The organism is Haemophilus sp. oral taxon 851 str. F0397 (assembly GCF_000242295.1).
GTDB lineage: Bacteria > Pseudomonadota > Gammaproteobacteria > Enterobacterales > Pasteurellaceae > Haemophilus.
Map to the genome: position 1 here is coordinate 74,129 of NZ_JH591080.1, position 57,671 is coordinate 131,799.

At 38.4% G+C, this 57,671-nt stretch carries 50 protein-coding genes and 6 tRNA genes (1 of these 56 cut by a window edge); 22 read left to right on the top strand and 34 right to left on the bottom strand.

All coding sequences use genetic code 11. From position 1 onward, the window contains the following. On the bottom strand, positions 1 to 206 hold a 206-nt coding region (locus HMPREF9096_RS0108810; protein ID WP_032803513.1), incomplete at its 3' end, for an RNase H family protein. A 60-nt stretch (positions 207 to 266) separates the two neighbouring features. On the opposite strand from HMPREF9096_RS0108810, the gene dnaQ reads away from it, so the two are divergent. The 4 genes from dnaQ (at position 267) to der (ending at position 3,232) form a co-directional block, all read left to right on the top strand. Beyond that, positions 267 to 1,037 (top strand): DNA polymerase III subunit epsilon, encoded by a 771-nt coding sequence (gene dnaQ, locus HMPREF9096_RS03065; protein WP_009766740.1) that lies wholly within the window; start codon positions 267 to 269, stop codon positions 1,035 to 1,037. Between the two features lie 87 nt (positions 1,038 to 1,124). Continuing rightward, positions 1,125 to 1,201, top strand: a tRNA-Asp gene (locus HMPREF9096_RS03060). A gap of 23 nt (positions 1,202 to 1,224) precedes the next feature. After that, a tRNA-Asp gene (locus HMPREF9096_RS03055) sits at positions 1,225 to 1,301 on the top strand. A 419-nt stretch (positions 1,302 to 1,720) separates the two neighbouring features. Beyond that, the gene (der, locus tag HMPREF9096_RS03050) at positions 1,721 to 3,232 is read left to right on the top strand and encodes a ribosome biogenesis GTPase Der (protein WP_009766741.1); all 1,512 of its coding nucleotides are present in this window, start codon (positions 1,721 to 1,723) and stop codon (positions 3,230 to 3,232) included. A gap of 79 nt (positions 3,233 to 3,311) precedes the next feature. On the opposite strand, the gene HMPREF9096_RS03045 is transcribed toward der, so the two are convergent. From HMPREF9096_RS03045 to udk, 4 genes are read right to left on the bottom strand one after another with little or no spacing between them, the layout of a single operon-like run. Next, positions 3,312 to 4,502 (bottom strand): sugar transporter, encoded by a 1,191-nt coding sequence (locus tag HMPREF9096_RS03045; RefSeq protein WP_009766742.1) that lies wholly within the window; start codon positions 4,500 to 4,502, stop codon positions 3,312 to 3,314. Then, on the bottom strand, positions 4,502 to 5,686 hold the full coding sequence (locus tag HMPREF9096_RS03040) for a hypothetical protein (RefSeq protein WP_009766743.1): 1,185 nt from the start codon (positions 5,684 to 5,686) through the stop codon (positions 4,502 to 4,504). Before HMPREF9096_RS03040 ends, HMPREF9096_RS03045 begins: the two co-directional genes overlap by 1 nt. A 3-nt stretch (positions 5,687 to 5,689) precedes the next feature. Next, entirely contained in the window at positions 5,690 to 6,277 is a 588-nt protein-coding gene (gene dcd / locus HMPREF9096_RS03035) for a dCTP deaminase (protein ID WP_005637479.1), read from the bottom strand. A gap of 8 nt (positions 6,278 to 6,285) precedes the next feature. After that, positions 6,286 to 6,924 carry a uridine kinase gene (udk, locus tag HMPREF9096_RS03030; RefSeq protein WP_005627960.1) on the bottom strand — a complete coding sequence of 213 codons (639 nt, stop codon included), beginning with the start codon at positions 6,922 to 6,924 and terminating at the stop codon, positions 6,286 to 6,288. A gap of 166 nt (positions 6,925 to 7,090) precedes the next feature. On the opposite strand from udk, the gene HMPREF9096_RS03025 reads away from it, so the two are divergent. The 4 genes from HMPREF9096_RS03025 to fbpC all read left to right on the top strand — a co-directional run bounded on the left by HMPREF9096_RS03025 (position 7,091) and on the right by fbpC (position 12,482). Beyond that, complete coding sequence (locus tag HMPREF9096_RS03025; protein WP_009766744.1) at positions 7,091 to 8,131, top strand: ABC transporter substrate-binding protein; 1,041 nt, start codon at positions 7,091 to 7,093, stop codon at positions 8,129 to 8,131. Between the two features lie 121 nt (positions 8,132 to 8,252). Beyond that, a complete protein-coding gene (locus HMPREF9096_RS03020) occupies positions 8,253 to 9,287 on the top strand; it encodes an ABC transporter substrate-binding protein (RefSeq protein WP_009766745.1) in 1,035 nt (344 codons plus the stop codon). A gap of 63 nt (positions 9,288 to 9,350) precedes the next feature. Continuing rightward, on the top strand, positions 9,351 to 11,408 hold the full coding sequence (locus HMPREF9096_RS03015) for an iron ABC transporter permease (RefSeq protein ID WP_009766746.1): 2,058 nt from the start codon (positions 9,351 to 9,353) through the stop codon (positions 11,406 to 11,408). A 24-nt stretch (positions 11,409 to 11,432) separates the two neighbouring features. Further along, positions 11,433 to 12,482: a ferric ABC transporter ATP-binding protein gene (gene fbpC / locus HMPREF9096_RS03010; RefSeq protein WP_009766747.1), complete on the top strand. Its 1,050-nt coding sequence runs from the start codon at positions 11,433 to 11,435 to the stop codon at positions 12,480 to 12,482. Between the two features lie 88 nt (positions 12,483 to 12,570). Here fbpC and HMPREF9096_RS03005 read toward each other — a convergent pair whose 3' ends face one another. Then, a complete protein-coding gene (locus HMPREF9096_RS03005) occupies positions 12,571 to 13,887 on the bottom strand; it encodes an NCS2 family permease (RefSeq protein WP_009766748.1) in 1,317 nt (438 codons plus the stop codon). A 233-nt stretch (positions 13,888 to 14,120) separates the two neighbouring features. On the opposite strand from HMPREF9096_RS03005, the gene HMPREF9096_RS03000 reads away from it, so the two are divergent. Next, positions 14,121 to 14,651, top strand: coding sequence for an inorganic diphosphatase (locus HMPREF9096_RS03000; protein WP_009766749.1), 531 nt, complete (start codon positions 14,121 to 14,123; stop codon positions 14,649 to 14,651). A 120-nt stretch (positions 14,652 to 14,771) separates the two neighbouring features. Here the strand turns inward: HMPREF9096_RS03000 and HMPREF9096_RS02995 are convergent. The 4 genes from HMPREF9096_RS02995 to HMPREF9096_RS02980 form a co-directional block, all read right to left on the bottom strand. Beyond that, a tRNA-Lys gene (locus HMPREF9096_RS02995) sits at positions 14,772 to 14,847 on the bottom strand. 17 nt (positions 14,848 to 14,864) lie between these two features. Next, a tRNA-Leu gene (locus HMPREF9096_RS02990) sits at positions 14,865 to 14,951 on the bottom strand. A 27-nt stretch (positions 14,952 to 14,978) separates the two neighbouring features. After that, positions 14,979 to 15,052: transfer RNA gene (locus tag HMPREF9096_RS02985), tRNA-Cys, on the bottom strand. 6 nt (positions 15,053 to 15,058) lie between these two features. Then, positions 15,059 to 15,134, bottom strand: a tRNA-Gly gene (locus tag HMPREF9096_RS02980). Between the two features lie 245 nt (positions 15,135 to 15,379). Between HMPREF9096_RS02980 and HMPREF9096_RS02975 the strand changes: the two genes are divergently transcribed. The 3 genes from HMPREF9096_RS02975 (at position 15,380) to trxA (ending at position 17,940) form a co-directional block, all read left to right on the top strand. Further along, positions 15,380 to 16,489, top strand: a complete 1,110-nt coding sequence (locus HMPREF9096_RS02975; RefSeq protein ID WP_009766750.1) for a methionine biosynthesis PLP-dependent protein — start codon at positions 15,380 to 15,382, stop codon at positions 16,487 to 16,489. 12 nt (positions 16,490 to 16,501) lie between these two features. After that, positions 16,502 to 17,497: a 2-hydroxyacid dehydrogenase gene (locus HMPREF9096_RS02970; protein ID WP_005634049.1), complete on the top strand. Its 996-nt coding sequence runs from the start codon at positions 16,502 to 16,504 to the stop codon at positions 17,495 to 17,497. Positions 17,498 to 17,616: 119 nt separating this feature from the next. Next, the gene (trxA, locus tag HMPREF9096_RS02965) at positions 17,617 to 17,940 is read left to right on the top strand and encodes a thioredoxin (protein WP_005627940.1); all 324 of its coding nucleotides are present in this window, start codon (positions 17,617 to 17,619) and stop codon (positions 17,938 to 17,940) included. Positions 17,941 to 18,040: 100 nt separating this feature from the next. On the opposite strand, the gene HMPREF9096_RS02960 is transcribed toward trxA, so the two are convergent. From HMPREF9096_RS02960 to HMPREF9096_RS02935, 6 genes are all read right to left on the bottom strand, one after another. Next, positions 18,041 to 18,505 carry an OsmC family protein gene (locus HMPREF9096_RS02960; protein ID WP_009766751.1) on the bottom strand — a complete coding sequence of 155 codons (465 nt, stop codon included), beginning with the start codon at positions 18,503 to 18,505 and terminating at the stop codon, positions 18,041 to 18,043. Then, the gene (locus HMPREF9096_RS02955) at positions 18,498 to 19,667 is read right to left on the bottom strand and encodes a cobalamin-independent methionine synthase II family protein (protein WP_009766752.1); all 1,170 of its coding nucleotides are present in this window, start codon (positions 19,665 to 19,667) and stop codon (positions 18,498 to 18,500) included. Before HMPREF9096_RS02955 ends, HMPREF9096_RS02960 begins: the two co-directional genes overlap by 8 nt. 53 nt (positions 19,668 to 19,720) lie before the next feature. Beyond that, positions 19,721 to 20,527 carry a phosphate/phosphite/phosphonate ABC transporter substrate-binding protein gene (locus HMPREF9096_RS02950; RefSeq protein ID WP_009766753.1) on the bottom strand — a complete coding sequence of 269 codons (807 nt, stop codon included), beginning with the start codon at positions 20,525 to 20,527 and terminating at the stop codon, positions 19,721 to 19,723. Positions 20,528 to 20,540: 13 nt separating this feature from the next. Beyond that, the gene (locus tag HMPREF9096_RS02945) at positions 20,541 to 21,668 is read right to left on the bottom strand and encodes an acyl-CoA dehydrogenase family protein (RefSeq protein WP_009766754.1); all 1,128 of its coding nucleotides are present in this window, start codon (positions 21,666 to 21,668) and stop codon (positions 20,541 to 20,543) included. A 111-nt stretch (positions 21,669 to 21,779) separates the two neighbouring features. Beyond that, the gene (locus HMPREF9096_RS02940; protein ID WP_032803514.1) at positions 21,780 to 22,568 is read right to left on the bottom strand and encodes a TatD family hydrolase; all 789 of its coding nucleotides are present in this window, start codon (positions 22,566 to 22,568) and stop codon (positions 21,780 to 21,782) included. Between the two features lie 54 nt (positions 22,569 to 22,622). Next, positions 22,623 to 23,132: a peptidylprolyl isomerase gene (locus tag HMPREF9096_RS02935; protein WP_005690982.1), complete on the bottom strand. Its 510-nt coding sequence runs from the start codon at positions 23,130 to 23,132 to the stop codon at positions 22,623 to 22,625. 102 nt (positions 23,133 to 23,234) lie between these two features. Here HMPREF9096_RS02935 and cysS point away from each other — a divergent pair, with 102 nt between their 5' ends. Next, on the top strand, positions 23,235 to 24,614 hold the full coding sequence (gene cysS, locus HMPREF9096_RS02930; RefSeq protein WP_009766756.1) for a cysteine--tRNA ligase: 1,380 nt from the start codon (positions 23,235 to 23,237) through the stop codon (positions 24,612 to 24,614). 75 nt (positions 24,615 to 24,689) lie between these two features. Here cysS and HMPREF9096_RS02925 read toward each other — a convergent pair whose 3' ends face one another. From HMPREF9096_RS02925 to grpE, 6 genes are all read right to left on the bottom strand, one after another. After that, on the bottom strand, positions 24,690 to 25,556 hold the full coding sequence (locus HMPREF9096_RS02925; RefSeq protein ID WP_009766757.1) for a ferritin-like domain-containing protein: 867 nt from the start codon (positions 25,554 to 25,556) through the stop codon (positions 24,690 to 24,692). Positions 25,557 to 25,566: 10 nt separating this feature from the next. Continuing rightward, positions 25,567 to 26,427 (bottom strand): acyl-CoA thioesterase II, encoded by an 861-nt coding sequence (gene tesB / locus HMPREF9096_RS02920; protein ID WP_032803516.1) that lies wholly within the window; start codon positions 26,425 to 26,427, stop codon positions 25,567 to 25,569. Positions 26,428 to 26,544: 117 nt separating this feature from the next. After that, a complete protein-coding gene (nrdD, locus tag HMPREF9096_RS02915; RefSeq protein ID WP_009766759.1) occupies positions 26,545 to 28,668 on the bottom strand; it encodes an anaerobic ribonucleoside-triphosphate reductase in 2,124 nt (707 codons plus the stop codon). A 224-nt stretch (positions 28,669 to 28,892) separates the two neighbouring features. Next, the gene (locus HMPREF9096_RS02910) at positions 28,893 to 29,186 is read right to left on the bottom strand and encodes a nucleotidyltransferase family protein (protein ID WP_009766760.1); all 294 of its coding nucleotides are present in this window, start codon (positions 29,184 to 29,186) and stop codon (positions 28,893 to 28,895) included. Continuing rightward, positions 29,170 to 29,589 (bottom strand): nucleotidyltransferase substrate binding protein, encoded by a 420-nt coding sequence (locus tag HMPREF9096_RS02905; RefSeq protein WP_009766761.1) that lies wholly within the window; start codon positions 29,587 to 29,589, stop codon positions 29,170 to 29,172. The genes HMPREF9096_RS02910 and HMPREF9096_RS02905 overlap by 17 nt, the downstream gene beginning before the upstream one ends. Positions 29,590 to 29,657: 68 nt before the next feature. Beyond that, positions 29,658 to 30,254 carry a nucleotide exchange factor GrpE gene (gene grpE / locus HMPREF9096_RS02900; protein WP_032803518.1) on the bottom strand — a complete coding sequence of 199 codons (597 nt, stop codon included), beginning with the start codon at positions 30,252 to 30,254 and terminating at the stop codon, positions 29,658 to 29,660. A 100-nt stretch (positions 30,255 to 30,354) separates the two neighbouring features. On the opposite strand from grpE, the gene HMPREF9096_RS02895 reads away from it, so the two are divergent. Together HMPREF9096_RS02895 and recN are read left to right on the top strand one after the other, a co-directional pair. Continuing rightward, positions 30,355 to 31,245: an NAD(+) kinase gene (locus tag HMPREF9096_RS02895; RefSeq protein WP_032803536.1), complete on the top strand. Its 891-nt coding sequence runs from the start codon at positions 30,355 to 30,357 to the stop codon at positions 31,243 to 31,245. Between the two features lie 110 nt (positions 31,246 to 31,355). Then, a complete protein-coding gene (gene recN / locus HMPREF9096_RS02890; protein ID WP_032803519.1) occupies positions 31,356 to 33,032 on the top strand; it encodes a DNA repair protein RecN in 1,677 nt (558 codons plus the stop codon). A 20-nt stretch (positions 33,033 to 33,052) separates the two neighbouring features. Here recN and glnE read toward each other — a convergent pair whose 3' ends face one another. From glnE to dksA, 8 genes are all read right to left on the bottom strand, one after another. After that, a complete protein-coding gene (gene glnE / locus HMPREF9096_RS02885) occupies positions 33,053 to 35,998 on the bottom strand; it encodes a bifunctional [glutamate--ammonia ligase]-adenylyl-L-tyrosine phosphorylase/[glutamate--ammonia-ligase] adenylyltransferase (protein ID WP_009766765.1) in 2,946 nt (981 codons plus the stop codon). 5 nt (positions 35,999 to 36,003) lie between these two features. Then, complete coding sequence (gene miaA / locus HMPREF9096_RS02880; RefSeq protein ID WP_009766766.1) at positions 36,004 to 36,939, bottom strand: tRNA (adenosine(37)-N6)-dimethylallyltransferase MiaA; 936 nt, start codon at positions 36,937 to 36,939, stop codon at positions 36,004 to 36,006. A 7-nt stretch (positions 36,940 to 36,946) separates the two neighbouring features. After that, positions 36,947 to 38,836, bottom strand: a complete 1,890-nt coding sequence (gene mutL, locus HMPREF9096_RS02875) for a DNA mismatch repair endonuclease MutL (protein ID WP_009766767.1) — start codon at positions 38,834 to 38,836, stop codon at positions 36,947 to 36,949. Then, on the bottom strand, positions 38,837 to 40,207 hold the full coding sequence (locus HMPREF9096_RS02870; protein WP_009766768.1) for an N-acetylmuramoyl-L-alanine amidase: 1,371 nt from the start codon (positions 40,205 to 40,207) through the stop codon (positions 38,837 to 38,839). A gap of 7 nt (positions 40,208 to 40,214) precedes the next feature. Then, on the bottom strand, positions 40,215 to 40,691 hold the full coding sequence (gene tsaE / locus HMPREF9096_RS02865; protein ID WP_005635434.1) for a tRNA (adenosine(37)-N6)-threonylcarbamoyltransferase complex ATPase subunit type 1 TsaE: 477 nt from the start codon (positions 40,689 to 40,691) through the stop codon (positions 40,215 to 40,217). A gap of 75 nt (positions 40,692 to 40,766) precedes the next feature. Then, complete coding sequence (gene folK, locus HMPREF9096_RS02860; RefSeq protein WP_009766769.1) at positions 40,767 to 41,249, bottom strand: 2-amino-4-hydroxy-6-hydroxymethyldihydropteridine diphosphokinase; 483 nt, start codon at positions 41,247 to 41,249, stop codon at positions 40,767 to 40,769. Positions 41,250 to 41,257: 8 nt separating this feature from the next. Beyond that, positions 41,258 to 42,616, bottom strand: coding sequence for a polynucleotide adenylyltransferase PcnB (gene pcnB / locus HMPREF9096_RS02855; RefSeq protein WP_032803538.1), 1,359 nt, complete (start codon positions 42,614 to 42,616; stop codon positions 41,258 to 41,260). A gap of 249 nt (positions 42,617 to 42,865) precedes the next feature. Further along, the gene (gene dksA / locus HMPREF9096_RS02850; protein ID WP_009766772.1) at positions 42,866 to 43,303 is read right to left on the bottom strand and encodes an RNA polymerase-binding protein DksA; all 438 of its coding nucleotides are present in this window, start codon (positions 43,301 to 43,303) and stop codon (positions 42,866 to 42,868) included. A gap of 259 nt (positions 43,304 to 43,562) precedes the next feature. On the opposite strand from dksA, the gene HMPREF9096_RS02845 reads away from it, so the two are divergent. From HMPREF9096_RS02845 to HMPREF9096_RS02815, 7 genes are all read left to right on the top strand, one after another. Next, positions 43,563 to 45,929: a DNA internalization-related competence protein ComEC/Rec2 gene (locus HMPREF9096_RS02845; protein WP_009766773.1), complete on the top strand. Its 2,367-nt coding sequence runs from the start codon at positions 43,563 to 43,565 to the stop codon at positions 45,927 to 45,929. A 40-nt stretch (positions 45,930 to 45,969) separates the two neighbouring features. Then, positions 45,970 to 47,733, top strand: a complete 1,764-nt coding sequence (msbA, locus tag HMPREF9096_RS02840; protein WP_009766774.1) for a lipid A ABC transporter ATP-binding protein/permease MsbA — start codon at positions 45,970 to 45,972, stop codon at positions 47,731 to 47,733. Between the two features lie 72 nt (positions 47,734 to 47,805). Continuing rightward, positions 47,806 to 48,804 carry a tetraacyldisaccharide 4'-kinase gene (gene lpxK, locus HMPREF9096_RS02835; protein WP_032803520.1) on the top strand — a complete coding sequence of 333 codons (999 nt, stop codon included), beginning with the start codon at positions 47,806 to 47,808 and terminating at the stop codon, positions 48,802 to 48,804. Between the two features lie 4 nt (positions 48,805 to 48,808). Beyond that, the gene (locus tag HMPREF9096_RS02830) at positions 48,809 to 48,982 is read left to right on the top strand and encodes a Trm112 family protein (RefSeq protein WP_172633384.1); all 174 of its coding nucleotides are present in this window, start codon (positions 48,809 to 48,811) and stop codon (positions 48,980 to 48,982) included. 3 nt (positions 48,983 to 48,985) lie between these two features. Continuing rightward, positions 48,986 to 49,750, top strand: coding sequence for a 3-deoxy-manno-octulosonate cytidylyltransferase (gene kdsB, locus HMPREF9096_RS02825; RefSeq protein ID WP_009766777.1), 765 nt, complete (start codon positions 48,986 to 48,988; stop codon positions 49,748 to 49,750). Between the two features lies 1 nt (position 49,751). Next, the gene (gene uvrC, locus HMPREF9096_RS02820; protein WP_009766778.1) at positions 49,752 to 51,581 is read left to right on the top strand and encodes an excinuclease ABC subunit UvrC; all 1,830 of its coding nucleotides are present in this window, start codon (positions 49,752 to 49,754) and stop codon (positions 51,579 to 51,581) included. 97 nt (positions 51,582 to 51,678) lie between these two features. Beyond that, a complete protein-coding gene (locus HMPREF9096_RS02815) occupies positions 51,679 to 52,392 on the top strand; it encodes a TerC family protein (protein WP_009766779.1) in 714 nt (237 codons plus the stop codon). A 52-nt stretch (positions 52,393 to 52,444) separates the two neighbouring features. Here HMPREF9096_RS02815 and uxuA read toward each other — a convergent pair whose 3' ends face one another. The 4 genes in view from uxuA to HMPREF9096_RS02795 are tightly spaced (at most 24 nt apart) and all read right to left on the bottom strand, a layout consistent with a single transcriptional unit that may run on beyond the window. Then, positions 52,445 to 53,629 (bottom strand): mannonate dehydratase, encoded by a 1,185-nt coding sequence (uxuA, locus tag HMPREF9096_RS02810; RefSeq protein WP_009766780.1) that lies wholly within the window; start codon positions 53,627 to 53,629, stop codon positions 52,445 to 52,447. A gap of 13 nt (positions 53,630 to 53,642) precedes the next feature. Then, positions 53,643 to 54,407, bottom strand: a complete 765-nt coding sequence (locus HMPREF9096_RS02805) for an FCD domain-containing protein (RefSeq protein WP_009766781.1) — start codon at positions 54,405 to 54,407, stop codon at positions 53,643 to 53,645. A gap of 14 nt (positions 54,408 to 54,421) precedes the next feature. Beyond that, positions 54,422 to 56,797 carry a TIM-barrel domain-containing protein gene (locus HMPREF9096_RS02800; RefSeq protein ID WP_009766782.1) on the bottom strand — a complete coding sequence of 792 codons (2,376 nt, stop codon included), beginning with the start codon at positions 56,795 to 56,797 and terminating at the stop codon, positions 54,422 to 54,424. Positions 56,798 to 56,821: 24 nt separating this feature from the next. Next, positions 56,822 to 57,671, bottom strand: the 3' portion of a protein-coding gene (locus tag HMPREF9096_RS02795; protein WP_009766783.1) for a TRAP transporter large permease. Its footprint extends 452 nt past the window's final position; the window shows 850 of its 1,302 coding nt (coding positions 453-1,302); its start codon lies beyond the right edge, outside the window; its stop codon occupies positions 56,822 to 56,824.

Genomic DNA, 57,671 nt, shown 5'->3' on the forward strand with positions numbered 1-57,671 from the left:
CTATAAAGCGTGATCAAGCAAGGTTCTTTTAAGGCATTTAATGCTTCAATGACAGCACGTAATTCCATTCGATTATTGGTGGTTTTAAAATAGCCTTTGGAGAGCATTTTTTCATGCTGTTTATAACGCAATACGGCACCAATTCCCCCTGCTCCAGGATTACCTAAGCAAGAACCATCAGTAAAAATTTCAATCTGTTTTTGCATAACAAAAAGGTTGTTGTGTAGAATGGCAAGTATTTTAATGGAAAGAGATAGGTTGAACAAATGATTAATCCCAATCGCCAAATTGTATTAGATACTGAAACTACAGGTATGAATCAGCTTGGTGCACATTATGAAGGACACTGCATTATTGAAATTGGTGCAGTTGAATTAATAAATCGTCGTTACACAGGTAATAATTTCCATATTTACATTAAACCAGATCGCCCCGTTGATCCTGATGCGATTAAAGTTCATGGTATAACCGATGAAATGTTAGCGGATAAGCCTGAATTCAAAGAGGTTGCCCAAGATTTTTTGGATTATATTAATGGTGCGGAATTGCTTATTCATAATGCGCCCTTTGACGTTGGATTTATGGATTATGAATTTCGTAAACTCAATCTTAATGTGAAAACTAACGATATTTGTTTGGTGACAGATACGCTACAAATGGCGCGTCAGATGTATCCCGGAAAACGTAATAATTTGGATGCACTTTGTGATCGTTTAGGTATTGATAATAGCAAACGTACTTTGCACGGTGCGTTACTGGATGCCGAGATCTTGGCGGATGTTTATTTGATGATGACTGGGGGACAAACAAATTTATTCGATGAAGAAGAATCTGTTGAGTCTGAAGTTATCCATGTTGTGCAAGAAAAAGCGGCGGAAGAAATAAAAAGTGCGGTGGATTTTGCGCACAATTTAAAATTACTTCGACCTACTGATGATGAGCTACAAGCGCATTTAGAATTATTAAAGATGATTAATAAAAAAAGTGGAAATAATTGTCTTTGGGATAAACGCTTTGGCAATGATAATATGCATTAATCGTTTGGAATTTAAGCAGGCAAGTAAAATTTAATAAAAAAAGATTGACGAGATTTATGTTCGTCATTATGATACGCACCACTTAGCGGAGTGGTAGTTCAGCTGGTTAGAATACCTGCCTGTCACGCAGGGGGTCGCGGGTTCGAGTCCCGTCCATTCCGCCAATTTAAAATTAATATCTTATCTCGGAGTGGTAGTTCAGCTGGTTAGAATACCTGCCTGTCACGCAGGGGGTCGCGGGTTCGAGTCCCGTCCATTCCGCCAATTAAGATAAATAAAGATAGCACCTAATCGTGCTTTTTTTGTATCTGAAATTTGCTTCATCCTTGACAAAAATAAAGTAAACTTTTAAGATTTGAAGAACTAGGGAGCTGTCACTCCCTAGTATGTCGTGTTATTAGTAAGTCGGTAAACTCACTAATAATAGTAGTACGACAAGGATAATGAGTTTAATCATTTTCTTATCCTCTTCAAACGTTGCGAAAAAGCGCAACACTTGTTTTCAAGCTGAATCCTTGAAAGCGAGATTATTATAACGTTAGGTTATAGATAAATAAACAGTGTTTAGAAAGCCATAGGATTGTATCCTATGGCTTTTTCTTTTCCTTGTTGAAATCATTTTTTACCAATCCTTTAACTTCCGATATAATAGCCGCCATTTTTGACAAAATAAGAGATTTTTTATGGCAACTCCAGTTGTGGCCCTTGTTGGTCGCCCGAATGTGGGAAAATCCACATTGTTTAATCGCCTTACTCGCACACGAGATGCGTTAGTCGCTGATTTTCCTGGTTTAACTCGTGATAGAAAATACGGCCATGCTCATATTGCTGGCTATGAGTTTATTGTTATTGATACCGGCGGTATTGATGGAACTGAAGAGGGTGTTGAAGAAAAAATGGCGGAGCAATCTTTGCTTGCTATTGATGAAGCCGATATTGTTCTTTTCCTTGTGGATGCTAGAGCGGGTTTAACGGCAGCTGATATTGGTATTGCTAATTACTTACGTCAACGTCAAAACAAAACGACGATTGTGGTGGCAAATAAAACTGATGGTATTGATGCGGATTCTCATTGTGCTGAATTTTATCAGTTAGGCTTAGGGGAAATTGAGCAAATCGCTGCTTCGCAAGGCCGTGGTGTCACTCAGTTAATGGAACAAGTACTTGCGCCTTTTGCGGAGCAAATGGAAAACGCCGATGAAAATGACCGCACTTCTGAGGAAGAACAAGACGAATGGGAACAAGAATTCGATTTTGATTCAGAAGAAGATACGGCCTTGCTTGATGAGGCGTTAGAAGAATCAGAAGAAGAGCAAGATAAAAATATTAAGATTGCCATTGTTGGCCGCCCAAATGTGGGTAAATCTACCTTAACCAATCGTATTTTAGGTGAAGATCGTGTGGTGGTTTACGATATGCCAGGTACGACACGCGACAGTATTTATATTCCAATGGAGCGTGATGGACAGCAATATACGTTGATTGATACAGCTGGTGTGCGTAAGCGTGGTAAAGTACATTTAGCTGTTGAAAAATTCTCCGTGATTAAAACCTTGCAAGCGATTCAAGATGCTAATGTTGTATTACTGACTATTGATGCGAGAGAGAACATTTCTGATCAGGATTTATCTTTGCTCGGTTTTATTTTAAATGCAGGCCGTTCTTTAGTGATCGTTGTGAATAAATGGGATGGTTTAGATCAAGATGTGAAAGACCGCGTTAAATCTGAGCTTGATCGTCGTTTAGATTTTATTGATTTTGCTCGCGTGCATTTTATTTCTGCATTGCACGGCAGTGGTGTGGGTAATCTTTTTGATTCGATTAAAGAAGCCTATGCTTGTGCGACTCAAAAAATGACGACCTCGCTTTTAACTCGTATTTTACAAATGGCAACCGATGAGCACCAACCTCCGATGATTGGCGGTCGTCGAATTAAATTAAAATATGCTCATCCAGGTGGTTATAATCCGCCGATTATAGTGGTTCACGGTAACCAAATGGATAAATTACCCGATTCTTATAAACGTTATTTATCTAATTATTATCGTAAGAGTTTGAAAATTATTGGCTCACCAATTCGCCTTCTTTTCCAAGAAGGTTCGAACCCATTTGCGGGGCGTAAAAATAAACTTACCCCGAACCAATTGCGTAAACGTAAGCGTTTGATGAAGTTTATTAAGAAAGCGAAACGTTAAATTCGAGATAGATAAAACTTAGAAAGATTTAACCGCACTTTTAAAACTCTTTTGGGAGAACTAAAGTGCGGTTATTTTTTTATTTGTTTTGCAGAAGAAACGTATGGCGATATTTTAAGTGCGTTGTAATAAAAATGATGAAGCCGATTGAACTTAATGCAGCGCCCGTATAACCAATTTCGTTTAATCCTAAATAGGTTGTCGCAAGATTTCCAAATAATGCGCCTGCGCCAATTCCTGCATTGAAAATGCCCGAGTAAATAGCAGTTGCAACATCTGTTGCATCTGGTGCAAGTTTTAGTACGCGCATTTGCAGAGATAGTCCGATACAAGAAATGCCAATCCCCCAAATAAACACAAGGCTGAACATTGCTATCATTGTTTCGGTAGAGAAGAGTAGTAGCAAGAGAGAGAACATCAATAAGCTCATCGAAACAACAATAAATTTTGTAGGAGCAAGTCGGTAGAACCTGTTAAATAATAGGCTTGCGGCAATACCTGAGAAACCAAAAACTAATAATACAGCCGTGGCAAAATTTGGATCTAAGTGCCCGACATCAATCATGAATGGTTCGATATAAGTATAAGCGGTAAAGTGTGCGGAAATGACGATTGCCGTTGTTACATAAAGCCAAAGTAATAATGGGCGTTTAGCAAGCAAGGGTAAACTTGCAATAGATCCAGCATTTTTACTTGGTAAATTTGGTAATAATCGAATAATTAAAAACATAATGGATAATGCCAGCACCGCAATAATGCCAAAAGTGACCCGCCAACCGACGAGCTGTCCGACAATTCGTCCTATCGGTAAGCCTAATATGGTGGCAAGTGCGGTGCCGATAGCGAGCATTCCTAATGCTTGAGTTTTCTTGTGTTTAGGTGCGATGCGCATCACAAGTGAGGCAGTAATTGACCAAAACACTGAATGGGCTAATGCAATACACATTCGAGCGAGAAGTAATATCCAGAAATTCCAGGCAATGACTGATAAAATATGCCCAACAATAAATATAATGAAAAGCTTAATAAGCAGACTTTTACGCTCCATATTGCCTGTGGCAAGCATGGCCGGTAAAGACATAATTAGCACCGTCCAAGCATAAACTGTCATCATTAAACCGGTATCGGCGGTTTGCATATTAAAACTTTGTGCAATGTCACTTAACATTGCAACGGGCACGAATTCTGTAGTATTAAAAATAAATCCTGCGCAAGCCATAATAAGCACGCGCCATGATTGGATTTTTTCAGCTTTTAAATATAACGACATTAACGTAACTTTTCTTTAATCGCATCAATTAATTGATGGCGGAATTTCTTCGTAAAATTAATTTTATATTGTGGTGAACTGCAGTTACCAAAAAAATTGATTGGTAGTGTTAAATTTTGATAGCGTTGATCAGTAGAATGTAAATTGATATCCACATTGCATTCCATTCGATTTAAATCAATGACGCCTTTTCCTTGCCCCAACAGTGCGGGTGTTTTTAATTCAATTTTTTCAGCAATCAGTTGATTCTGTTGGAGAAATAATTGTAAGTGAAATTGTTCAAAGCGAGTGTTTAATTCTTTGTTTTGTAACAGATCACTGTTGTAATTGATAGGGAAATATTGACTGACCATATCCAATAAATTCACACCAAGAATTTCACCATTTTGAGCGAGGATATTTAACTTTCCTTGAATAAGTTGTGAATGTAAAAATGTGAAATCAATATTAAAATCTGCGTGTCCACTTAATATTTCGGGCATGTTTAATAGCGTTAATAAGCGTTTAACCGGGAAATATTTGCCTGAAAAATTTACCGCACTTTGATTGTCTATTTGTTGATATTTCAATACGGCTAAACAATCGTTATCACACTGTGGTTTTATATAAGTCACCATTTGTTGGCGTGGGGACGTAAAATCTGCGTGGGTTTCTATATAACCAAGAGGCTGGTTATTTAAGCTTGCATCAACAAATTGAATCAGAGCTGATTTCGGGTTTGAAAAATCTAAATTTGCTTTGTTGAAAGTAAAATTGAATGTTTTATTTTCATATATAGGTTTATCAAATTCAATACGAATATGGCTTTCACCATTCAACATTACTTTTTGGGATAAAAGTTGATTTAAGGAAAACGGCGCTAAATCCATTGAGATATTTGCGCTGTTTTGTGCGTTTTGATTTAGAGTGATTTGTTGAAGATTAAGTGAGTGAAGTTTTGCGTTGACATAAAAAAGAGGCAAAAAATTAAGTTTAGTTTCAAGCTCTTGAACTGAAAATTGCGTAGTTTTTATATTTTTAAGAGAAAGTGCGGGTGGAAATAGAGATAAATTGACTGATTGAACCGCAATATTTTGTTGTGCTAGTTGTTTATCGATGGAATTTTGTACTCGATAAAGTTGGATATACAAAAAAGAAAAGATCGCCAAAGCGACGATCCCTACGCCAAGCGCGAGCTTTTTCATCGATTATTCCTTGTCTTCGTCAATTCGACTCGCAACCGCACTTTGTTGATTTTTATATTTTGCATCTTTGCGGCTACTGTATGGTCGTTTCGCTTCGCCACTTAATATTTCAAAGCTTAATGCACCAATCACCATGTTTGGACGTAATGCTAATGGTAATTTCCCTGAATTATAAAATTCTAACACGATTCTTCCTTCCCAACCTGGATCAATACGGTGTGCCGTGACGTGTACCATTAAGCCTAAACGCGCTAAAGAAGATCGACCATCTAACCAACCGATAATATTGGCGGGTAATTTCACGGATTCAAGTGTAGTTGCTAATGCTAAAGTACCTGGATGTAAGAAAAATGCTTCGCCTTCAGGCACAATAATTTCATCGCTCATCACCGATTCAAGCTGGGCGGACACTTCTTCTTTCGGGCCACTTAAATCAATGAAAGGCGCAGAATGTTCACGAAATACGCGGAAAGAATTACCCAAGCGAACATCAATCGTCGCGCCGTTGATTTTGTCATTATTTGGACGTGGCGTTAAAGAAATAATGCCATCATCGAGATAGCGTTCAATATCAGTATCGCAAAGACGCATAAGATTTCCTATTTTTGATTCAATAAATGAAGGATTTGAGCTTTTAACATATTGATTGCAATACGGTTTTTACCTCCGCGAGGAATGACAATATCCGCATATTGTTTAGATGGCTCAATAAATTGTAAGAACATTGGGCGCACGGTTGCACGATATTGATCAATAACCGATTGTAGGGAACGACCGCGTTCTTCCATATCACGTTGTAAACGGCGAATAAAACAAATGTCTAATGGTGTATCCACGAATACGGAGATATCCGCAAGTTGACGAACACGTTCATCAGTAAGCAGTAAAATCCCTTCTAAAATCACAATACGTTTTGGTGTAAATGTTGTGGTTTCACCTGTACGAGTATGATCAACGTAGCTATAAACAGGCACATCAACCGATTTTCCTGATTTTAAATCTTTTAAATGTTGAATGAGCAAATCGCGATCCATTGAGCTTGGATGGTCATAATTTGTTTTTATACGTTCGCTCATTTCTAAATGGCTTTGATCTTTGTAGTAACTGTCTTCGGCAATAATTCCAATTTCTTGGCAGCCTAATTCATTACAGAGTTCTTTGTGAACGGTAGAGGCGATAGAACTTTTGCCTGATGCGGATGCGCCAGTGATGGCGATGATGATACAAGAATCTGACATAATTGTGTTTTGATGTAAGGGAAATTTTGGCAATTATAAGTAAAAGTGCGGTGAATTTCACGTTTATTTTTTCACTTGAATTTTAAAAAGTGTGAGCTTCATCACGGTATTATTCGCCTTTTTCACGTAGGATTCGAATCATTCTATCCAATAAGGAGTATTTATTATGAAGTTCAACAAAATTTCTCTTTCTGTTTCTGCCGTACTTTTAGCTGCAGGCTTAGCTATTTCTGGTTCTGCCAATGCTAAAGGTCGTTTAGTTGTGTACTGTAGTGCAACCAATATTTTGTGCGAAACCACCACAAAAGCATTTGGCGAAAAATATGATGTGAAAACATCCTTTATTCGTAATGGTTCAGGTAGTACTTTTGCCAAAGTTGAAGCTGAAAAAAATAACCCTCAAGCGGATGTTTGGTTCGGCGGTACATTTGACCCTCAAGCTCAAGCTGCAGAATTAGGCTTAATTGAGCCTTATAAATCCAAACATATTGATGAAATCGTAGAACGTTTCCGTGATCCAGCAAAAACGAAAGGTCACTATGTTTCCTCAATCTATATGGGGATCTTAGGTTTTGGTGTGAATACTGAACGTTTGGCAAAATTAGGCATTAAAGAAGTACCAAAATGCTGGAAAGATCTAACAGATCCACGCTTAAAAGGTGAAGTTCAAATTGCAGACCCTCAAAGTGCGGGTACAGCCTACACTGCATTGGCGACATTTGTTCAATTATGGGGTGAAAAAGAGGCGTTTGAATACTTAAAAGCCTTGCATCCTAATGTTTCTCAATATACCAAATCGGGTATCACGCCATCACGTAACTCTGCGCGCGGTGAAGCGACAATTGGGGTCGGTTTCTTACATGATTATGCATTAGAAAAACGCAATGGGGCACCGTTAGAATTAGTCGTGCCTTGCGAAGGAACAGGTTATGAGTTAGGTGGCGTGAGTATCTTAAAGGGTGCGCGTAATATTGATAATGCAAAATTATTCGTCGATTGGGCTTTATCAAAAGAAGGCCAAGAATTAGCTTGGAAACAAGGGGATTCTTTACAAATCTTAACTAACACGACCGCAGAACAATCACCAACTGCATTTGATCCAAATAAACTCAAATTAATCAATTATGACTTTGAAAAATACGGTGCAACAGAACAACGTAAAGCCTTAATTGAAAAATGGGTACAAGAAGTTAAATTGGCGAAATAGCGGTGAATAAGTGCGGTAAAAAATACTGAAGTTTTTGACCGCACTTTTCGTATTTTTAATGTGATTTCGTTTTCCCTCTAAGAGATTGCAAAATTTTCATTCATAAGGGCGTTATAATCAGATGAAACTATCAAAAATCGCAGTAACCCTGTCTGGTGTGATGTTAAGTGGATTAGTATTAAGTAATCCATCTTTTGCTAAAGGGCGTTTAGTCATTTATTGCAGCGCGCAAAATACGATGTGCGAGCAAGAAGCGATGGCATTTGAGAAAAAATTTGATGTTAAAACAAGTTTTATTCGTGGTGGCACGGGAACCATTTTAGCAAAAATTGATGCTGAAAAAGATAATCCACAAGGCGATGTTTGGTATGGTGGAACAATGGATCCTCATTCTCAAGCAGGGGAAATGGGGTTATTAGAACCTTATAAATCATCCAATCTTCCTCAGATCGTAGAAAAATTCCGTGACCCAGCCAAAATGAAAGGGAATTATTCTTCAGCAATTTATTTGGGCGTGTTAGGTTTTGGCGTGAATCCAGAACGTTTGAAAAAATTGAATTTACCAATTCCAAAATGCTGGAAGGATTTAGCTAACCCAATTTACAAAAATGAAATTCAAGCCGCAGATCCACAAAGTTCTGGTACGGGTTACACTCAGCTAGCCACTTATATGCAACTTTGGGGGGAAGAAGAGGCGTTTAAATTCTTAAAAGAGTTGAATAAAAACGTATCGCAATATACCAAATCTGGTAATACGGCAACACGTAATACAGCGCGTGGAGAAACGGCAATTGGCATTGGTTTCTTGCATGAATATTCTTTAGAAAAAGCGAAAGGCGCGCCAGTAGAATTAGTCGTACCTTGTGAAGGTACTGGCTATGAAATTGGCGGTGTGAGTGTCATTAAAGGTGCGCGTAATTTAGATAATGCGAAACTTTTTGTTGATTGGGCGTTATCCAAAGAGGCGCAAGAATTAACTTGGCAAAAAGGTGAGGCGTATTCCATTTTAACCAATACCACCGCACAACAATCGCCTTATGCGTTAGATTTTAAATCTATTAATTTAATTAACTATGATTTTGATAAATACGGTGCGACTGATTTACGTAAACGCTTAATCACAAAATGGGTTGATGAAGTAAAATTAGCCAAATAATGATGTCACTAACGAAGTGATATGTCGCATATCGCTTCGTTTTTTTACCTTATGCGAGGTTGTATGAACGCAAAAAAACTTTCCATAATGCATTCTGCTTATTTTTGGATTATTTTATCCTTATTGGCGTTTGCGCTCCTGCCTTCCAATGCACTTGATTACGGTTTGTTTGAAAGTACTTCAGATGAATATTTAGAGGCAATGGGCTGGGCTTCTTTCAATTTAACTTGGGCTTGGTTCCTGCCTGTTATTGTGTATGGTGCTTTGCCGTTATTTAGATTGCCACAGCAAACCCAAGCAAAAACAGAGCTATTTTTGACCGCACTTTCTGTACTGTTTATGTTTATCAGTGCGACGGTGTACAAAATCAGCATGGGCTATTCTGTAATTGTGTTACTTGTGGGCTATACCGCATTAGCAACACTTTCATTGGCAAAACTAAAAGTGATGCAAGGTGATAAATTTATCATCGCTTCTTTGCTTTGCATTATTTTGCTCATTTTCTTCTTTATCGTTTATCCAACATTGGCGATTTTCGTTTCAATGTTTTATGACGGAGACACATTTGCGCCACAACAAGTGATGCGTATTTTAACGCAGAGCTATATTGTTCGCGTAATTACCAATTCGCTTTTCTTATCGGGCTTTGTGGGCGTAGTGTCTACTGTATTTGGTTTAGCCTTTGCGCTTTATACCACGCGTATCGCTCGTAGAACTGCATTTATCGGAAAAATTTTCTCTATTTTGCCAATTGTTACACCACCATTTGTTGTGGGATTAGGGGTAACTTTAATGCTTGGCCGTTCTGGTTATGTAACCGAATTTTTAAGTACGAATTTTGGTTTCACCAATCATAACTGGTTGTATGGTTTTAATGGGATTGCAATTGCTCAGATTCTCGCATTTGCCCCTATTTCTTTTATGATTTTAGATGGCGCATTAAAATCGGTACATCCTTCTATTGAAGAAGCCTCTTATACGTTACGAGCCAATCGCTATCAAACTTTTTATAATATTATTTTTCCATTGTTACGCCCCGCATTGGCGAACTCATTTTTAATTGTATTTATCCAATCGCTTGCAGATTTTAGTAACCCATTGGTATTGGGCGGTAGCTTTGATGTGATTGCAACACAGATTTATTTCTATATTGCGGGTTCACAATTAGATTACGCATCAGCAAGTACCTTAGGTTCAATATTATTAATTTTCTCTCTAGCGATTTTTATCATTCAATACATTTGGATTGGTAACCGCTCTTATGTCACCGTTTCAGGTAAATCTTATCGTGGTGATGTGCAAGATCTTCCAACTGGTTTGAAATATACCATCATCGGCATGCTTGGATTCTGGGTAATCTTTAATATGGCGCTTTACGGTAGTATTTTCTACGGAAGCTTCACGGTAAACTGGGGCGTCGACTACACTTTAACCTTGAAAAACTATGCCATGTTATTCGGGCAAGGATTGAGCGATGGGGCATGGCCTTCCCTTATCAATACCTTAATCTATGCAGGTATTGCCGCACCATTAACCGCATTCTTTGGATTATTGATTGCGTACATTGTGGTACGTAAAGATTTCCAAGGTAAAAAATCCCTTGAGTTCTTAACCATGCTTTGCTTTGCCGTGCCGGGTACTGTGGCTGGGGTGTCTTACATTTTAGCCTTCAATAATGCGCCACTTTATATTACGGGTACTGGCATTATCGTGATTATTTCAATGGTTATGCGTGACTTACCAATCGGTATGCGAGCTGCGATTGCAGGGTTAGGTCAGCTTGATAAATCTCTTGATGAAGCATCGCTTTCTTTAAAAGGGAGTTCGTGGAAAACCTTATGGTATATCGTCTTGCCATTATTAAAACCCGCATTGCTTTCAGCGCTTGTTACCAGCTTCGTTCGTGCAATGACGACGGTGAGTGCAATTATATTCTTAGTGACAGCAGATACTCGGGTTGCTACTGCATATATTCTAAATCGTGTGGAAGACGGAGAATACGGCATTGCGATTGCATACGGTTCTATCTTAATTGTTGTGATGATGGCAATTATTTTATTCTTCGACTGGATTGTAGGTGATACACGTATCTCTCGTTCTAAAGCGAAAAAAATGAATTAACTCGTTAAGTTGTAGGTAAATATTATGAGTAATAATGATTTCTTAGTATTAAAAAATATCACCAAAGCATTTGGTAAAGCGGTCGTCATTGATAATTTGGATTTAACGATCAAACGTGGCACGATGGTGACATTGTTAGGACCATCAGGTTGTGGCAAAACAACTGTACTGCGTTTAGTTGCGGGGTTAGAAAATCCAACATCAGGCCAAATTTTTATTGATGGTGAAGATGTAACAAAATCTTCTATTCAAAATCGAGATATTTGTATTGTCTTCCAATCTTATGCGCTATTCCCGCATATGAGCATTGGCGATAACGTGGGCTACGGCTTAAAAATGCAAGGTATTGGCAAAGAAGAACGTGCTCAACGTGTAAAAGAAGCTTTAGAATTGGTAGACTTAGCGGGATTTGAAGACCGTTTTGTGGATCAAATTTCAGGTGGGCAACAACAACGTGTTGCATTGGCTCGTGCTTTGGTATTGAAACCAAAAGTCCTATTGTTTGATGAACCATTAAGTAATTTGGATGCAAACTTACGTCGTTCTATGCGTGAAAAAATCCGTGAATTGCAACAACGTTTAGGCATTACCTCGCTTTATGTGACACACGACCAAACAGAGGCTTTTGCTGTATCTGATGAAGTTATCGTTATGCATAAAGGTAAAATTATGCAAAAAGCGCCAGCGAAAGAGCTTTATCTCCGACCAAATTCTTTGTTCTTAGCAAACTTTATGGGTGAATCCAGTATTTTCGATGGAAAATTAGAAAATGGTGTGGTGAATATTAATGGCTATTATGTGTCTTTAAAAGATGCTGCACAGTTTAATTTACCCGATGGTGAATGCTTAGTGGGTATTCGCCCAGAAGCAATTTATCTTGCTGCAGAGGGTAGCGATGCTCAACGTTGTGAGATTAAAAGTGCGGTCTATATGGGCAACCATTGGGAAGTGGTCGCAAATTGGGTAGGAAAAGATTTATTGGTGAATTGTAAGCCAGAAGATTTTAATGCCGATTTAAAACAAGCCTATGTAAATTTATCTGATCACGGTATTTTCTTATTGAAGAAAGAGTAGTACAGACATAAAAAAGCGCGGTGAAATTTCACCGCGCTTTTGAGATTACAATTAAGGGGAAGGATTTTCCCCTTTTTTATTTCTGTTACTAAATCGCCCAACCGCCTGCATAGAATGCAACGAGTACGATTGCAATAATCACAGTACCTACATTTAAGCGTTTAATATCGCTGCTCACGATTCTTCCAATCACTAATGCCGCAAAACCTAACATAATTCCTGTTACGATATTGGCGGTAAGCACGATAAATACTGCGCAGATTAATCCGCTCATCGCGCCAACGAAATCATCGAAATCTAATTTGCTTACATTGCTTAACATTAATAAACCAACGTACATTAATGCTGGGGCAGTTGCGTATCCAGGCACTAAGAAAGCTAATGGTTGGAAGAAAAGCATTAATAGGAATAACACCCCAACAACGATTGCAGTAATACCTGTTTTACCGCCTGCTGCTGTTCCTGCTGCTGACTCAATATAAACGGCAGCTGGTGCTGTACCGAATAAGCCAGAGAATAAGCTACTGATTGAGTCTGAAGTTAAAGCTTTACCGCCATTGATAATTTGACCGTCTTTATCAAGTAAGTCTGCTTGACCTGCAACTGCGCGAATTGTACCCGTTGCATCAAATACGGCAGTCATCACCAACGCAAATACGACAGGCAAGATTGCGGGTTGTAGTGCGCCCATAAAGTCTAATTGTAAGAAAAGAGAATTTTCACCAAAGGTTGGCATTTTGAAAATCTCTCCGCCAAATTTTACATTTGGATCAAAAATTAAACCTACGATAGTAATAGCGATAATGACCCATAAAATACCGCCTTTAATTTTCATTTTTTCAAGGCCGATAATGAGCGCTAAACCAATTAAGGACATCATGACTGGGAATGAGGTGAAATCGCCTAATTTTACTGGCAAGCCAGCTTGGTTGCTGACGACTAAACCAACGCCGTTTGCCGCAATTAAAAGTAAAAAGAGTCCGATACCAATGCCTGCTCCGTGAGCAATACTGGATGGTAAATTACGCAAGATCCATGCACGAATACCCGTGGCAGAAATTAAGGTAAACACAACCCCCATTAAGAATACTGCGCCTAGCGCAACGGGAATGGCGACCTTTTGACCAATTACTAGGCTAAATGCAGTGAAAGCTGTAAGAGAAATTGCACAACCAATTGCCATTGGTGCATTTGCCCATAAGCCGATTAAAATAGAGCCTAACCCTGCAACTAAACAGGTGGCAATAAAGACAGATTCCGCAGGAAAACCTGCAGCACCTAGCATATTGGGTACCACGATGACAGAATAAACCATTGCTAAGAAAGTGGTTAAACCCGCGATAATTTCTTGACGAACAGTTGAACCACGTTGCTTGAGCTCAAATGTTTTTTCTAAAGTTGGCATAGTGTTCCTTAAAGTTGAGTGAAAAATTAAAGTGAATAAGGCGCGCTATTTTACATCATAAAAATGAGAAGTAAACGTTTGCGTGAGTTTTATTTAGGATAAAGTGCGGTCAAAATTATGAATAGTTATGAAATAATTTATTTGCTGATTTTCTCTACAAATGAGACTGCGAGTCAGCAGAAAAACTGCTATACTTGTCGCGTTTTTTAACTTGATAAAATGAAGGAAACAAAATGGCTGATTTTAATCAAATTTTAACGCCAGGCGATGTAGATGCTGGCATTATCAATGTAGTAAATGAAATTCCAGAAGGTAGCTGCCATAAAATCGAATGGAACCGTAAAGTTGCGGCATTCCAATTAGATCGTGTTGAGCCAGCAATTTTTGCAAAACCAACTAACTATGGCTTCATTCCACAAACTTTAGATGAAGATGGCGATGAGTTAGATGTGTTATTAATCACTCGTCAACCATTAGCAACAGGTGTATTCCTTGAAGCTAAAGTAATTGGTGTCATGAAATTTGTTGATGATGGCGAAGTGGATGACAAAATCGTTTGTGTTCCAGCAGATGATCGTGATACAGGAAATGCGTATAATTCATTAGCAGATTTACCTTCGAACTTAATTAAACAAATTGAGTTCCATTTCAATAACTATAAAGCGCTTAAGAAACCAGGTTCAACGAAAGTAACGCATTGGGGCGATGTAGAAGAAGCGAAAGAAGTGATTTGTGAGTCTATTAAACGTTGGAATGAGCGTTAATTAACAAACACATTTGATTGTAAAAGTCCCTGATTCTTTGAGTCGGGGATTTTTTTGTAGTGAGTCTAAGAAATTTAGATAATAAAAAAACACCTTTCGGTGCTTGCTTTATTTTCAAAGTGGTGGGTCGTGAAGGATTCGAACCTTCGACCAACGGATTAAAAGTCCGCTGCTCTACCGACTGAGCTAACGACCCACTGGAATCATTTTTAATGGTGCCCGAAGCCAGACTTGAACTGGCACGCCTCGAAAGGCGAGGGATTTTAAATCCCTTGTGTCTACCGATTCCACCACTCGGGCATATAGACAACTAACATTTGCGTATTATGGAGGCGTGTCCCGGAGTCGAACCGAGCTACATGGATTTGCAATCCAGTGCATAACCGCTTTGCTAACACGCCACGAATTGGAGCGGGAAACGAGGCTCGAACTCGCGACCCCGACCTTGGCAAGGTCGTGCTCTACCAACTGAGCTATTCCCGCATTCGCTGTTAGTGGTGCGCATTTTACGGAAATTCAGATAAGTGTCAATTACAGATTTAAAAAAATTGTCTAACCGTTTAAAAAAAGTTCATTTTGTTCAAATAAATCACAGAAAATGATGGAAAAATGGAATTTTATGTAATTTTCTAATTTCTACTTTTATCACTTTTTCCTTTGTGCCAAAATGCTAAACGTTTTTTAGCACGTAAAGTGCGGTTGATTTTTTCATTATTTTAGAGGATGTTATGACACAACAATATGCTATCGATACTTTATTAGCTCAAGCAGGTAATCGCAGTGATGATCGTACGGGCGCAGTTTCTACACCAATTTTTCTTTCTACGGCTTATGGCCATTATGGTATCGGTGAAAGTACGGGATTTGATTACACACGTACCAAAAACCCAACTCGTACAGTATTAGAAGAAACGATAGCTAAATTAGAGAATGGAGATCGTGGCTTTGCGTTTTCTTCTGGTATGGCTGCAATTCAAGTTTTGATGACGCTTTTCACTGCACCGGATGAATGGATTGTTTCTAGCGATGTGTATGGTGGTACTTATCGACTATTAGATTTTTCTTATAAAAATAACAATAGTGTAAAACCTGTTTATGTCAATACAGCATCTGCTTCAGAAATTGAGGCGGCAATTAACCCAAATACGAAAGCGATTTTTATTGAAACCCCATCAAATCCCTTAATGGAAGAATGTGATGTGGTTGAAATTGCAAAACTTGCGAAAAAACATAACTTAATGTTGATCGTGGATAATACGTTTTTAACGCCTGTGCTTTCTCGCCCATTAGATTTAGGTGCTGATGTGGTGATTCACAGTGGGACTAAATATATTGCTGGTCATAATGATGCACTTGTTGGTTTAATCGTTGCGAAAGGGCAAGCACTTTGTGATCGCATTGCTTATATCCAAAATGGTGCGGGTGCGGTGCTTTCACCTTTTGATTCTTGGCTGACTATTCGTGGTATGAAAACCCTTTCTTTGCGTATGAAACGCCATCAAGAAAATGCACAAGCCATTGCGGAATTTTTAAAAGCTCAACCACAAGTGGAATCAGTGCTTTATCCAAATAAAGGTGGGATGTTGTCTTTCCGTTTGCAAGATGAAGCTTGGGTTAATACGTTCTTAAAATCCATTAAATTGATTACTTTTGCAGAAAGTCTAGGCGGCACAGAAAGTTTTATTACTTATCCAGCTACTCAAACTCATATGGATATTCCAGAATCCGAGCGTGTAGCTCGTGGGATTACTAATACCTTACTGCGTTTTTCAGTCGGTATTGAAGATGTAGAAGATATTAAAGCGGACTTATTACAGGCTTTTGCAAACTTAAAATAATTGGAGCAAACCATGAAGATTGCAATCTATAGCACTAAAAGTTATGACAGAAAATATATTGAACTCATTAACGCGAAATATAATTTCGATTTAGAATTTTTTGATTTTATGTTGAACGAGAGCACTGCACGTTTAGCAGAACATTGCGAAGTAGTATGCATTTTCGTGAATGATAATGGTAGCCGAAAAGTATTAGAAAAATTAGCCGCACTTGGTGTGAAAATCGTGGCTTTGCGGTGTGCGGGTTTCAATAATGTTGATTTAAAAGCCGCTCAAGAATTGGGCATTCAAGTTGTACGGGTTCCCGCTTATTCCCCTGAAGCAGTAGCAGAACATACCATCGGTTTGATGATGACACTGAACCGTCGAATTCATCGTGCTTATCAGCGTACCCGAGAAGCGAATTTCTCTCTTGAGGGGTTAATTGGTTTCAATATGCACGGACGCACAGTCGGCGTGATCGGAACAGGTAAAATTGGGATTGCGGTGATGCGAATTTTAAAAGGTTTTGGCATGAATATTTTGGCGTACGATCCTTTCAAAAATCCAGTAGTGGAAGAACTGGGGGGACAATATGTTGAATTAGATGAGCTTTATGCTAAATCCCATGTCATTACGCTCCATTGCCCGGCAACGCCAGAAAACTATCATTTATTAAATCGCGAGGCTTTTGCCAAAATGAAAGATGGCGTGATGATCGTTAATACGAGTCGCGGTTCTTTGATTGATACCCAGGCTGCAATTGATGCATTAAAACAGCGTAAAATCGGGGCGTTAGGTATGGACGTTTATGAGAATGAGCGTGATTTATTCTTTGAAGATAAGTCTAACGAAGTGATTCAAGATGATATTTTCCGTCGTTTATCTTCTTGCCATAATGTATTGCTAACAGGTCACCAAGCATTTTTAACCGAAGAGGCACTAACCAATATTGCAGATGTGACTTTATCAAATGTTTATAAATTGAAATCGGGTAAAGTGTGTGAAAATATTGTTTTGCCGTCTTAGCTTTTGGCAATTAAAACGATTAGTTTACATTTTTTAAAACGGTGTTATTCTGCACCGCACTTGTAAGTTTAAAAAAAGCCCTTATATAGGGATTCCATTCACAAAATAAGGAAAACAAAATGAGCGAAGTATTACACATTAATGACGCAGATTTTGAAAGTGTTGTAGTTAATTCAGATATCCCCGTTTTATTAGACTTTTGGGCACCATGGTGTGGTCCTTGCAAAATGATTGCACCAGTCTTAGATGAACTTGCGCCTGAATTTGCTGGTAAAGTTAAAATCGTGAAAATGAATGTGGATGACAACCAAGCAACCCCAGCACAATTTGGTGTTCGCAGTATCCCAACATTATTATTGATTAAAAATGGTCAAGTTGTTGCAACTCAAGTTGGTGCATTACCAAAAACTCAATTGGCTAACTTCATTAACCAACATATTTAATCGTTGCTTAAAGTTATAAGTAACGTTAGAGCATTGATAAGATTGCCCCTTAATGGGGCAATTTTTTTGTCTAAAATTTTGATGAACGACCTGATGAGAATCAAAGCACTTGCTCAAATTCTATATTTAAAGGAAAGGCTTTGGTTATCGTGTTGTAAATAAAACAATAGCGTAATGCGTTTTGTGTGAGTTGTGTGAAGGTTTCATCGGTTAAATCTGATGAAATAAAAATTTTAATTTTTCCGTCATTAATGACTGGCTGCTCACTATAGCCGCGAACGCCCAGTAAGGTTAAAGGATTGGCGAGATTGAGCCAAATTTTTCCTTCCATTTCTACAATATCGGCACGTTGTTGAGCAAAATGTGCTTTTACACTGCTCAAAATGCCCCCTAAAATAGAAACAGCAAAATAATCTACCGCACTTTTTTGTAACGATTGGTTATCGAAATTGACTTGTGAATAGAGAGAAATACTGTCATTCGGTGTGAATAATTTAATTTCTTCTCCGCGTAATACGGCTCGATATTTAGCGGTAAAACATTCACTTTCAGGTACGTTATACATAACGTTCCCTCAATATTGATTTTGCTTCATTTAATACCTTAAGTTTGGCTTCAATAATGTCAAATCCATTTAAAGGGCGGTTAGAAAAAGTGGCAAATCCACAATCTGGATTTAGCCAAATTTGCTCTGGTGGAAGGTAATTTAAGGCTTTTTCTGCGCGCTGAACAATCTGCGCTACGGTTTCTACTTCATCAGAACGAGGATTGATGACGCCTAAGCCTAAAATACATTTTTGTCTTAAGATTTCACTTTCTAATAACGAACTTAATTCTCCCGCTCTTGGCGTAGAAAATTCGAGCATTAAAATATCAGGTAATGCCGATTCAAATAAATCCACTAATGATGTATAAGGCCCGCGCAGTAATACGCCTTCATCTTTGCTCCAGTTGCCTCGGCATACATGTAATGCGGTTTTGATATTTTTATTTCTTGCATACTCAAAGATTTGAGTAATTAAACTTTTTGCAAACTGTAGTTCCGCAGCAAAATCTTGTTTTTCGCTTAACGCCGCACACATAAATGAACGTGTTTGATGATGGCTAAAAATAACTTCTGTTAAAACAGGCTCATCAAATTGAACTACACTTACGCCTAGCTCACATAAATAATCAATTTCTTGCTTTAAGATAGCAACAACATCTTTTGCCATTTCTTCTTTTGATGAATAATGTTGCCCTGACACAGGCGAAAGCCACATGGAGCGAGCCATTAAGTAAGGCCCTGGCAAGGTTGCTTTAATTGGCTGCCTAGTTAGATTTTTCAGTAGCAACATTTCATCTGCGACTAAAGATTGTTTGTAGCTGATTTTTCCCACGCAAATAGCATTTTTTATGGAAAGTGCGGGAACATCCAAGGTTTCTAGCATTGACTCAAAAATTTGCTTTTCTTTAATGTGATCGAGCATTTCACTCATGCTCATTAAGGTCGCGCCTTGAATTTTTTGTGCAATAAAAGAAAGGTAATTGTCGCGAAGTAATTCGCCACTCGTGATGATATCAATGCCAGTACGTTGTTGAAGTTCGACAATTTGTTTTGTTTCTTGAACAACGATTTGCTCAAGCTCAGCTGTAGTTATTTTGCCGAGTGCGTGCTTTTTACGTGCCATCAAAAGTGCTTGGCTGCGAGGCATTGAGCCTAAAAGGGAAGTAGTGAAAGGTTTCATAGAAAATCCACAATGATGAGCGTTTATCGCACGCCCATCATGACATATTGATCTTAAAAGAATTTTAAATATTCATTGGCAGCTTGTAATTGAGCAAAACCTTTTGTTCTACCCGCAACCCAACGTTTTAATCCTTCCAAATCCATCATTTCTTTATGTTCTGGATTGTTGTAATCCATTTTGAACAAGGTTTCGGTGAATGCATTGAATTTGGTTTCATCTAATCCCACGCGCCCACTGAAAATACAATGGTCAAATGATGGTGTTTTTGCGAGTACTCGAACTGTTGCTGGATCGAGTGTGCCATCTTTTGTCCAACGTTCAAAGTTGAAATCTAGCATCCATGTTGCCGCGACTTGACGATCTTTTAATGCATTAGCTGCATCTAATTCACCGCCTACATGATCGCCGTGCAAACCAACACCCACATCAAAGCGTTTTTCTACATAATCTTGACCAAACTCCAAGCCATGTTGATGTAAAAACTCGATTGGAATTAACCGCGCTTGTGGAGAATCTATCGCACCAAAAGCAATAGTTTTATTTTTCAAATCTTCAATAGATTGGATGTTTGGATCATTAACAACTAAATAGCTTTGACGATCTTGGTCGGTATCACGCATTGCTCCATTTAAGGTTTTACCACCACTACGCAAGTAACCATCTAGCCAAGCTAGGGGAGAGTTCCACGCCACATCAATTTCATTATTGAGTAACGCATCAACTTGCCCTTTGTAGTCTTTGAAATACACGGGTTCAATAGGGAAACCTTCTTTTTCGAAAAAGTCTGCAATAATGCCCCAAATAACTGTCACTTGTGGGGCGTAGATTACCGCCCCGATTTTTAATTTTTCACTCATTTTTCACCGCACTTTATGGAATTTGTTGACCTGTAATGGCTTTACCTAACCAAATATTTAGCACATCGACACTTGGCGCCATCACTTGGCTTGCTAATGCATCGCGTAAATAGCGTTCCATTGGTCCCATTTTGTTATAGGCCTTGCCACCGCCAATACGCATACCAATTTGAGCAAGAATAATCGCGTTTTCGCTCGCGAGAATTCGGGCGGCTAATAATTTAGCCAATGCATCTGCATCACCTTCTGTGGCTGCACGAGCCGCATCTCGCGTAGCACATACAGCCGCATTCGTATTTGCATAGATTTTAGCTAAGTGAATTTGCACGGTTTCGATTTCGGCTAGTGCAGTGCCCGATGTGTATTTACGGTGTGTTGAATGTTTAATTGCCTCAGTAAGCACGGCTTTACAGACGCCGCTATAGACAGCAGCCAAACCACAAATAAAGGCGGGTGCAATGCCACCAAATACTTGTTCTGCGCCTGCGCCAACTTCGCCAATACGCCAGCTACGATCTAATGGCATATCGGTCATTCGCATAAAGCAAGAGACATTGCTACGCATACCTAAGCCATTCCAGCTATCGGCTTCAAAAGTTAAGCCTTGAGTACCAAGTGGAAGCACCCAGTTATCAATAGTTTCACCATTTTCGGAAGGCAAAAGTGCTAAATAATAAGAAGCATAATTGCCAGATGTCACCATAGATTTTAAGCCATTGAATACTGCATGTTCAGCATTAAATTGTGCGGTTGCATCGGTAATATAGAAGTGAGTACCCGTGCCTAATTCACTATAGGCGAGTGCGGCAAATGTTTGATTTTGAACAATGTCAGAAAAGATTTTTTGTTTGAGTTGATCGCTGCCGAATAGATTTAAACAATTCACTGCAACGTTACTCATCATGTAACAGAGACCAGCAGAAGCTGAACTTTCAGCTAATGCCATACAGACTTCAGCGTGTTCTTTTAGGGTTAATCCCATTCCGCCGTATTCTTTTGGAATTAAAAGTGAAAACCAACCAGCTTTACCTAATTCCTTAAATGCCTGAACAGGAAATTCTTTTTTTTGATCGAGTTCGTCGGCGTAAGGCTCAATAAACTGTTCCGCTAACTTTCTCACCTGAGTATAGATTTGCGACATAATATATCCTTATTGTGTGTTGAGAAAAACTTTCTACGAGGCGGATATTATTATGCTCAGTTTCTTTTTTCTAGTATTTAATTCAAAATAATTTCAGTAATGTGACGTGGATCAAGAAAAAATCTGGCAAGCATTTTCCCATGTAACTTTTTTAATCAATTCCGCAGGTTCATTTCTTAAGGTACAAAGAGCTTTGAAACTTTCCACAATACGTTCTGGTCGATTAGGTTGGCCTTGAAAACCAAATACAGGCATATCTGGACTGTCTGTTTCCAACACTAAGGCATCAAGCGGCAACTTCGCGATTGCTTGACGAGTTTTATTGGCGCGTTCATAAGTGATGGTGCCACCAACCCCGATTTTATAGCCTAAATCAACAAAGCGTTTTGCTTGATCGTAGCTTCCTGAAAAACCGTGTACCACGCCAAGTTTAGATAATGGAATACGTTTTAAAAAAGTAAAAATTTGATCATGGGTTTTTCGACTGTGAATGTTGACGGGTAAATTAAATTGCTTTGCCAAATAAAGTTGGCTTTCAAAAAAATGACATTGTTTTGCCCAAAGTTCATCGGTGAGCAAATCTGGAATTGCGCGTTCTAAACCAATTTCTGCCACCGCCGTGCAATTTGCATTACGATTTTTTAAGACTTGTTCTAATAGAATTAAATCATTTTCGGCGTGTTCTTGAATATAAAGAGGATGTAACCCAAGCCCATAGTACAAATTATCAGGAAAAAGTGCGGTCATATTTTGGATTGTTTTAAAATCAGCTTCTTTCACCGCCACAACCAGTATTTTTTGCACATCGGCTTGCTTTGCATTATCAACAAGCTGTGACAAAGGCTCCCCAGTAAATTGTTGGAGATAATCAAGATGTGTGTGAGTGTCGAAGAAAGGCATGAGCATTTTCCTTTAGGTCGATAAAAAATGGCGGAATTTATCCGCCATTCATAATTATTCTACTGAAACCGATGTAATCACTACATCTTCAGTTGGAACATCTTGATGAAAGCCTTTGTTGCCTGTTTTCACTTTTTTGATTTTATCCACAACATCCATACCTTCAACCACTTCACCAAATACCGCATAGCCCCACTCTTGAACGACTTCGCGGCCAAACATTTCTTTTGAACGATAATTTAAGAAATCATTGTCTGCGACGTTAATGAAAAATTGTGCGGTCGCTGAATGTGGATCTGAAGTGCGAGCCATTGCAATGGTTCCACGTTTGTTACTTAAACGATTGTTTGCTTCATTTTGGATTGGTGCTTTGGTTGCTTTTTCGCGCATACCGCTTTCCATACCGCCGCCTTGAATCATAAAGCCATCAATAACACGGTGAAAAATTGTGTTATTATAAAAACCTTCTTTGCAGTAATTTAAGAAGTTTTCTGCTGTAACTGGAGCTTTATCAAAATCCAATTTAATTTTAATGTCGCCAAAGTTTGTGTGTAACGTAACCATTTTGTTTTCCTTCTGAAAAATTAAGGGTCGTATTATTCCACAATCGAGGTAAAAGTGCTATAAAAGTGCGGTTTGTTTTTATTTCATTTTACGAGCTTAAAAATGCTAAAAATTTTCAATACCTTAACGAGAGAAAAAGAAATCTTTAAACCTATCCACGAAAATAAAGTGGGAATGTATGTTTGTGGCGTTACTGTTTATGATTTGTGCCATATCGGTCATGGACGCACTTTTGTGTGTTTTGATGTGATTGCTCGTTATTTACGTTCTTTGGGTTACGATTTAACTTATGTGCGTAATATTACGGACGTAGATGACAAAATTATTAAACGTGCGTTAGAAAACAAAGAAACCTGTGATCAGTTAGTGGATCGCATGGTGCAGGAAATGTATAAAGATTTTGATGCACTTAATGTCTTACGCCCTGATTTTGAACCTCGTGCGACCCATCATATTCCAGAAATTATTGAAATTGTGGAAAAATTAATTAAACGTGGACATGCTTATGTTGCGGATAATGGCGATGTGATGTTTGATGTGGAAAGCTTTAAAGAATACGGCAAATTATCTCGTCAAGATCTTGAGCAATTACAAGCCGGTGCACGTATTGAAATCAATGAAATCAAGAAAAATCCAATGGATTTCGTGCTTTGGAAAATGTCGAAAGAAAACGAACCGAGCTGGCCATCCCCATGGGGCGCGGGGCGTCCAGGTTGGCACATTGAATGTTCAGCGATGAACTGCAAACAACTTGGCGAACATTTTGATATTCACGGTGGTGGCTCTGATTTAATGTTCCCACATCACGAAAATGAAATTGCACAATCTTGCTGTGCGCATGGTGGCCAATATGTGAATTATTGGATCCATTCTGGCATGATTATGGTGGATAAAGAAAAAATGTCGAAATCCCTCGGCAATTTCTTCACTATTCGTGATGTATTAAACCACTACAATGCAGAAGCAGTGCGTTATTTCTTATTAACGGCACATTATCGTAGCCAGCTCAATTACAGCGAAGAAAACTTGAATTTAGCGCAAGGTGCGTTGGAACGTTTATACACGGCTTTACGTGGAACGGATCAAAGTGCGGTTGCTTTTGGCGGAGAACATTTTGTGGCAACTTTCCGTGAAGCAATGGATGATGATTTTAATACGCCAAATGCACTTTCTGTTTTATTCGAAATGGCGCGTGAAATTAACAAGTTAAAAACAGAAGATGTTGAGAAAGCCAATGGACTTGCCGCGCGTTTACGTGAATTGGGGGCGATCTTAGGATTACTTCAACAAGAACCAGAGAAATTCTTACAAGCAGGTTCTAACGATGATGAAGTGGCAAAAATTGAAGCGCTGATTAAACAACGCAACGAAGCTCGCGCTGCTAAAGATTGGGCAGCTGCAGATGCTGCGCGTAATGAGCTCACCATTATGGGCATCGTATTAGAAGATGGTGCGAATGGGACAACTTGGCGTAAGCAATAAATTCAAACGTTAAATCACTTTTATTAAAAAGACTAAGTTCAGAATTGAATAGAACTTAGTCTTTTTATTTTTTCATCATTTTTTAATATAGGATTTCAAGGTTTGTTCCACTTCATAAATCCAATCCAACTCATGCTGCGTGAAACCCGCTTGAATACGAGCATCGGTATTAATGACACCTTTAAAAATTACAATACGGTATTTGTGTAGCAACTCAGTAAAGCATTTCATCGCATCCAAACCACGTTTTTTAGAAAGTGCGTGATACCAATGATTGCCAATATACACATGACCAATTTCATCGCGCAAAATAATATCCAAAATGTTTACTGCGGCAAAATCTTTACGTTGTGCGATTTTCTCTTGTAGAACAGGTGTTGCATCGAGGCCTCTTGCTTCTAATACACGAGGAACTAACGCCATTCGTTCCCAAATATCGTGAGCGGTGGCTTGCGCCATTTCCCATAATCCAGCATGAGCTTCAAAATCACCATATTGATAACCCAATGTTTTCAAATGTTCATTGACTAAGGAAAAGTGCGTACTTTCTTCACGAGCGACACGAAGCCAGTCTTTCACAAAAGCTAAACCATCGCCAAGTTCTTCTTGTGCATTACGCCCGAATCGCCAAGCTGCATCTAAGCCTAAATTAATCGCATTAAACTCAATATGTGCGATAGCGTGCAATGTGGCAGCATAGCCTTCTTCTGTAGCAAAAGAACGTTTTGGCACATCTTTCGGTGCAACTAAGAGCGGTTTTTCAGGAAAAGCGGCAATATTATCTTGTGGTACGACTTCGGGAAAATCTTCTAATTTTATCAACTGAATTTGTGGCAGAAGATTATCGTAGAGATCATTAACTAAACTGCATTTTTCTTGTGGATTCGCTGTTTTTAGTGCGGTTTCAACTTGTTGCCAAAATTGTGTAATAAGTGCGGTCATTTTTTCTCTCTTATTCGTTAAAACGGATCAAGCCTTCTTGTTGTGTTGTCGCGATTAATTGACCATCTCGCGAGAAAATTTGCCCGCGTGCTAAGCCACGGCCTCCAAAGGCATTATTGCTTTCAATTGCGTGCAAATGCCAGTGATTTAAATTAAACGGACGATGGAACCAAATACTGTGATCAATGGTTGCCACTTTCATTCCTTTTTGTAAAAAGCCTTTTTCGTGCGGATGAAGTGCGGTCAAAATACAGTGAAAATCGGAAAAATAAGCCAATAAACATTGCTGAATTTTTATATCAAGCGGCGTTTCTCCATTGGTTTTAAACCAAGAATATTGCTCGGCTGGCAATTTTGTCCCGTTAAACGGGTTATTCAAATATTTGGTACGTACCTCAAATGGACGCTCTGCCGCAAATTTTTCATTGAGTGGTTCTGGCAAGGTTTGAGCCACTTTTTGTAGCATCACATTTTCATCTGTAAAGTCTTCAGGAGCGCCAACATTTGGCATCGTACTTTGATGTTCAAAACCTTTTTCTGACACTTGGAAAGAAGCGGTTACATGACAAATGGTATTTTTATGTTGAATGGCTTTTACGCGTAATGCAGAAAAGTTACGCCCTTCACGCAAGGTTTCCACATCGTAAATAATCGGATATTGACTGTCTCCCGGAGCAAGAAAATAGGCATGACAAGAATGTAAAATACGATCTTCTGGCGCCACCTGCATTGCCGCTGATAATGCTTGAGCCACAACTTGCCCACCAAATACTTGGCGAAAACCTAAATCTTGGCTTTCACCACAAAAGATTAAATCATCAATTTTTTCAAGTTTAAGAAGATGAATGAGGTTATTGAGAATATCTGACATATTGCTTTTCTCGAGGATAAGAAAAAGTGCGGTTATTTTAGCGGAGATTTTGGGGAATGCCAAAGTTGGTAATAAAAAGCACGCATTAAAAAATGCGTGCTATTGCTAGGGTGTTAATTAAAGGTGTTTAACTCTTCTCTTCACTTCTTCCTGTTTTCCTGCATTAAATGGGCGGGCATCAGGGCTGCCTAGATAGCCACATACGCGGCGAGTGACAGACACTTTTGTGCTATCGTGATTGCCACATTTTGGGCAAACAAAACCTTTACTGGTACATTCAAATTCGCCGGTGAAACCACATTCATAACATTCGTCAATCGGTGTGTTTGTGCCGTAGTAAGGTACGCGATCGTAGCTATAATCCCACACATCTTCCAATGCTTTTAAGTTGTGTTGAATATTTGGATATTCGCCGTAGCAAATAAAACCACCGCTGGCGAGAGGGGGATATGCCATTTCAAAATCCAGTTTGTCGTAAGGATTCACTTTCTTTTCTACATCTAAGTGGTAACTATTTGTGTAGTAGCCTTTATCCGTTACCCCTTCAATCACGCCAAATTTTTTGGTGTCTAGACGGCAGAAGCGGTCGCATAAGTTTTCGCTTGGCGTGGAGTAAAGACTGAAGGCATAGCCAGTTTCTTTTTGCCAGCGTTTTACTGCCTCGCTAAGGTGACGAACAATCGCAATGCCTTTTTCGCGTAATTGTTCATCATCAAAAATATGTCCTTTGTTATAGAGCGCATTAATAGTTTCGTGAATACCGATATAGCCGAGCGAAATAGAGGCGCGTCCATTTTTGAAAATTTGTGCCACATTTTCATCCGCTTTTAACCGCACTCCGCATGCGCCTTCCATATAAAGAATAGGAGCGACGCGAGCTTTGGTATTTTCAAGGCGGGCAACTCGTGTCATTAATGCTTTTTTCGCAATAGCCAAACGCTCATCTAAAGTGCGGTAGAAATCTTCTTCGTTTTTAGATTCCAATGCAATACGCGGTAAATTCAAACTCACCACGCCAAGATTATTACGCCCATCATGAATTTCGTGACCGTTTTCTTCATATGCACCTAAAAAGCTACGGCATCCCATTGGGGCTTTAAAAGAGCCCGTGACTTTGACAACCTGATCGTAATTGAGAATATCTGGATACATACGTTTTGATGCACATTCCAATGCGAGTTGTTTGATATCGTAATTCGGATCGCCTTTAGTTTGGTTCAAGCCTTTTTTAATGGTGAAAACAAGTTTTGGAAATACAGGCGTTTTATGATTTTTTCCGAGTCCACGGATCCGATTTTTCAAAATAGCTTGCTGAATTAAGCGGGATTGCCAGCTTGTTCCTAAACCAAAACCAAAGGTCACAAATGGTGTTTGTCCATTCGAAGTATGTAGTGTATTAACTTCATATTCTAAAGATTGGAAGGCATCGAAACATTCTTTTTCAATCAACGCTTTTGCATAACCTTCAACATCGGGCACGTTCCATTCTTGGGCATGTTTGAGGTGTTTTTCGTAACTGATTTGCACATAAGGGGAAAGCACTTCATCAATACGGTTAATGGTTGTTCCGCCGTAAATATGGCTGGCCACTTGGGCGATAATTTGTGCTGTCACTGCCGTTGCGGTGCCGATAGATTTTGGGGGTTCGATTTCCGCATTACCCATTTTAAAACCACGAGAAAGCATCCCTTCTAAATCTACTAACATACAGTTAAACATTGGGAAGAACGGCGCGTAATCTAAATCGTGATAATGAATTTCCCCTTTTTCGTGAGCCTCCACCACATCGCGTGGAAGAATATGGTGTTTGGCATAATGTTTTGCCACAATTCCTGCTAGCAAATCTCGTTGTGTTGGAATCACTTTCGCGTCTTTATTGGCGTTTTCGTTAAGTAATTCGACGTTGCTTTGTTCAATCAAACCTTCAATTTCTTTTGTTAGCTGGCTACGTTTTTCGCGGGCTAAATCACGATCATGACGATATTCGATATACGCACGAGCAACCTCGGGATAACGACTTGCCATCAATTTATCTTCAACGATTTTTTGAATCTGATTAATATCAATTTCGCCTTGATGATGGGTGAAAATTTCATTCCCTACTTCTTGCCCAATTTGGTGGCAATAAAATTCATCGGAAATATTGACCGCACTTGCGGCTTTTTTAATGGCATTAGTGATACGTTGAATCTCAAACTCTGCACGAGAACCATCGCGCTTGATGACCCCAAAGTTACTCATGATATAGCTCCAATATATAGTGTTTTTGATATGCGGAGTGCACTATATATAGATCTAAAAAGATAATCAACACACAATATGTAGTGTTTTTAGGTGTTTTATTGTAAGAGAATTTTGTTAAAGATTGATTTTATTAGAAAAATATCAAATTAAGTTGTTGAGAACATTTCTCAAATATTTTTTGATTTTGTGAGCGAGATCAAAGTTTTGATTGAGGGAATTGATTACTGAATGACTTCGTAACAATTTAAAATGATTTGTTTAAATTTTTCGCTAGTTAATGACCAATCTACAAGATCAACGCGCCAAGGTAAGTCAGATTCGGAAAAGGCATCAACTAGATCGGCGTGAGTTTGTAAATTAAGCGGGGTGCTTGTTATGATGGCCAAATCTAAATCTGAATAGGGTTTTGTCGTGCCTTTAACACGTGAACCAAATGCCCAAACAGAATGTTCGGGCACATAGCGTTGTAAAATTGCTTTGATAATCTCAAGCTCTTGACTAGAAATGATAAGCATCTAATTTCTCTTGTAGAGCCTTTTGTAAAAATTTGGCTTCTTGTAAAAATTCAGGTATGCCAGAAACAACTTGAATTGCTGTTTCTTCATCGTAAGTGTGGCTAGTACGGCTTCGCATATCTCGAAATTTTCGCCAATGTGTCCAATCTCTCATTAATAGATTTTTTTCATTTCCTAATCGGATGATATTTTGAAAAGTCATTTCATCAAATTCATCAGGGTTAGCGGATGTTTTTTCTAAATAACGTCTAAGGATTTTATGGCTAATTTCATACGTAAATTCAAAGCGTTGAACCAAGCCATCGCGAATTTGAATATCAGAAATGTCTTCTTGATAACGAGTTAGACCCTCTTCTAACCGTAAAATAGCCTTTTTTAAAGGCGTGAGATCGAAATCAACCATTGCGGATCCTTATGGAGTAATTGGTAAAAACGGCCGAAAAACCGACCGCTTTTTAGACAAAATATAAATTAAGCTGCCACCATTACCATAGCAGGGCGAATGACTCGACCATTTAAGGTGTAGCCTTTTTGCAATACGACGCTAATTTGATTGCTTTCAAAGCCTTCAGCCGGTTGCATTGAAATGGCTTGATGTAAGTCAGGATTAAATGCTTCTCCGACAACACCTACAGCTTCCACACCAAAACGACCAACGGTTGAAACTAATTCTTTTAAGGTCAGTTCTACGCCGTCAAATAACGCTTTTACGCTTTCATCTTCTTTATTTGCTGGAGTGGCAAGGGCGCGCTCTAGGTTATCGATAGTATTCAAAATGTCTTTTGAGAATTTTTCTAATGCGAATTTATGTGCTTTTTCAACGTCTTGTTCAGTTCGACGACGAAGATTTTCAATTTCAGCACGAGAGCGAAGTAAAATATCCTGTTCTTTGTTTGCCGCTTCTTCTATTTGAGTTTTTAGCTGCTCTTCAAGCTCTTGCACTCGTGCAATAGCTTCTTCTAAAGGATCAAGTTCTTGAGAAGGCGCTGTTTGTTGTGTTTCTTCCACAACAGCGTCTTCTTGCTTTTCTACTTCTGGGGTTTCAACTTTTTGTTCTTGTTCTGACATTTTTTTCTCCGTAAATACAAAATTCGCCATAGTCGTTAGCTATAGTCTAACAAAAAACTATATAATGACGAAAATGTTAAATTCAAGTGCGGTTTATTTTATGAATAATTTATATCGTTCCTTTAAAACCATTGGGCTTGTAGGAAAACCTCGAAATGACATTAACCTACAAATGCACAAAAATTTGTTTCACTGGTTAACGGAACGTGGCTATCAAGTAATGATGGAAAAAGATGTTGCTGAAAAACTGGGGCTTCCTGCAGAAAATCTTGCAACACTTGATGAAATTGGTTGCCAAGCACAGTTGGTTATCGTGATTGGAGGGGATGGCAATATGTTGGGGCGTGCTCGCGTATTAGCAAAATATGATATTCCATTGGTTGGTATCAACCGTGGTAATTTGGGATTTTTAACAGATATTGACCCGAAAAATGCCTATGCTCAACTTGAAGCTTGTTTAGAACGCGGTGAATTCTTTGTGGAAGAACGTTTTTTATTGGAAGCAAAAATTGAGCGTGCAGGTGAAATTGTATCGACAGGGAATGCAGTGAATGAGGCGGTTATTCACCCTGCGAAAATTGCGCATATGATCGATTTTCATGTATATATCAATGATAAGTTTGCATTTTCACAACGTTCTGATGGATTAATTGTTTCTACGCCAACAGGTTCTACTGCTTATTCTCTTTCCGCTGGTGGCCCGATTTTGACACCAAACCTTAATGCCATTGCGCTAGTGCCAATGTTTCCACATACATTGACTTCTCGTCCTCTTGTTATTGATGGTGATAGCAAAATATCGATTCGTTTTGCTGAGCACAATACATCTCAATTGGAAGTGGGCTGTGATAGTCAAATAGCCTTACCTTTTACGCCTGATGACGTGGTTCATATTCAAAAAAGTGAGCATAAACTCCGATTGCTTCATCTAAAAAATTATAATTATTACAATGTATTAAGTACTAAATTAGGTTGGTTGAAATCATTTTGATTTTTATAAAAAGCCTAGTGGAAATGTATCAGTAAAATACTGTAAAAAAATCCTTTACTGTAAATTAAATCAGATATAATATGATTAATATACAGTTAAAGGATTTTGCTATGCTTACTCAACTTACTATCAATAATTTTGCGATTGTTCGCCAGCTTGATATCGAATTGGCGAAAGGAATGTCTGTTATTACTGGAGAAACTGGGGCTGGTAAATCTATTGCCATTGATGCTTTAGGTTTATGTTTCGGACAAAGAGTAGAAACCTCAATGGTACGCGAAGGGCAAGAACGTGCAGAAATTTGTGCAACTTTCCAACTAGAATCGCATAATCCTGCTTATCAATGGTTGAATGAGCAAGAATTACAAGATCCAGATAATCCAACTGAATGTATTTTGCGTCGTGTGATTAATGCGGACGGACGTTCTAAAGCTTTTATTAATAGTACTCCTGTATCCGCGTCTCAATTAAAAGAAATTGGTCAATATCTTGTTCATATTAATGGGCAGCACGCTTCTCAATTATTGCTAAAAAATGACTATCAGCTTCAGTTAGTTGATAATTTTGCTGCTCATCCTGAATTACTTGTGAAAATGCGTGAAGATTATCAGGCATGGAAAAATCTTCAAAATCAAGTTAAAACCTTTCAACAAAAAGTGGCAGAAAATGAAGCACGTAAACAACTTTTACAGTATCAAGTGGATGAGTTAGATGAGTTTAATATTCGACCAAATGAATATTTGGAATTAGAAGATGAACAACGTCGTTTATCTAGCAGCGAACAGCTAACCCAACTTTCTCAATCAGCCCTGCAAATTTTAAGTGAAAATGACACGGTAAATATCGATAGCTTGCTTTATCGTGCGACACAATATATTGATGAATTAGCTGAACTTGATCCGCAATATGCTGAAGTGCAAAGTATGTTGAATGATGCGTTGATTCAAGTGCAAGAAGCAACCAGTGAAGTACGAAATTTATCGAGTAATATTGAGCAAGATCCTCAACTTTTACAGGAAATCGAACAAAGAATTAGTCAGGCTTTACAACTTGCTCGTAAACACCAAGTTAAGCCTGAAGATCTTGTGGAACATCACAAAAAATTAAAAGCAGAATTAACCGCACTTTTAGATTTTTCTGAAAGTGAAGAGATGTTGATTGAGCAAGAAAAACTCGCATTTGAACAAATGCAAGCAACGGCTAAAGCATTAACTGCAAGTCGTCAGCAATCTGCGGCTCGCTTAGCGCAGAATGTCACGCAGTCGATAAAACAACTTGCAATGGAAAATGCTGAATTTTATGTAGAGTTGAATACGGATTTAGATAAAGTAGGATCAAACGGTTCGGATAATGTGATTTTTACTTTGCGTAGTAATTTAGGTCAGCAACCTCAAGCGTTAGCTAAAATTGCCTCTGGTGGTGAACTTTCTCGTATTTCTTTAGCGATTCAAGTTTTAACTTCTGATCAATCGGCTATTCCAACGTTAATTTTCGATGAAGTGGACGTGGGTATTAGCGGAAAAACAGCAAGTGTTGTCGGAAAACTTTTACGTCAATTAAGTGAACGTTGCCAAGTATTATGCGTAACTCACTTGCCACAGGTTGCTTGTCATGGCCATCATCAGTTCAATGTAGAAAAATTTACTGTGGATAATAAAACTGAAACACAAATGACCGCACTTTCACAAGCTGAACGTGTACCAGCTTTGGCAAGACTCTTGGGCGGAAGTGAAATTACAGAATTAGCCTTAGCCAATGCACAGGAAATGTTAGATTTAGTTCATTAAAATGGGATTTAATTAGTATTTTATGAACTAAATAGCTTATCCCAAAATGTTTGAATAAATGACCGCTCTTTGACAAATTCAGTTTCATCTACAACAGGAGATTTACCTATCAAATTCAAATGGTGAATGGTATTGCGTAAATCGACATAACATTGTTTTAAGGTGTCGCATTCCGAGTGACTAATAATTTGAGCCTCTGCCATATCATCGAAAATACGTACGTTGTCTGACCATTTTGTCAGTTGTGGGTTTTGAGGGGCATAGGCTAGCATTAAATATTGAGCGATAAATTCAATATCAGTGATACCACCGCGATCTATTTTAAGATTAAATTCACCATCTTTTGAATGAGACAAATGCGTGAACATTTTTTCTCGCATCTCCACCACATCTCGGTTTAATTGCTCAATATCTCGTGATGCAGAAAGTACTTGTTGGCGGATATGCTCAAATTTAGCTTTAAGAGATGATTCACCAAATACAGGGCGAGCACGCACAAGCGCTTGTTTTTCCCATGTCCAAGCTTCATTCAATTGATAATGGGCAAATGCAGAAAGAGAGCAGCCAATTAAGCCAGCATCGCCAGAAGGGCGTAGACGCATATCTGCCTCATAAAGTACGCCAGCGGAAGTATTTATGCTGAAAATACTTACAATCTTTTGTGCCAAACGCAGGTAAAATTGATTGCTATCAATCACTTTTTTGCCATCTGTTGTTTGACTTTCTACGGCATCGTACAAAAATACGAGATCTAAATCGGATTTATAACCGAGTTCAATACCACCAAGTTTTCCATAACCAATCACTAAAAATCCTTTTTCATTATTTTGTAAATGTTCAGGCACACCAAATCTAGATGAAACTTGTTTCCAAGCCAGATTTACAACAACTTCAATAATTGCTTCGGCAAGATAGGTTAAATGATCGCTTACCTTCATCACCGGTAATGCTCCCAAAATATCTGCCGCGGCCACTTTTAATAGGGTTGCTTGTTTAAATTGACGCAAAGCATCAATAAGCTGTTCTTCATCATCAGGTGGTAAACGAAGCAAATATTGGTGTAACTCTGTAGGATATTGGGTAAATGGCAACGGATGGCGTAGCGCTTCTATATTAAGCAATTCATCTAATAAGATAGGATGGTGGGCCAGTTGCTCTGAAATAAGTTGAGACTGAGCACAAAGTTCAATAACTTGCTGAAGTGCGCGAGGATTTTCCAATAATAATTCTAAATAAGTTGTTCGACTCGAAATTTTTTCAATAATGTTCAGAATTCGGGGGAGCAAAGTGCGGTAATTTTCTTGCTGAAAAATGAGTGCAAGTACTGTTGGCATCAAATGACTCAAAACATCACGCCCACGAGAACCAATCACTCTGTGATTTAGGCTGTCTTTGAATTGAGAAAGCTTTTCTAAAACGTCATCAATATTATTTTCTGATACACCAATCTCTAATAATGTTTGTTCAATATCCTCAAAATCTGCTTCTAAAAAATCTTGCCATTGGCTATCAGTTTGTGATGGCTCATCTTGTTCATCACCGATTAATTGAGTAAATACCGCCCGCACTTTTTCTTGTTTTTGTTGCAAAGTGCGGTAAAAATCATCCCAATTTTCTATTGGATAATGTTTTTCAATAGTTTGATTATTTTTATTTAAACAGGTGAATATTTTACATGCCTCGACTAAACGAATTTGATCTATTTCATCGGTTGGTAGTGTTTGAGTTTGTTGATCGTTAATGGCTTGTAGAATGTTTTCTACGCGGCGTAAAAAAATATAACTTTCACGTAAATCGTGGAATTGTTGTTCGGTAATTAATCCTAGTTTGGTAATTTCAGGCAATATCTTTAAGAGTGAATGTTGTTGCAGATTGATTTCTCGCCCGCCTCGAATGAGTTGAAAAACTTGTACGATAAATTCGACTTCACGAATACCACCAGCACCTAGTTTAATATTATCTTTCAAACCACGACGGCGTACTTCTCGCTCAATTTTGCCTTTCATTTCGCGTAAAGATTGAATCACACTAAAGTCAATATAGCGACGATACACAAAGGGGCGTAACATTTTTTGCAATTTAGATACATTGGGATCCTTTGTTTGTGCGCCCAATACTCGCCCTTTAATCATTGCATAGCGTTCCCAATCTCTACCTTGATCTTGATAATATTGTTCCATTGCCGCAAAGCTGAGAACAAGCGCGCCGCTGTCACCAAATGGACGCAAGCGCATATCGGTTCGATATACAAAACCATCAGAAGTAAATTCATCTAAGGCAGAAATAAGGCGTTGCCCTAAACGCGTAAAAAATTTTCCATTATCCACAGAACGTCGAGCATTCGTATTCTCAATGCAAGTTTCCCCTTGTGATGGATAAGTGAAAATTAAATCAATATCCGAGGAAAAATTTAGTTCAAAACCGCCTAATTTCCCCATTCCTAGAATATAAAGCTGTTGCGGATTGCCTTGTTCATCCATTGGTGTGCCCATCTCCGCACAGGCTTGATGATAAAGCCAATCGCGGGCAGCGATAATTAAACTTTCTGCAAGTTGTGAAAGCTGAACAAAAATTTCCTCAACGGTCGCAAGATTCAAACTTTGACAAAAACTTAATTTTGCCATTTCAATGTTACGGAATTGGCGTAATGTTTGATAGAGTGCGGTTTCGTCATGTACATTGGCTAACTCCCTATTCAAACGTTCAGTATAGGCAGAGCAATCTGCAAAACAGGGAGATTTTTCCCACCATTGTTTCACCAAGTGCGGGTATTTTTGCAAGACTTTTTCCACAAAGTCAGACATTGCCATAGCATAGCCTAATTGATAAACAGGCAGTTTAGGATAATTTGAATTTTGTTGAATGGCGTCGTGAATTTTTTCTGGGGAAAGTTCTAGAAAAGATTGGCACAGAATTGTGCCAAGAGATTGTAATTTTTGTTCAATGAGGGCAGAAAGTGCAGTCATTTTTTCTAACCTTTGTGATAGGAATCTAAGTGACGTAATATGGTTTCTTTCGCTTGTTGAGGTTGTAAACTATCCAGCCATTGTATTGGCGTTTTCCAACCTCGTAGCCAAGTGAGCTGGCGTTTAGCTAGCTGGCGCGTTGCGCAAATACCACGGAAAATCATTTCTTCGTGATCGTAATCGCCTTGCAAATATTCCCACATTTGACGATAGCCCACGCAGCGAATCGACGGTAGGTTAATATTTAAATCGCTACGCGCATAAAGTTTCTCCACTTCTTCTTGAAAGCCCAGTTCAATCATTTTATGAAAGCGTTGTTCGATGCGTTCATGCAAAACATGGCGATCTTGCGGCGCAATTGCAAATTGTACAAAATCATAAGGCAAGGCTTCGCCTTTTTCTTCTATCAGTTCTGTGAGTGATTTTCCCGTGATGTAAAAAACTTCTAAAGCACGATTGATTCGTTGAGAATCACTCGGATTAATTCGGGCGGCAGAAATAGGATCGATTTTGGCGAGTTCTGTATGTAATGCTGTCCAACCTTGTTGAGCCGCTTTTTGTTCAAGCTCGGCGCGAATATTTTCATCAGCAGAAGGTAATGGCGAAAGTCCTTCGATTAAGGCTTTGTAATACAACATCGTACCGCCTACTAGCAACGGAATTTTGCCTTGTGCGGTAATATCCGCCATTTCGCGTAGCGCATCATCGCGGAAATTCATTGCGGAATAACTTTCTGATGGATCTAAAATATCAATCAAACGGTGAGGCGCAAGGGCAAGTTCTTCTTTTGATGGTTTCGCTGTGCCAATATCCATTCCCTTATAAATAAGCGCTGAATCAACACTAATCACTTCGACTGGAAGTTGGCTTCGTAGTTGAATGGCTAAATCCGTTTTGCCTGAGGCCGTAGGGCCCATTAAAAAAATTGCGGTTGGTTTCATGAAGAATCTAAATTTCGTCTAATAAAGGCTGCCAATTAATAGGTTTGAGTAATTGGGTAAATGCCGTGCGATTCGTTTGCGTGAGTAAACGTTCTGTGTCGCTTAATAAATTGAGTGCGTCCGCTAAAGCGTCAAAGATTTTACATTCTAATTGTACGCAAAGTGCGGTTAAAAATGGTGATGAATTTTCATCTCTAGTCAGCATTGCCATCACGCATTTTTGTAGATTTTGTGTACGCAATAAACTTGGCACTTTATTTAAGGTTAAGCGTAATTGTGCTTGATTTTCGATAAATTCAAAGCCAATTTTTTTGAAGTCATCTGAGTATTGTTGCCATGCTTGAAATTGTGATTCAGTTAAGCGAAACACGATTGGAATCAATAAAGGCTGTTGTTCGATGTGTATTTGTTGTAAAGCTAATTGCCATTGCAAGCGTTGTAATTTTTCCAATGAAAGCAAAAAGAAATCTTGGTTCTGTTGTAATAACAACGCGCGATTTTCAATAAGTGAAAGGGCGCGTAGATGTGATGAGCACTCAATTATTTCAGTTGAGATGATTTTAGCTGTATCTGAAATATTTTGTTGTGTTGTATTCGATATATCCTTTTGTTCTGTAGGCGGTAATGTACGTAACAATTCACCATATAAACGTTGCTCAGTTTTACTCGGTGCATCAGAACGGTAATCTTGATAACCAGTACTTACATGATTTGACAACACTGCTGTATTAGAAAAGTGCGCTTGATTTTGCTGTGATTTTTCATGATATTTTGGCGCAAAGATATTTTGTCCCGCAGCTGCACGATTAGGTCGAATGCTGTAATTTGGTTGGGGTTCACGCACCGTATTTTCTTCGTGATTTTCTACCGCACTTTGGTCTGTGTGCCAATTAAGTTGTTCTTGATTGTTTAGCGCATGGCTGATGCCTTCGTAAATAAAATCATGAATGAGGCGTTGTTGGTGAAAGCGCACTTCATGCTTAGTCGGATGAACATTGACATCCACATCATGCGGATTTAAGTCAATAAACAACACAAACGCAGGATAAGCATCGGTTGGTAAATATTGAGCATAGGCTTGTCGAATAGCATGGCTAATTACTTTATCTCGAACCATTCGGCCATTAATATAGCAATAACTTAAATCATTTTGAGTTCGGCTAAAATTTGGTGTGGCTACCCAGCCAGATAAGTGTAAATCGTCGTGTTTCCAATCAATTTGTAAGGCATTTTTGACAAAATCATCCCCACAAATAGCGGCGACACGTTTTAGTTGCTGATTGAGCGCTTCAGCAGGACGATATTGACGGATAATTTTCCCATTATGCGTTAATGTAAATGCCGTGTTGAATTTTGTTAAAGCAATGCGGCGAATGACTTCATCAATATGAGCAAATTCTGTTTTATCTGTGCGCAAAAATTTTCGGCGGGCTGGCGTGTTGAAAAAAAGATTGGAAACTTCAACTGTTGTGCCGACAGGATGTGATGCGGGTTTGATCGTGGTTTCCATATCACGGCCTTGTGCATAAACTTGCCAAGCTTCAGTTTGTGCTTCAGTGCGAGAGGTAAGCGTTAAACGAGATACAGAGCTGATACTAGCCAAGGCTTCTCCACGAAACCCCAAACTTAAAATCGCCTCGAGATCGTCAAGATTTGCTATTTTACTCGTAGCATGTCGTGCCAAAGCAAGACTTAATTCTTCTTTTGGAATACCACAGCCATTGTCACGAATGCGGATCAAATTTGCCCCACCATTTTCGATATCAATTTGGATTTTATTTGCACCTGCATCAAGGCTATTTTCCACTAATTCTTTCACCACAGACGCAGGGCGTTCTACCACTTCACCAGCAGCAATTTGGTTAGCAAGTTGTGGGGAAAGAATTTTAATTGGCATTTATTTTTCTCTTAATTTAATTTTTTGTCCGCTCAGAGCTTTACCATCTTTTAATTTTGGATTCAGCTTTAAAATTTGATTGACTGAAATATTGTATTCTCGCGATACCGCATAGATTGTCTGATCTTTTTGAATGACATGGTAAAGCGGAATTTCTTTTTTCTCATCAGATTTTTTATTGGATGAGGTTTCCTCTTTTTTCGTTTTATTTGAGGATTTATTTTTATCCGTTTTATTTTCTGATTTTTCTACTTTTAAAGTATTGCTTTTCTCAGTCGTTTTCTCTGCTTTTTTCACCGCACTTTCTTTATTTTTTGATGAATTTATTTTTTCATCTTGTGCCTTTTGAGTTTTTCCATTATCTGGAATTTTGATGGTTTCACCAATCCAAAGTGCTTCGCGTTTTAATTTATTTAACGCCACAATGTCCGCCACTTTGACATCATATTTATTCGCAAGGCTTCCTAAACTTTCCCCATTTTTGACGGTGTGGCGAAGTCCACTATCTTTTACGCTGTTCTCATTGGTATTTTTATCGGAAGTGCGGTCATTTTTTTCAGTATTTTTTGTATCACTTTGTTTGCTATTCTGAACAATATCATCACTAATGAAAGATTTGGCTTTTCCTCCACGGAAAACCACTAATCCCTCATAAATCATATAGGCGATACGACGGCGATAAGCAGGGGAGTTAAGTTTTTGTTCTTCATCAGAATTTGATAGAAAACCTGTCTCCACTAATACGGAAGGAATATCGGGTGAACGTAAAACGCCAAGGCTTGCGTGTTGAGGAACACTGCGGCTTAAGGTCGTCACTTTAGAAAAATGACTTAAAATATGTTTTCCAAGTTCATAACCTGTACGTTGGCTATGACCAAATTGTAAATCAAGCACTGTTTGATCTAGGTATTTATCGTTATTGTGTGAAAGCACTTTTCCTGCGCCACCGAGTAATTCGGAGCGTTTTTCATCGTCTTCTAACCATTGACCCATTTCATCATTGGCTCGACGGTTTGACAACACCCAGACTGATGCACCGCGACGTTCAGGTGATTCGGATGAATCCGCATGAATGGAAATGAGATAATTCGCTTTAAATTTACGTGCGATTTCTGAACGCTCAGGCACAGAAATATAGTAATCGCCGCTTCGTGTTAATACGCCACGAAAATTTGGATCTTTATCGAGTAAGGCTTTTAACTCTTTTGCAATCGAAAGCGTGACATTTTTTTCATAAATGCCCAAGTTTCGGCTGATTGCACCTGGATCTTTTCCGCCATGACCAGGGTCAATCGCAATCGTAATTGGGGCTGCAAAAAGAGAGAAGCTAAACGTTGAGAAAAAAAGAAAAAATAAAATTTTTGTTTTCATAAATAAATTAATTAGAGAATGCTTTTATAATATTTTTACCTAAGTTCGTTTGTGCGATTAATTCAATATTTCGTGCATCATCGTAATAATCAATATTTACCAAAATATCTGCTTCCGGCAATATGCCTTGGCCTTTTTCAGACCATTCAATTAAGCAGATACTATCAGTATTAAAATAATCTCTAATCCCCATAAATTCTAGCTCTTCAGGATCTGCTAAACGATATAAATCAAAATGATAAATCATTTTGCCAGCAATATTGTATTCTTCAACCAGCGTATAAGTTGGGCTTTTTACATTACCTTGATGACCGATACCTTGTAGCATTCCGCGCGTTAGCGTTGTTTTTCCTGCCCCAAGATCACCGTTAAGATAAACCATAATGGCTTTTTCTGTATGCAATTTTAAAAGAATTTCCGCAAATTTTTTGCCAAAGCGGAGCATAGAAAATTCATCAGGGATATATTGAGTTAAGCTTTCCATAACGGGTCATGAATGAAGAAAAATGTGGGCAGATTCTACCGCACTTTTGAGGTTCATAAAAGTGCGGTGAAATTTCTAGGGATTTAATTTTATCATTTCATGGTCATCAAATGGCTTGACCAAATCTACTAGTGGTTGAGTGTTAGGTAAGACCAAATCTGATGCAATTTCAAACAACGGCACGATGACAAACTCACGGTTATGCATATCATAATGGGGAATCGTTAAGCGCTCGTTTTGAATGATTTCGTTGCCGTAAAGCAAAATATCCAAATCTAACGTACGCTCACCCCAGCGGCGTAAACGTACTCGACCTTGCTCATTTTCAATGCGTTGCAATTCATCCAATAGAGCAAGCGGGCTAAGTTCAGTTTTAATTTTTGCAACGGCATTCACATAATCGGGTTGATCTTGTGGGCCGAGCGGTTTGCTTTTATAAAAAGAGCTCGTCGTTACCAAATGCGTGTTTGGTAACTGACTTATCGCGTTAAGCGCAGCATGTAATTGTTCTACAGGCGCGTTTAAATTGCTACCTAGAGCAATATATGCAGTAATCATCTTTTCCCTTATTCTGCTGAGCGCATTGTTTTACGACGGCGTGGACGATAGTATTTTTTCTTTGGTTTAGGATGTAAGCGTTGTTGCTCGTGTACTAACTGTTCACGCTGTTCACCATTGCTGAATTGATATTCGTGCCACCATTTGGCTAATTCAATCGTTTCGCCACCTTCAATTTCTGCACGCATAGCCAGTAAATCAAAGCCTGCACGGAATTTTGGATGTTCCATGGTACGCATTGGTGCTGAGCCAGTACGTTTTAATAATTGCAGCTGTAAGAACCAAATATCACGAATGACCGCAGTATGACGACGTGGTGCAGCCAAAGCTCGGCAGAATAAATCTAAAACCTCATTACCTGCTAAAGCATAAGCATCATGATTATTTAAACCGCCTTCATTTTTCAAAATTTCCACTTTTTCGCGTAATGGATACCAGAAAAATGCTGCAAATAAGAATGCAGGATTAATACGAAGTTTATCCGCAACACGTTCATCTGTCGAACTAAGGGCGGTAATGATCATACGTTCTGCAAAACTATCTTCTTTCTCTGTAAAATATGAGCTTAATGCAGGGAAAAGTTGTTCAAATAAACCATATTGGCGTAATAACCGATAGGTTTTTACCCCTTGTCCCGCCTGCAATAATTTTAAACTTTCATCAAATAAGCGAGCTGGCGGAATATTTTTTAATAAAGGTGCAAGTTCACGAATTGGTTGTTCGCTCGGTTTTTCAAGGAACATATCAAGTTTTGCCATAAAACGAATGGAGCGTAGCATGCGCACAGGATCTTCTTGATAACGCGTAACTGGATCGCCGATTAAGCGTAGTTTTCCCGCTTTGAGATCCTTAATGCCCTCGAAATAATCTCGTAACGTATTATCTTGTGGATTGTAATACAGCGCATTGACCGTAAAGTCTCGGCGTTCTGCATCTTGTTCGATCGTACCGTAAACATTATCGCGCAGTAACATGCCTTCATTACTTTGCTTCGCTTGATTTTCATTGCGAGCATCACTGTGATTAGCACGGAAAGTGGCGACTTCAATAATATCTCGACCAAACATAATATGTGCTAAGCGGAAACGGCGACCTACTAAACGACATTGGCGTTGGAAAATGTTTTGGATTTGCTCAGGACGTGCGTTTGTTGCAACATCAGAATCTTTTGGTTTTTTACCGAGCAATAAATCGCGGATACATCCACCGACGATATAAGCCTCGAAACCTTGACGTTGCAGTTTTTCCACTACGGTGAGTGCATTACGGCTAAAATCACGCGGTGAAATACCAAATTGAGCCGCTTTAATCACATTTTTATCGTAGCGGTGTGTTTGTTCTGATTTTTTTGCCCGCGCTTTTGGCATTTGATTATTAGAACGCTCAACTCGTTTAGAATGAGCACTTGTTTTGGCAACCTCTTTTGATTTTTTTGTCTTTTTGCCAAACAAATTTTTGATATAAGTAAGAATAATTTACTCCGTTTTTTTAGTTGGAAATAAATGACTTAGCTCTTTTTCTGTAAAGAAAAAGGTAAGGGGATTTTTACGCATTTTTAAATGCAAAAAAAGTGCGGCTAATTTTAACCGCACTTTGGTATTTTTCAATAGAATGAATTAACCAGCGACTTGTTTTTCGCGGATTTCAGCTAACGTTTTGCAATCAATGCAAAGATCTGCTGTTGGGCGTGCTTCTAAACGGCGGATACCGATTTCCTCGCCACAAGAATCGCAGTAACCGAAATCATCGGTATCAAGTTTTTTCAAGGTTGCTTCGATTTTTTTCATTAGTTTGCGTTCGCGATCACGATTACGCAATTCTAGACTAAATTCCTCTTCTTGAGTTGCTCGGTCTGCAGGATCGGGGAAATTGGTTACTTCATCCTGCATATGTGCAACGGTGCGAGAAGCTTCTTCCACGATTTGCTCGTGCCAAGCATTAAGAATTTTTCTGAAATGAAGAATTTGCTCTTCATTCATATATTCTTCATCTTTTTTCATTTGATAAGGCTTAACGCCTGCTAAATCTAGCAAGCTCAATGATGCTCTTGACATCTCTCACTCCTAATACATACAGAATTTAAGCGTGGACTTCACGACTTCCTGTCTTGTTATTTTAGTTTGTTCCTGATTGCTATTTTAGGAACCCAATTTTTGAGGGCGGTATAAATATCAGAAGTTGTTTGTTTTAGCAAGTAAATTTTCCTGAAAAATTTATTTTTACGATATGGATCGCAAAATTTGAGGCAACCGTTTGCATATTTAAATAAAACTAGCCTAGGCTTAGAGAGACTGGAATTAATCTTTTATAAAAATGAAATTAAACTTAATAACTTTAGCTGTCTTGTTAATTGTTGCGGATTTAACGTTGTTATTTCTACCGCAACTGTTGCTATTGCCTTGGCAAGTTGCTCTCGTTATTGCGCTTGTTCTAATTTTTCTTTTTATTTTTTGGCGTAAACATTTCTTAGTTAGCCTTGCTTTTTTTGTTGCCTATCTTGGCTATTTTCATTATTCGGCTTTGAGTTTATTACAACAAGCTCAAAATATTACCGCTCAAAAGCAAGTGGTGACGTTTGAGATCCTAGAAATTTTGCATCAACAGGATTATCAAACACTTATCGCCACAGCAACATTGGCGAATAATTTGCAAGAACAACGAATTTTCTTAAATTGGAAAGCGAAAGAGGAGCCTCAATTATCGGAAATTTGGCAAGCTGAAATTTCCTTACGTCCCCTTTCTGCGAGATTAAATTTTTGCGGATTTGATCGGCAACAATGGTATTTTTCAAAGGGGATTACCGCTGTTGGAACGGTAAAAAGTGCAGTGAAAATTGCTGATGTTTCATCATTGCGTGCAGAAAAATTGCAACAAGTAAAGAAGCAAACGGAAGGGTTATCACTACAAGGTTTATTGATCGCGTTAGCTTTTGGCGAACGGGCTTGGTTAGATAAAAACACTTGGTCAATTTACCAACAAACCAATACCGCGCATCTTATTGCCATTTCTGGCTTACATATTGGGTTGGCTATGGCAATTGGATTTTACTTGGCGCGTGCTGTGCAAGTATTTTTCCCCAGCCGTTTTATTCATCCTTATTTTCCTTTAGTTTTTGGTGTTTTATTTGCTTTAATTTATGCGTATTTGGCTGGTTTTAGCGTGCCAACTTTTCGTGCCATTTCAGCGCTTGTTTTCGTTTTCTTCGTTCAAATAATGAGGCGATATTATTCGCCTTTTCAGCTTTTTATAATGGTTGTCGGATTCTTGTTTTTCTGCGATCCATTAATGCCGCTTTCGGTCAGTTTTTGGCTTTCTTGTGGGGCAGTTGGTTGTTTGATCGTCTGGTATCGTTATGTGCCTTTTTCTCTTTTTCAATGGAAAAATCGCCCCTTTTCACCAAAAGTGCGGTGGATTTTGAGTTTATTTCATTTGCAATTTGGGTTATTGCTCTTTTTTACGCCTTTGCAACTTTTTCTATTTAATGGCTTATCGCTGAGTGGGTTTTTAGCTAATCTTATCGCCGTACCACTTTATAGCTTTTTCCTCGTGCCCTTGATTTTATTTGCTGTTTTTACCAACGGTGCAGTTTTTTCTTGGCAACTTGCAAACAAGCTGGCTGAAGTGATTACTGGGTTAATTTCTGTTTTTCAAGGAAATTGGCTCACGGTTTCATTTAATTTAGCATTGGTTTTAACCGCACTTTGTGCGGGAATGTTTATGTTAATTATTTGGCGTATTTATCGAGAACCAGAGGCTTCATCATTAACTTGGAAAATTAAACGACCAAGATTTTTTACATTAAATCTCAGTAAACCTTTGCTAAAAAATGAACGAATCAACGTTTTGCTATGTTCTTTCGGCATTATTCTTATGTGTTTTATGATTTTGTTGTTTAAACAATTGAGCAAACCAACTTGGCAGGTAGATACTTTAGATGTGGGGCAGGGCTTGGCAACGCTGATTGTGAAAAATGGTAAAGGGATTCTTTATGATACGGGTTCTTCTTGGCGAGGTGGAAGTATGGCTGAGTTGGAAATTTTGCCTTATTTGCAAAGAGAAGGGATTGTTTTAGAAAAGTTGATTTTAAGCCACGATGATAATGATCATGCAGGTGGTGCTTCGACAATTTTAAAGGCGTATCCCAATGTGGAATTTATTACCCCTTCACGAAAAAACTATGGGGAAAATCACCGCACTTTTTGTACTGCTGGACGTCATTGGGATTGGCAAGGGCTACATTTTCAAATACTTTCACCGCATTCTATTGTGGAGCGAGCAGATAATCCCCATTCTTGTGTGATTTTAGTCGATGATGGAAAGCATAGTGTTTTGCTAACTGGCGATGCTGAAATAAAAAATGACCAAATTTTTGCCCGCACTTTAGGCAAAATTGATGTGTTACAAGTAGGGCATCACGGGAGCAAAACATCGACAAGTGAATACTTGCTTTCTCAGGTTAGACCAGATGTAGCGATTATTTCTAGTGGGCGTTGGAATCCGTGGAAATTCCCTCATTATTCGGTTATGGAAAGGCTACATCGTTATAAAAGTGAGGTAGAAAATACCGCTATTTCAGGGCAAGTACGGGTAAATTTTTTTAAAGACCGATTAGAAATCCAACAAGCACGCACAGAATTTTCCCCTTGGTATGCGCGTGTAATTGGATTCTCGAGCGAATAAAAGGTACAATGCGCGCAATTTTTACCATTAGATAGCGATTATGCAAGAGCAAAAATTACAAGAAAATGATTTTTCAACCTTACAAACGTTTAAGCGTTTATGGCCAACAATTAAACCTTTTAAAGCGGGGCTTGTTGTTTCGGGCATAGCATTAGTTTTGAACGCGTTGGCAGATTCAGGTCTTATTTATTTATTAAAACCTTTGCTAGATGATGGATTCGGTAAGGCGGATCATTCATTTTTGAAAATGATGGCTGTGGTCGTCGTGGGAATGATTTTTTTGCGTGGGGTCTCTAACTTTATTTCTAATTATTGTTTAGCATGGGTATCAGGCAAAGTTGTGATGACAATGCGTCGTCGCTTGTTTAAACATTTGATGTTTATGCCAGTGAGTTTCTTTGACAGAAATTCAACGGGTAAATTACTTTCTCGTATTACTTATGATTCTGAGATGATTGCAAGTTCTTCTTCAGGATCTTTGATTACAATTGTGCGAGAAGGGGCATATATTATTTCGCTATTGGCCGTAATGTTTTACACAAGCTGGGAATTAACCCTTGTTTTATTTGTTATCGGGCCAATTATTGCGATACTGATCACTATCGTTTCAAAAATTTTCCGTAAATTGAGTAAGAATTTACAAGATTCAATGGGGGAATTAACCTCTGCAACGGAACAAATGCTAAAAGGGCATAAAGTGGTGCTTTCTTTTGGTGGGCAATTAGTGGAAGAAGAACGTTTCGATATAGTGAGTAACGATATGCGTCGTAAAGGCATGAAAATGGTTACTGCAGATTCCATTTCCGACCCTGTGGTGCAGATTATTGCTTCTCTTGCTTTGGCGGCAGTATTGTTTTTAGCTACCACGCCATTAATTGCGGAAGATAATCTAAGTGCGGGTTCTTTTACGGTAGTTTTTTCATCTATGTTGGCAATGATGCGCCCATTAAAATCTTTAACGAACGTAAACTCTCAATTCCAACGTGGAATGGCAGCCTGTCAAACGCTATTTGCCATTTTAGATTTAGAACCAGAAAAAGATAATGGGACTTACCAAGCTGAACCAGCGAAAGGTGCACTGGAATTTAAAAATGTGAGTTTTGCATATCCAGGAAAAGAGGAACTTGCATTAAATAATATTTCTTTTCGGGTGCCTGCAGGAAAAACCGTTGCTTTGGTTGGACGTTCTGGATCGGGCAAATCAACCATTGCTAATTTAGTGACACGTTTTTACGATATTGATCAAGGCGAAATTTTACTTGATGGTGTGAATATCCAAGATTATTGTTTATCTAATTTACGCGAAAACTGCGCGGTGGTTTCTCAACAAGTACATTTATTTAACGATACCATTGCGAATAATATTGCTTATGCAGCGCAGGATAAGTATTCTTGCGAAGAAATTATCGCTGCAGCAAAAGCGGCTTATGCTTTAGAGTTTATCGAAAAATTACCGCAAGGTTTTGATACGGTAATTGGTGAAAATGGCGCGAGTCTATCAGGTGGGCAACGCCAACGTTTAGCGATTGCTCGTGCTTTATTGCGTAATTCTCCAGTATTAATTTTAGATGAAGCCACATCTGCGCTAGATACGGAATCTGAACGCGCCATCCAATCTGCATTAGAGGAATTAAAGAAAGATCGCACGGTTGTTGTGATTGCCCATCGATTATCTACTATTGAAAATGCGGATGAAATTCTTGTGATTGATCACGGAGAAATTCGTGAGCGTGGCAACCATAAAACATTGCTTGAACAAAATGGTGCCTATAAACAGTTACACAGTATGCAGTTTACTGGCTAATTTATTGATTATCGAAAACGCGAGTTGAAAAACTCGCGTTATTTTATCCGCACTTATTAGAAAGGATTTTCTATGCCCTTCTGGTATTCCAATTCCAAGCTTATTTGGCTCTTATCGCCTTTTTCTTTATTGTTTTGGTTGATTAGCCAAATTCGTCGCGCCTTATTCTCTTTGGGGCTCAAGTCTTCTTATCGGGCACCGAAACCAGTGATAATTGTCGGAAATTTGTCTGTTGGTGGAAATGGCAAAACGCCCGTGGTTGTTTGGCTTGTGGAAGAATTAAAAAAACAAGGTCTGCGTGTAGGTGTGATTTCTCGTGGTTATGGCAGTAAATCTAAAACATATCCGTTATTCGTTACTGAAAATACGCGTCCGATTGAAGGTGGTGATGAGCCTGTATTGATCGCTAAGCGTACCAATGCGCCAGTAGTGATTTCCCCGAATCGCCAGCAAGCGATTGAATTACTCTTAAGCCAAGCAGAGTGCGATATTATTATTTCTGATGATGGTTTACAGCATTATCAATTACAGCGTGATTTAGAAATTGTCGTAATGGACGCTGAGCGTGCGTTGGGAAATGGTTTTGTATTGCCAGCAGGTCCATTGCGTGAATTACCTAGCCGATTAAGATCTGTAGATTTTGTGATCACTAATGGCGGAAAAAATCAGTATTCAGATGCGATTATGTATCTTGTACCCCATTTCGCGATTAATTTAAAAACCAATGAAAAACGCCAATTAAAGGAATTTCAATCAGGCGTTGCCATCGCAGGAATTGGCAATCCACAGCGTTTTTTTACTATGTTAGAAAAGTTAGGGATTCAATTAGAGCGAACTCAAGCATTTCAAGATCATCAACATTTTGAAGCCTCTCAATTAGAAAAACTTGCTGAAAATCAACCGCTCTTTATGACGGAAAAAGATGCCGTAAAATGCCAATCTTTTGCCAACGATAATTGGTGGTATGTGCCTGTAGATGCGGAGATTATTGATGCTGAAAAACAACGTGAAAATTTACCGCTCTTTTGGGCCAAAATAGACAAACTTGTTGATCAATACAGAAATGTCTGAAAAGATTAATCCTCAGTTGCTTGAAGTGATCGCTTGCCCGCGTTGTTTAGCTCGATTGCAATATGATCAAGAAAATCAACGATTAATTTGTTGTTATGAACATATTGCTTATCCTATTAAAAATGGTATGCCAGTGTTGCTTGCCGATAAAGCCGAAATATTAAAGAATAAGGAATAAATTATGTCATTTACCGTGATTATCCCCGCTCGTTTTGCATCAAGTCGTTTACCTGGAAAACCTCTTGCTGATATTGCGGGTAAGCCAATGATTCAACATGTATTTGAGAAAGCTCTGCAGTCTGGGGCGAGCCGAGTGATTATTGCCACCGATAATGAAAATGTGGCTGATGTTGCCAAAAGTTTTGGTGCGGAAGTGTGCATGACTTCGGTTAATCATAATTCTGGTACAGAACGTTTAGCGGAAGTGGTAGAAAAATTAGCGATTCCTGATAATGAAATTATTGTCAATATTCAAGGCGATGAGCCTTTGATTCCTCCCGTTATCGTGCGACAAGTGGCAGATAATTTAGCAAAATTTAATGTCAATATGGCAAGCCTTGCGGTAAAAATTCACGATGCCGAGGAATTATTCAATCCAAATGCAGTGAAAGTGTTAACAGATAAAGATGGCTATGTACTGTATTTTTCCCGTTCAGTTATTCCTTACGATCGTGATCAGTTTATGAATTTGCAGGATGTTCAGAAAGTACAGCTTGCGGACGCTTACTTACGTCATATTGGTATTTACGCATATCGTGCTGGTTTCATAAAACAATATGTGCAATGGGCACCGACTCAACTTGAAAATCTAGAAAAACTTGAGCAGCTTCGAGTGTTATATAACGGCGAACGCATTCATGTGGAACTTGCGAAAGAAGTGCCTGCAGTGGGAGTGGATACCGCTGAAGATTTGGAAAAAGTGCGGGCAATTTTAGCGGCGAATTAAAATGTTTGATGCTAAAAAGTTCTTAGCAGATGTTTCTCACGAACCTGGTGTTTATCGTATGTATGACGATAAAGATCAGGTTATTTATGTTGGGAAAGCAAAGGATCTAAAAAAACGTCTTTCAAGCTATTTTCGTAAAAATCTGAGCAGTAAAAAAACAGAGGCGTTGGTGGCATCAATTCATCATATTGACACCACGCTAACTTCATCTGAAACGGAAGCTTTACTGCTAGAGCATAATTTCATCAAGCTTTATCAGCCTCGCTATAACGTATTATTGCGTGATGATAAATCTTATCCATTTATTTTATTAACCAAAGAACGTCATCCAAGAATCACTTCCTATCGTGGGTCTAAAAAATTTGCAGGTGAATATTTCGGGCCTTATCCTCACGCGGGAGCCGTGCGTGAAACGTTATCGCTTTTGCAAAAACTTTTCCCTGTTCGTCAATGTGAAAATTCCGTTTATTCCAACCGCTCTCGTCCTTGTTTGCAGTATCAAATTGGGCGTTGTTCCGCACCTTGTGTACAGGGATGTGTTTCTGATGAAGAATATAATCAGCAAGTTGAATTAGCCCGCTTATTTTTACAAGGCAAGGATCAACAGGTGTTAGATTATTTAATCGGTAAAATGGAGCAGGCAAGCAAAAATTTAGATTTTGAACAGGCGGCTCGTTATCGTGATCAAATTCAGGCGGTGCGTTCGGTTATTGAAAAACAATTTGTATCCAATGAACGTTTAGATGATATGGATATTATGTCTATCGCATATCAACATGGTTTAGCCTGCGTACAAGTGATGTTTATTCGTCAAGGAAAAGTGCTAGGCAATCGCAGTTATTTCCCAAAAGTACCCGCCAATACGGATTTATCGGAACTTACAGAAACTTTTGTGGGACAATTTTATTTACAAGGTTATCAAGGACGAAGTATTCCGAATAGTATTATTGTGGATCGTCAATTAGCTGAAAAATCAGAGCTTGAGCAACTTCTTACGGATCAGGCGGGCAGAAAAGTGACGATTCAAGAAAGTGTAAAAGGCGATAAGAGTAAATATTTACAGCTCGCACAGGTTAATGCTAAAGCGGCTTTAAATGTACAACTTAAACAATCTTCACGAATGTCAGAGCGTTATCAAGCGTTGTGTGAGCTGTTAAATCTTCCTGAAATTAAGCGTATGGAATGTTTCGATATAAGCCACACGATGGGAAATCAAACAGTAGCATCTTGTGTTGTCTTTAATCAAGAAGGTCCACTAAAATCTGATTATCGTCGTTTTAATATTGAAGGGATTACTGGCGGGGATGATTATGCTGCGATGGAACAAGCGTTGCAGAAACGTTATGAGCGAGATTTAGAAGAAGATAAAATTCCCGATATTATTTTTATTGATGGTGGAAAAGGGCAATTAAATCGTGCATTGAATGTATTCCAATATCTTCAAGTAAAATGGGATAAAAATAGACCGCACTTAATTGGCGTAGCAAAAGGTGTGGATCGTCGAGCAGGGCAGGAAGTACTGATCATCAGCAAACAAGACCGCGAAATTCATTTGCCTGATGATAGTTTGGCATTGCATTTGATTCAACACATCCGTGATGAAAGCCATAATCATGCAATAAGCGGACACCGTAAAAAACGTCAAAAAGCCTTTACACAAAGTGGTTTAGAAACCATCGAAGGAGTGGGCGCTAAACGTCGTCAGGCTTTACTGAAATATCTTGGCGGTTTACAAGGTGTGAAAAAGGCGACCTTAGATGAAATAGCCTCTGTACCTGGAATTTCCCTTAAACTTGCCGAAACGATTTTTGAAACGCTCAAAAACGATTAATCAATTATCTTTCAAATGTAAATAACGATTGCTTTTCATCATAAAGCCATTATGATCCGCACTTTCGGATTTATTTAACTCTATTATAGGAAAAATTATGTTTGAATGGATTACTGATCCTGAAGCGTGGATATCACTTGCGACACTTGCTGCTTTGGAGATCGTTTTAGGGGTCGATAATATTATTTTTATTAGTATCCTAGTTGGGCGTTTACCTGAAAGCCAACGCCAGTCTGGTCGTATTGTTGGACTTGGTTTAGCAATGCTGACAAGAATTTTACTTTTAATGTCACTTGCTTGGATGATGAAGCTTACTGCACCGTTATTTACTGTGTTTAATCAAGAAATTTCTGGGCGTGATTTGATTTTATTAATCGGTGGTTTATTCCTGATTGTAAAAAGTTCAGGCGAAATTAAAGAAGCAATCAATCATCAAGACCATCATGAATCGGAAAGAAAAAATAAAGTGAGTTATCTTGGCGTATTAATTCAAATTGCAGTGCTAGATATTGTATTTTCTTTAGATTCCGTGATTACAGCAGTAGGTATGGCAAGTCACCTTCCTGTTATGATTTTGGCGATTATTATTGCCGTTGGCGTGATGATGTTTGCGGCAAAACCAATTGGCGATTTCGTAGATACGCATCCAACGTTGAAAATTCTAGCTTTAGCCTTCTTGGTTTTAGTGGGAATTAGTTTAATTGCAGAAAGTTTGGATATTCACATCCCGAAAGGTTACATCTATTTTGCAATGGGATTCTCTGTTGTGGTCGAAATGATCAATATTCGAATGAGAAGATTGATGAAATAAATTAGAAGTGCGGTCGATAAAAATAATGTTTTTTATGACCGCACTTTTTCTTTTACTTATTGAAATACACTTTTTTTAGTGCCATCTCTAAACCGCGAAATTCAGCTAGACCTTTTAACCGACCAATGGCAGAGTAGCCAGGGTTGGTTTTTTTACGCAAGTCATCCAACATTTGATGTCCATGATCTGGGCGCATTGGGATTAAACGTGTTTCTCCTTGATTTAATCGACGATATTCTTCGTTTAATAAAGCTTTTACCACGTTAAACATATCTACGTCACCTTCTAGATGAGCTGCTTCATGGAAGGTTAGTGGATTATCTTCACGTTGAGTAGAACGTAAATGTGCGAAGTAAATACGATCAGCGAATTGTTTAGTCATTTTTACTAGATCATTATCGGAACGTACGCCATAAGAACCGGTACACATTGTAAAACCATTTGCTGGTAATGGTTGAGTTTCTACAAACCATTGCATATCTTCAATAGTTGAAACTATGCGTGGTAAGCCTAAGATTGGGCGTGGCGGATCATCTGGATGAATCGCCATTTTGATTCCTACTTCTTGGGCAACAGGTACGATTTCATTTAAAAAATATGCTAAATGTGTTCGGAATTTTTCGGATGAAATATCTTTATAGCGATCTAATTGATTTTGAAATTCATCAAGAGTATAACCTTCTTCTGCACCAGGTAAGCCCGCAATAATATTACGCGTTAATTGCGCTATATCTTGCTCTGACATCTTGTCATAATAGGTTCTTGCTGCAATTTGTTCTTCTTGATTATAGGTTTTTTCTGCATCAGGACGTTTTAAAATATGAAGTTCAAATGCTGCGAAAGCAATATGATCAAAGCGCAATGCTTTAGAACCATCTGGTAATTCATAAGCAAGATCTGTCCGTGTCCAGTCCAACACTGGCATAAAGTTGTAACAAACGGTATCTATGCCGCATTGTGCCAGATTGCGTAAGGTTTGTTTGTAGTTATCAATCCATTTTTGATATTGCCCTGTTTGAGTTTTAATTTCTTCATGCACGGGCACACTTTCAACCACAGACCAAGTTAAACCAGCATTTTCTACTTCTTTTTTGCGTTTTTCGATTTCTTCAATACTCCAAACTTCACCATTTGGAATGTGATGAAGTGCAGTTACTATGCCAGTTGCACCGGCTTGACGAATGTCTGATAAAGAAACGGGATCTTTAGGTCCATACCAACGCCATGCTTGTTCCATTTTTTACTCTCCTCTAATATTGTAAACGATCAACAACAATAGGACTCATATTAAACAAATAACCATCGAAATTAGGATCATCTACATCAGACAGTTCAAAAAGTTTTTGTTTAACATTTTCTAAATGTTGCCACATTGCTTTTTTGGCCATTGCAGGATCCTTTCTTTGCAAGGCTGTAATAATATTCTCATGGTCTTGCAACCAGAGATGTCGATAACTTTGATTCGGAATATGAAGATGAAGCCCTTTCCACATTTGGCTATTTACACGGAGATCCCACAATGCTTTTTGCATTTGCACGATGACCTCGTTTTGAGTAATCTCAGCAATAGTACGATGAAAATCTTCATCTGCGACATAGTCTTCATCACCCTGTTCAAGCGAGGCTCGTTCTGTTGCTAGAATATCTTTTAATTTTGTAATATCTGCTCTTGTAGCTTGTAATGCAGCAAATTCAGCCATACTGCTTTCTAATAACTGACGGGCTTGTAATAATTCAAAAGGGCCTACATCTACTTTATCCAAAAAATCATCATTGCTCGCCGCACGCTGTGGTAAGGCTGTAACATATACACCAGAACCTTTACGTACTTCGATAAGATTTTCGATTTCAAGCATTATGAGAGCTTCTCTGATGACAGTGCGACTTACATTAAAATATTCAGCCAAATCACGCTCAGCAGGTAATTTATCACCTACTTGATATTGATGATTAGCAAGTTGTTCTTTTAATTCATTGCCTATTTTTTTATAGGATCGTAAGTCATCTAAGTTCATAAGTTTTCCTAATTTTAGTTTGATAAACTCAATTTATAATTTTGGTTAGCTAATTTACCGTTGATAATAAATTTTCTTCTTTCTTGTTTCGGAAGGCGGAAATTGATTTCCGTATATTTAGGTAAGTAGTCACCTGATTTTTCTAAAGTGAGTTCGATTGTCTGGCTAGTGCATTTTAGATGAATGTCAAGTTTCAAATATTTACCTTTTAAATAATCAAAACTTTCTCCATCATCATCAAACACTATAATATTTCTTTCTCCTTGATTTATAAAAGGCATAATTAATAATTCTCGATAGTCATCAGATAATGTATTTTTATGTCCTTTTCTCGCCATTGAAATAATGCTTCCTGCTCTTAAGAATAAAGGAATTTTTTCTAATGGAGCATCTACCTTGATTTTTTTGCCGCTATTAAACCACTTATGAGAGTAAAAGTCATACCAACCTACAAAATTTTGTGGAAGATAGACATCGCGTACTCTTTGGTTTGGTTCTACCACTGATGCAACTAATAAATCTTCGCCAAAAAGATAATCATCATTTTCTGTAAATGTGTTTTTATCATGCTCGTGGTCAAGGAACGTTGGACGTAACATTGGTTCATTATCATGGTGTGCTTTCCAAAGAGTGTTGTATAAATAAGGCATTAATACATAACGTAGTTCAATGGCATCACGAATAATATTTGTTACTTGTGGATACATCCAAGGTTCATTGACTGTTTTATCATCGTTCCAAGAGTGGATGGTAAAACGTGGATGCATCACACCATTTTGAACCCAGCGAACAAATAGTTCAGGATCTGGTTTATTACCTGAAAAACCACCAACATCATGACCGACGTTATAAAGAGCGGAAAGGCTCATACCTAATCCCATTTTGATGTTATAACGTAATGTGTTCCAACTGGTACGATTATCTCCAGACCAAGTTTGAACATATCTATTCATGCCCGGAGAGCCAGAACGTGAAATAAGATAAGGTCGTTTATTTGGCGCATATTCTAATTGTGCTTCATAAGACGATTTCATCATCAATAAAGGTTGTAATGGGCGAAGTAGCTTAATTGGCATACCTTTTCCAAAATAATGGCATCTGGCATAATTATCCCATATTTCAAATTCATTATTATCATTCCATGTAGAATCAATTCCATAATCCAGTAATTGGTGTTTTACATTTGTTTTCCACCAATTGACGGTATCCATATTAGTAAAATCTAAATGTGAACCTTCATCATCCCAAAACATAGATCTTTCTGAGTTCTCAGATTCGGAATCTTTAATAAACAACCCTAATTTTTCCACTTCTTGATAACGTGGATGGTCTTGTAATAAACAAGGTTTAATATTAGCGGCTAATTTCATTCCTGCATCATGGAAATATTTTGTCATTTCTTTTGGTTGTGGAACTTTGTCATAGTTCCAGTTAAAGACATAACGTTTCCTATTGATAGACGTATAACCTGACGAAAGCTGGAATGAGTCACAAGGAATATTGTGCTGATCACATAAATCTACAAATTTTTTAAGTTGTTCTTGTGCATCAGGTGCATCGGTATAGTGCATTGTAGAACCGCTATAACCAAGGCTCCATTTAGGTCCAAAGGTTGTTCCACCAGTTAATTTGCAATATTTTTTAGTTACATCTAAAACTTTTGGACCTAGAATAACGTAGTAATCAAGATCACCATCTTCTGCTTTATAAGTGCGGTAATAGGCATGGTAGTTATCGATTTCACTGCCTAAAATAAACCAGCATAATGCAAGATTGTCGTAATATAGACCATAGCTAACATCTTCTGTGTGAGTAACATAAAACGGAATATGTTTATAAAGTGGATCCGTACATTCTGCGTTATAGCCCATTGCATCAAGGTTACGCATCTCAAATCTACGTCCATGACGATTTAAATTACCTGTTTTTTCACCGAGACCGTAGTAATGATCTTGTGTATTTCTTTGTAAATAATGAGAGATTTCTGTATTTGAAATGCTCATTAAATAAGCACCGGTTTTTCTATCAGTAAAGAGAGGTTTCCATTTACCATCTTGTTTGTATTCCCACTCTAAATAGAGTGGTTGATGAATGGTTAGTTTTAAAAGTGCGGTCGAAATTTCAAGTGTTTTTTCTGTTTGTTTTATTTCATAATCAGGACAAGTAAAACCATCTAATGACCATTTATCGCGACCTTGCCAATCAACATCAGTTTGATTTGGGGTAATAGCCCAGGTATGTGGTACTTTAAATTCGTTATTTTTCGTAAATGCTACTCTCAGCATATCATTTTCTAATACGAAAATGTGAAGTTGGTAACCATGATCACAAGAAATATCAATACGATGATTATGATTTTTTATAAACTGCCAATTTTTAAGCGTTTTCATCTTTATTTTTCTCCAATCAATAGATTAGTAACCTAATAACATTTTTGGTAACGCTAAACTTAATGATGGAACGTAAGTCACCAATAATAATGTTAGAATAAGTGCGAAATAGAATGGTAATAATGGTTTAATAACCTGATTAATTTTTACACCACCAACGGAACAACCAATGAATAATGCGCTACCAACTGGTGGAGTGCAGATACCGATAGAAAGGTTAAATGCCATCAATACACCGAAGTGAACGGGATCCATACCTAATTCTGTTACGATAGGTAAGAAAATTGGAGTAAAAATAAGTAATGCAGGGGTCATATCCATGAATACACCAACAATTAATAGAATAATGTTGATGATTAATAGGATAACAATTGGATTGTCAGAGATATTTAATAATGCATCACTAATAGTGTAAGGAATATCTGCGTTTGCCATTGCCCAAGACATACCCATTGATGTACCAATTAAGAGAAGCACAATAGCGGTTGTAACAACAGAATCTAAAATAATTTTTGGTAATTCTTTGATGGTTACTTCACGGTAGAAAACAACTGCAAGAATTAAGGTATAAACAACGGCAAAAGCAGAGGCTTCTGTTGCAGTAAAGATACCGCCGATGATGCCACCCATGATAACGATTATTAAACCGAGGCTAGGTAAGGCATCTAGCGTTTTTTTCATTGCTTCTGAGCGAGTTGGTTTAGGTGAAACAGGATATTTTCTTTTTTTCGCAATAATAGCCACAATTACCATGATGGATAATCCCATCAAAATCCCAGGAATGTAACCAGCAAGGAATAATGCACCAATCGATGTGCCACCAGAGATTAAAGAGTAAACAATGAATGTATTGCTAGGGGGTATTAATAGTCCG

Excerpts from the sequence above, each read along its gene's own strand:
- dnaQ (WP_009766740.1), top strand. The coding sequence starts at position 267 with ATGATTAATCCCAATCGCCAAATTGTATTAGATACTGAAACTACAGGT.
- der (WP_009766741.1), top strand. The coding sequence starts at position 1,721 with ATGGCAACTCCAGTTGTGGCCCTTGTTGGTCGCCCGAATGTGGGAAAA.
- HMPREF9096_RS03045 (WP_009766742.1), bottom strand. The coding sequence starts at position 4,502 with ATGTCGTTATATTTAAAAGCTGAAAAAATCCAATCATGGCGCGTGCTT.
- HMPREF9096_RS03040 (WP_009766743.1), bottom strand. The coding sequence starts at position 5,686 with ATGAAAAAGCTCGCGCTTGGCGTAGGGATCGTCGCTTTGGCGATCTTT.
- dcd (WP_005637479.1), bottom strand. The coding sequence starts at position 6,277 with ATGCGTCTTTGCGATACTGATATTGAACGCTATCTCGATGATGGCATT.
- udk (WP_005627960.1), bottom strand. The coding sequence starts at position 6,924 with ATGTCAGATTCTTGTATCATCATCGCCATCACTGGCGCATCCGCATCA.
- HMPREF9096_RS03025 (WP_009766744.1), top strand. The coding sequence starts at position 7,091 with ATGAAGTTCAACAAAATTTCTCTTTCTGTTTCTGCCGTACTTTTAGCT.
- HMPREF9096_RS03020 (WP_009766745.1), top strand. The coding sequence starts at position 8,253 with ATGAAACTATCAAAAATCGCAGTAACCCTGTCTGGTGTGATGTTAAGT.
- HMPREF9096_RS03015 (WP_009766746.1), top strand. The coding sequence starts at position 9,351 with ATGAACGCAAAAAAACTTTCCATAATGCATTCTGCTTATTTTTGGATT.
- fbpC (WP_009766747.1), top strand. The coding sequence starts at position 11,433 with ATGAGTAATAATGATTTCTTAGTATTAAAAAATATCACCAAAGCATTT.
- HMPREF9096_RS03005 (WP_009766748.1), bottom strand. The coding sequence starts at position 13,887 with ATGCCAACTTTAGAAAAAACATTTGAGCTCAAGCAACGTGGTTCAACT.
- HMPREF9096_RS03000 (WP_009766749.1), top strand. The coding sequence starts at position 14,121 with ATGGCTGATTTTAATCAAATTTTAACGCCAGGCGATGTAGATGCTGGC.
- HMPREF9096_RS02975 (WP_009766750.1), top strand. The coding sequence starts at position 15,380 with ATGACACAACAATATGCTATCGATACTTTATTAGCTCAAGCAGGTAAT.
- HMPREF9096_RS02970 (WP_005634049.1), top strand. The coding sequence starts at position 16,502 with ATGAAGATTGCAATCTATAGCACTAAAAGTTATGACAGAAAATATATT.
- trxA (WP_005627940.1), top strand. The coding sequence starts at position 17,617 with ATGAGCGAAGTATTACACATTAATGACGCAGATTTTGAAAGTGTTGTA.
- HMPREF9096_RS02960 (WP_009766751.1), bottom strand. The coding sequence starts at position 18,505 with ATGTATAACGTACCTGAAAGTGAATGTTTTACCGCTAAATATCGAGCC.
- HMPREF9096_RS02955 (WP_009766752.1), bottom strand. The coding sequence starts at position 19,667 with ATGAAACCTTTCACTACTTCCCTTTTAGGCTCAATGCCTCGCAGCCAA.
- HMPREF9096_RS02950 (WP_009766753.1), bottom strand. The coding sequence starts at position 20,527 with ATGAGTGAAAAATTAAAAATCGGGGCGGTAATCTACGCCCCACAAGTG.
- HMPREF9096_RS02945 (WP_009766754.1), bottom strand. The coding sequence starts at position 21,668 with ATGTCGCAAATCTATACTCAGGTGAGAAAGTTAGCGGAACAGTTTATT.
- HMPREF9096_RS02940 (WP_032803514.1), bottom strand. The coding sequence starts at position 22,568 with ATGCCTTTCTTCGACACTCACACACATCTTGATTATCTCCAACAATTT.
- HMPREF9096_RS02935 (WP_005690982.1), bottom strand. The coding sequence starts at position 23,132 with ATGGTTACGTTACACACAAACTTTGGCGACATTAAAATTAAATTGGAT.
- cysS (WP_009766756.1), top strand. The coding sequence starts at position 23,235 with ATGCTAAAAATTTTCAATACCTTAACGAGAGAAAAAGAAATCTTTAAA.
- HMPREF9096_RS02925 (WP_009766757.1), bottom strand. The coding sequence starts at position 25,556 with ATGACCGCACTTATTACACAATTTTGGCAACAAGTTGAAACCGCACTA.
- tesB (WP_032803516.1), bottom strand. The coding sequence starts at position 26,427 with ATGTCAGATATTCTCAATAACCTCATTCATCTTCTTAAACTTGAAAAA.
- nrdD (WP_009766759.1), bottom strand. The coding sequence starts at position 28,668 with ATGAGTAACTTTGGGGTCATCAAGCGCGATGGTTCTCGTGCAGAGTTT.
- HMPREF9096_RS02910 (WP_009766760.1), bottom strand. The coding sequence starts at position 29,186 with ATGCTTATCATTTCTAGTCAAGAGCTTGAGATTATCAAAGCAATTTTA.
- HMPREF9096_RS02905 (WP_009766761.1), bottom strand. The coding sequence starts at position 29,589 with ATGGTTGATTTCGATCTCACGCCTTTAAAAAAGGCTATTTTACGGTTA.
- grpE (WP_032803518.1), bottom strand. The coding sequence starts at position 30,254 with ATGTCAGAACAAGAACAAAAAGTTGAAACCCCAGAAGTAGAAAAGCAA.
- HMPREF9096_RS02895 (WP_032803536.1), top strand. The coding sequence starts at position 30,355 with ATGAATAATTTATATCGTTCCTTTAAAACCATTGGGCTTGTAGGAAAA.
- recN (WP_032803519.1), top strand. The coding sequence starts at position 31,356 with ATGCTTACTCAACTTACTATCAATAATTTTGCGATTGTTCGCCAGCTT.
- glnE (WP_009766765.1), bottom strand. The coding sequence starts at position 35,998 with ATGACTGCACTTTCTGCCCTCATTGAACAAAAATTACAATCTCTTGGC.
- miaA (WP_009766766.1), bottom strand. The coding sequence starts at position 36,939 with ATGAAACCAACCGCAATTTTTTTAATGGGCCCTACGGCCTCAGGCAAA.
- mutL (WP_009766767.1), bottom strand. The coding sequence starts at position 38,836 with ATGCCAATTAAAATTCTTTCCCCACAACTTGCTAACCAAATTGCTGCT.
- HMPREF9096_RS02870 (WP_009766768.1), bottom strand. The coding sequence starts at position 40,207 with ATGAAAACAAAAATTTTATTTTTTCTTTTTTTCTCAACGTTTAGCTTC.
- tsaE (WP_005635434.1), bottom strand. The coding sequence starts at position 40,691 with ATGGAAAGCTTAACTCAATATATCCCTGATGAATTTTCTATGCTCCGC.
- folK (WP_009766769.1), bottom strand. The coding sequence starts at position 41,249 with ATGATTACTGCATATATTGCTCTAGGTAGCAATTTAAACGCGCCTGTA.
- pcnB (WP_032803538.1), bottom strand. The coding sequence starts at position 42,616 with ATGCCAAAAGCGCGGGCAAAAAAATCAGAACAAACACACCGCTACGAT.
- dksA (WP_009766772.1), bottom strand. The coding sequence starts at position 43,303 with ATGTCAAGAGCATCATTGAGCTTGCTAGATTTAGCAGGCGTTAAGCCT.
- HMPREF9096_RS02845 (WP_009766773.1), top strand. The coding sequence starts at position 43,563 with ATGAAATTAAACTTAATAACTTTAGCTGTCTTGTTAATTGTTGCGGAT.
- msbA (WP_009766774.1), top strand. The coding sequence starts at position 45,970 with ATGCAAGAGCAAAAATTACAAGAAAATGATTTTTCAACCTTACAAACG.
- lpxK (WP_032803520.1), top strand. The coding sequence starts at position 47,806 with ATGCCCTTCTGGTATTCCAATTCCAAGCTTATTTGGCTCTTATCGCCT.
- kdsB (WP_009766777.1), top strand. The coding sequence starts at position 48,986 with ATGTCATTTACCGTGATTATCCCCGCTCGTTTTGCATCAAGTCGTTTA.
- uvrC (WP_009766778.1), top strand. The coding sequence starts at position 49,752 with ATGTTTGATGCTAAAAAGTTCTTAGCAGATGTTTCTCACGAACCTGGT.
- HMPREF9096_RS02815 (WP_009766779.1), top strand. The coding sequence starts at position 51,679 with ATGTTTGAATGGATTACTGATCCTGAAGCGTGGATATCACTTGCGACA.
- uxuA (WP_009766780.1), bottom strand. The coding sequence starts at position 53,629 with ATGGAACAAGCATGGCGTTGGTATGGACCTAAAGATCCCGTTTCTTTA.
- HMPREF9096_RS02805 (WP_009766781.1), bottom strand. The coding sequence starts at position 54,407 with ATGAACTTAGATGACTTACGATCCTATAAAAAAATAGGCAATGAATTA.
- HMPREF9096_RS02800 (WP_009766782.1), bottom strand. The coding sequence starts at position 56,797 with ATGAAAACGCTTAAAAATTGGCAGTTTATAAAAAATCATAATCATCGT.